59 protein-coding genes (2 of these 59 cut by a window edge) are annotated in these 57,671 nt (G+C 28.1%); 49 read left to right on the top strand and 10 right to left on the bottom strand.

The window, feature by feature from the left end:
* On the bottom strand, window positions 1-572 hold the 5' portion of the coding sequence (locus BP997_RS01065; protein WP_409197759.1) for a hypothetical protein. 82 nt of this gene lie to the left of the window's left edge; the window shows 572 of its 654 coding nt (coding positions 1-572); the start codon lies at window positions 570-572; its stop codon lies beyond the left edge, outside the window.
* An 868-nt stretch (window positions 573-1,440) separates the two neighbouring features.
* Between BP997_RS01065 and BP997_RS01070 the strand changes: the two genes are divergently transcribed.
* Entirely contained in the window at window positions 1,441-2,274 is an 834-nt protein-coding gene (locus tag BP997_RS01070) for a hypothetical protein (RefSeq protein ID WP_413828666.1), read from the top strand.
* A 148-nt stretch (window positions 2,275-2,422) separates the two neighbouring features.
* Here the strand turns inward: BP997_RS01070 and BP997_RS01075 are convergent, their stop codons facing one another.
* Complete coding sequence (locus BP997_RS01075; protein WP_409197757.1) at window positions 2,423-3,031, bottom strand: class I SAM-dependent methyltransferase; 609 nt, start codon at window positions 3,029-3,031, stop codon at window positions 2,423-2,425.
* Window positions 3,032-3,221: 190 nt separating this feature from the next.
* Between BP997_RS01075 and argB the strand changes: the two genes are divergently transcribed.
* A complete protein-coding gene (gene argB, locus BP997_RS01080; protein WP_413828668.1) occupies window positions 3,222-4,097 on the top strand; it encodes an acetylglutamate kinase in 876 nt (291 codons plus the stop codon).
* A gap of 14 nt (window positions 4,098-4,111) precedes the next feature.
* On the opposite strand, the gene BP997_RS01085 is transcribed toward argB, so the two are convergent.
* Together BP997_RS01085 and aksF are read right to left on the bottom strand one after the other, a co-directional pair.
* Window positions 4,112-5,614, bottom strand: a complete 1,503-nt coding sequence (locus tag BP997_RS01085; protein WP_413828670.1) for a class I adenylate-forming enzyme family protein — start codon at window positions 5,612-5,614, stop codon at window positions 4,112-4,114.
* Window positions 5,615-5,635: 21 nt separating this feature from the next.
* Window positions 5,636-6,634 carry a homoisocitrate dehydrogenase gene (gene aksF / locus BP997_RS01090; RefSeq protein WP_409197754.1) on the bottom strand — a complete coding sequence of 333 codons (999 nt, stop codon included), beginning with the start codon at window positions 6,632-6,634 and terminating at the stop codon, window positions 5,636-5,638.
* 182 nt (window positions 6,635-6,816) lie between these two features.
* On the opposite strand from aksF, the gene BP997_RS01095 reads away from it, so the two are divergent.
* The 5 genes from BP997_RS01095 to BP997_RS01115 all read left to right on the top strand — a co-directional run bounded on the left by BP997_RS01095 (window position 6,817) and on the right by BP997_RS01115 (window position 11,326).
* Complete coding sequence (locus BP997_RS01095) at window positions 6,817-7,296, top strand: HEAT repeat domain-containing protein (protein WP_413828672.1); 480 nt, start codon at window positions 6,817-6,819, stop codon at window positions 7,294-7,296.
* Window positions 7,297-7,610: 314 nt separating this feature from the next.
* On the top strand, window positions 7,611-8,198 hold the full coding sequence (gene pdxT, locus BP997_RS01100; protein WP_413827470.1) for a pyridoxal 5'-phosphate synthase glutaminase subunit PdxT: 588 nt from the start codon (window positions 7,611-7,613) through the stop codon (window positions 8,196-8,198).
* The gene (locus BP997_RS01105) at window positions 8,186-9,100 is read left to right on the top strand and encodes a class II glutamine amidotransferase (protein WP_409197751.1); all 915 of its coding nucleotides are present in this window, start codon (window positions 8,186-8,188) and stop codon (window positions 9,098-9,100) included. The genes pdxT and BP997_RS01105 overlap by 13 nt, the downstream gene beginning before the upstream one ends.
* 15 nt (window positions 9,101-9,115) lie before the next feature.
* The gene (locus BP997_RS01110; protein WP_413827473.1) at window positions 9,116-9,808 is read left to right on the top strand and encodes a tributyrin esterase; all 693 of its coding nucleotides are present in this window, start codon (window positions 9,116-9,118) and stop codon (window positions 9,806-9,808) included.
* A gap of 15 nt (window positions 9,809-9,823) precedes the next feature.
* Window positions 9,824-11,326, top strand: coding sequence for a glutamate synthase-related protein (locus BP997_RS01115; protein WP_413826090.1), 1,503 nt, complete (start codon window positions 9,824-9,826; stop codon window positions 11,324-11,326).
* Window positions 11,327-11,347: 21 nt separating this feature from the next.
* Here BP997_RS01115 and BP997_RS01120 read toward each other — a convergent pair whose 3' ends face one another.
* Entirely contained in the window at window positions 11,348-11,893 is a 546-nt protein-coding gene (locus BP997_RS01120; RefSeq protein WP_413826088.1) for a DUF2115 family protein, read from the bottom strand.
* Window positions 11,894-11,973: 80 nt separating this feature from the next.
* On the opposite strand from BP997_RS01120, the gene BP997_RS01125 reads away from it, so the two are divergent.
* The 12 genes from BP997_RS01125 to BP997_RS01180 all read left to right on the top strand — a co-directional run bounded on the left by BP997_RS01125 (window position 11,974) and on the right by BP997_RS01180 (window position 23,233).
* A complete protein-coding gene (locus BP997_RS01125) occupies window positions 11,974-12,444 on the top strand; it encodes a hypothetical protein (protein ID WP_413826086.1) in 471 nt (156 codons plus the stop codon).
* A gap of 180 nt (window positions 12,445-12,624) precedes the next feature.
* A complete protein-coding gene (nikR, locus tag BP997_RS01130; RefSeq protein WP_413826084.1) occupies window positions 12,625-13,044 on the top strand; it encodes a nickel-responsive transcriptional regulator NikR in 420 nt (139 codons plus the stop codon).
* A gap of 133 nt (window positions 13,045-13,177) precedes the next feature.
* Window positions 13,178-13,969: a 50S ribosomal protein L11 methyltransferase gene (locus BP997_RS01135; protein ID WP_413827478.1), complete on the top strand. Its 792-nt coding sequence runs from the start codon at window positions 13,178-13,180 to the stop codon at window positions 13,967-13,969.
* Between the two features lie 24 nt (window positions 13,970-13,993).
* Window positions 13,994-14,473 (top strand): hydrogenase maturation peptidase HycI, encoded by a 480-nt coding sequence (hycI, locus tag BP997_RS01140; protein ID WP_413826078.1) that lies wholly within the window; start codon window positions 13,994-13,996, stop codon window positions 14,471-14,473.
* A 73-nt stretch (window positions 14,474-14,546) separates the two neighbouring features.
* Entirely contained in the window at window positions 14,547-15,671 is a 1,125-nt protein-coding gene (locus BP997_RS01145; protein ID WP_413826075.1) for an ATP-grasp domain-containing protein, read from the top strand.
* Window positions 15,672-15,870: 199 nt separating this feature from the next.
* Window positions 15,871-16,959 (top strand): glycosyltransferase family 4 protein, encoded by a 1,089-nt coding sequence (locus BP997_RS01150; RefSeq protein ID WP_413827481.1) that lies wholly within the window; start codon window positions 15,871-15,873, stop codon window positions 16,957-16,959.
* Window positions 16,960-17,032: 73 nt separating this feature from the next.
* Window positions 17,033-18,547, top strand: a complete 1,515-nt coding sequence (locus BP997_RS01155; RefSeq protein ID WP_413827483.1) for a Mur ligase family protein — start codon at window positions 17,033-17,035, stop codon at window positions 18,545-18,547.
* Window positions 18,548-18,633: 86 nt separating this feature from the next.
* On the top strand, window positions 18,634-19,104 hold the full coding sequence (locus tag BP997_RS01160; RefSeq protein ID WP_413827486.1) for a methylated-DNA--[protein]-cysteine S-methyltransferase: 471 nt from the start codon (window positions 18,634-18,636) through the stop codon (window positions 19,102-19,104).
* Window positions 19,105-19,133: 29 nt separating this feature from the next.
* Window positions 19,134-20,297: a hypothetical protein gene (locus BP997_RS01165; RefSeq protein WP_413827489.1), complete on the top strand. Its 1,164-nt coding sequence runs from the start codon at window positions 19,134-19,136 to the stop codon at window positions 20,295-20,297.
* Between the two features lie 423 nt (window positions 20,298-20,720).
* Window positions 20,721-21,209 carry a hypothetical protein gene (locus BP997_RS01170; RefSeq protein ID WP_413826061.1) on the top strand — a complete coding sequence of 163 codons (489 nt, stop codon included), beginning with the start codon at window positions 20,721-20,723 and terminating at the stop codon, window positions 21,207-21,209.
* Between the two features lie 23 nt (window positions 21,210-21,232).
* Window positions 21,233-22,513: a hypothetical protein gene (locus tag BP997_RS01175; RefSeq protein ID WP_413828444.1), complete on the top strand. Its 1,281-nt coding sequence runs from the start codon at window positions 21,233-21,235 to the stop codon at window positions 22,511-22,513.
* Between the two features lie 297 nt (window positions 22,514-22,810).
* Window positions 22,811-23,233: a DUF356 domain-containing protein gene (locus BP997_RS01180; RefSeq protein WP_413826057.1), complete on the top strand. Its 423-nt coding sequence runs from the start codon at window positions 22,811-22,813 to the stop codon at window positions 23,231-23,233.
* 33 nt (window positions 23,234-23,266) lie between these two features.
* Here BP997_RS01180 and BP997_RS01185 read toward each other — a convergent pair whose 3' ends face one another.
* Window positions 23,267-23,743 (bottom strand): multiprotein bridging factor aMBF1, encoded by a 477-nt coding sequence (locus BP997_RS01185; protein ID WP_413826054.1) that lies wholly within the window; start codon window positions 23,741-23,743, stop codon window positions 23,267-23,269.
* 400 nt (window positions 23,744-24,143) lie between these two features.
* On the opposite strand from BP997_RS01185, the gene BP997_RS01190 reads away from it, so the two are divergent.
* Both BP997_RS01190 and BP997_RS01195 read left to right on the top strand, forming a co-directional pair.
* Complete coding sequence (locus BP997_RS01190) at window positions 24,144-25,394, top strand: proteasome-activating nucleotidase (protein ID WP_409197733.1); 1,251 nt, start codon at window positions 24,144-24,146, stop codon at window positions 25,392-25,394.
* Between the two features lie 246 nt (window positions 25,395-25,640).
* The gene (locus tag BP997_RS01195; RefSeq protein ID WP_413828262.1) at window positions 25,641-26,846 is read left to right on the top strand and encodes a PH domain-containing protein; all 1,206 of its coding nucleotides are present in this window, start codon (window positions 25,641-25,643) and stop codon (window positions 26,844-26,846) included.
* A 202-nt stretch (window positions 26,847-27,048) separates the two neighbouring features.
* On the opposite strand, the gene BP997_RS01200 is transcribed toward BP997_RS01195, so the two are convergent.
* The gene (locus BP997_RS01200; RefSeq protein ID WP_409197731.1) at window positions 27,049-27,870 is read right to left on the bottom strand and encodes a pyrroline-5-carboxylate reductase family protein; all 822 of its coding nucleotides are present in this window, start codon (window positions 27,868-27,870) and stop codon (window positions 27,049-27,051) included.
* A 24-nt stretch (window positions 27,871-27,894) separates the two neighbouring features.
* Window positions 27,895-28,722: an alpha/beta fold hydrolase gene (locus BP997_RS01205; RefSeq protein ID WP_409197730.1), complete on the bottom strand. Its 828-nt coding sequence runs from the start codon at window positions 28,720-28,722 to the stop codon at window positions 27,895-27,897.
* Window positions 28,723-28,860: 138 nt separating this feature from the next.
* On the opposite strand from BP997_RS01205, the gene BP997_RS01210 reads away from it, so the two are divergent.
* The 28 genes from BP997_RS01210 (at window position 28,861) to BP997_RS01345 (ending at window position 56,282) form a co-directional block, all read left to right on the top strand.
* A complete protein-coding gene (locus BP997_RS01210; protein WP_409197729.1) occupies window positions 28,861-30,084 on the top strand; it encodes an FprA family A-type flavoprotein in 1,224 nt (407 codons plus the stop codon).
* Window positions 30,085-30,209: 125 nt separating this feature from the next.
* Entirely contained in the window at window positions 30,210-30,884 is a 675-nt protein-coding gene (locus tag BP997_RS01215; RefSeq protein WP_409197728.1) for a DNA alkylation repair protein, read from the top strand.
* Between the two features lie 233 nt (window positions 30,885-31,117).
* Window positions 31,118-32,791 carry a thermosome subunit alpha gene (gene thsA, locus BP997_RS01220; protein WP_413828675.1) on the top strand — a complete coding sequence of 558 codons (1,674 nt, stop codon included), beginning with the start codon at window positions 31,118-31,120 and terminating at the stop codon, window positions 32,789-32,791.
* A gap of 1,442 nt (window positions 32,792-34,233) precedes the next feature.
* Entirely contained in the window at window positions 34,234-37,788 is a 3,555-nt protein-coding gene (locus BP997_RS01225) for a transglutaminase domain-containing protein (protein ID WP_413828677.1), read from the top strand.
* 195 nt (window positions 37,789-37,983) lie between these two features.
* Window positions 37,984-38,703, top strand: coding sequence for an iron dependent repressor, metal binding and dimerization domain protein (locus BP997_RS01230; RefSeq protein ID WP_409197723.1), 720 nt, complete (start codon window positions 37,984-37,986; stop codon window positions 38,701-38,703).
* A gap of 225 nt (window positions 38,704-38,928) precedes the next feature.
* Entirely contained in the window at window positions 38,929-39,444 is a 516-nt protein-coding gene (gene endA / locus BP997_RS01235) for a tRNA-intron lyase (RefSeq protein WP_409197722.1), read from the top strand.
* A gap of 20 nt (window positions 39,445-39,464) precedes the next feature.
* Window positions 39,465-40,556, top strand: a complete 1,092-nt coding sequence (locus tag BP997_RS01240; RefSeq protein WP_413826037.1) for a tryptophan--tRNA ligase — start codon at window positions 39,465-39,467, stop codon at window positions 40,554-40,556.
* A 23-nt stretch (window positions 40,557-40,579) separates the two neighbouring features.
* Complete coding sequence (locus BP997_RS01245) at window positions 40,580-41,290, top strand: stage II sporulation protein M (protein ID WP_413828679.1); 711 nt, start codon at window positions 40,580-40,582, stop codon at window positions 41,288-41,290.
* 220 nt (window positions 41,291-41,510) lie between these two features.
* A complete protein-coding gene (thrC, locus tag BP997_RS01250; protein ID WP_413828681.1) occupies window positions 41,511-42,710 on the top strand; it encodes a threonine synthase in 1,200 nt (399 codons plus the stop codon).
* 138 nt (window positions 42,711-42,848) lie between these two features.
* A complete protein-coding gene (locus BP997_RS01255) occupies window positions 42,849-43,079 on the top strand; it encodes a histone family protein (protein WP_409199093.1) in 231 nt (76 codons plus the stop codon).
* 364 nt (window positions 43,080-43,443) lie between these two features.
* Entirely contained in the window at window positions 43,444-43,911 is a 468-nt protein-coding gene (locus BP997_RS01260) for a hypothetical protein (protein WP_413828683.1), read from the top strand.
* Window positions 43,912-44,375: 464 nt separating this feature from the next.
* Window positions 44,376-44,744, top strand: coding sequence for a 50S ribosomal protein L7Ae (rpl7ae, locus tag BP997_RS01265; RefSeq protein ID WP_413826029.1), 369 nt, complete (start codon window positions 44,376-44,378; stop codon window positions 44,742-44,744).
* Between the two features lie 46 nt (window positions 44,745-44,790).
* Complete coding sequence (locus tag BP997_RS01270) at window positions 44,791-45,000, top strand: 30S ribosomal protein S28e (RefSeq protein ID WP_409197716.1); 210 nt, start codon at window positions 44,791-44,793, stop codon at window positions 44,998-45,000.
* Between the two features lie 79 nt (window positions 45,001-45,079).
* A complete protein-coding gene (locus BP997_RS01275; RefSeq protein WP_409197715.1) occupies window positions 45,080-45,241 on the top strand; it encodes a 50S ribosomal protein L24e in 162 nt (53 codons plus the stop codon).
* Complete coding sequence (ndk, locus tag BP997_RS01280) at window positions 45,238-45,696, top strand: nucleoside-diphosphate kinase (RefSeq protein WP_409197714.1); 459 nt, start codon at window positions 45,238-45,240, stop codon at window positions 45,694-45,696. The genes BP997_RS01275 and ndk overlap by 4 nt, the downstream gene beginning before the upstream one ends.
* A 174-nt stretch (window positions 45,697-45,870) precedes the next feature.
* Complete coding sequence (infB, locus tag BP997_RS01285) at window positions 45,871-47,658, top strand: translation initiation factor IF-2 (protein ID WP_413828685.1); 1,788 nt, start codon at window positions 45,871-45,873, stop codon at window positions 47,656-47,658.
* 96 nt (window positions 47,659-47,754) lie between these two features.
* The gene (locus BP997_RS01290) at window positions 47,755-48,138 is read left to right on the top strand and encodes a 30S ribosomal protein S6e (RefSeq protein WP_409197712.1); all 384 of its coding nucleotides are present in this window, start codon (window positions 47,755-47,757) and stop codon (window positions 48,136-48,138) included.
* Window positions 48,139-48,394: 256 nt separating this feature from the next.
* Entirely contained in the window at window positions 48,395-49,621 is a 1,227-nt protein-coding gene (locus tag BP997_RS01295; protein WP_413828687.1) for a translation initiation factor IF-2 subunit gamma, read from the top strand.
* A gap of 86 nt (window positions 49,622-49,707) precedes the next feature.
* Entirely contained in the window at window positions 49,708-50,061 is a 354-nt protein-coding gene (locus BP997_RS01300) for a PIN domain-containing protein (RefSeq protein ID WP_409197710.1), read from the top strand.
* A gap of 66 nt (window positions 50,062-50,127) precedes the next feature.
* Window positions 50,128-50,652, top strand: coding sequence for an inorganic diphosphatase (locus BP997_RS01305; RefSeq protein WP_409197709.1), 525 nt, complete (start codon window positions 50,128-50,130; stop codon window positions 50,650-50,652).
* A 53-nt stretch (window positions 50,653-50,705) separates the two neighbouring features.
* On the top strand, window positions 50,706-51,272 hold the full coding sequence (locus BP997_RS01310; RefSeq protein WP_413826021.1) for a DNA-directed RNA polymerase: 567 nt from the start codon (window positions 50,706-50,708) through the stop codon (window positions 51,270-51,272).
* Window positions 51,269-51,451 (top strand): transcription elongation factor subunit Spt4, encoded by a 183-nt coding sequence (spt4, locus tag BP997_RS01315; protein WP_413826018.1) that lies wholly within the window; start codon window positions 51,269-51,271, stop codon window positions 51,449-51,451. The genes BP997_RS01310 and spt4 overlap by 4 nt, the downstream gene beginning before the upstream one ends.
* A gap of 134 nt (window positions 51,452-51,585) precedes the next feature.
* Window positions 51,586-52,059 carry a GTP-dependent dephospho-CoA kinase family protein gene (locus tag BP997_RS01320; RefSeq protein WP_413826129.1) on the top strand — a complete coding sequence of 158 codons (474 nt, stop codon included), beginning with the start codon at window positions 51,586-51,588 and terminating at the stop codon, window positions 52,057-52,059.
* Window positions 52,060-52,147: 88 nt separating this feature from the next.
* Entirely contained in the window at window positions 52,148-52,462 is a 315-nt protein-coding gene (locus BP997_RS01325) for a 30S ribosomal protein S24e (protein ID WP_413826015.1), read from the top strand.
* 47 nt (window positions 52,463-52,509) lie between these two features.
* Window positions 52,510-52,665 (top strand): 30S ribosomal protein S27ae, encoded by a 156-nt coding sequence (locus BP997_RS01330; protein ID WP_409197706.1) that lies wholly within the window; start codon window positions 52,510-52,512, stop codon window positions 52,663-52,665.
* Window positions 52,666-52,845: 180 nt separating this feature from the next.
* A complete protein-coding gene (gene argH / locus BP997_RS01335; RefSeq protein ID WP_413826013.1) occupies window positions 52,846-54,273 on the top strand; it encodes an argininosuccinate lyase in 1,428 nt (475 codons plus the stop codon).
* A 135-nt stretch (window positions 54,274-54,408) separates the two neighbouring features.
* The gene (locus BP997_RS01340) at window positions 54,409-55,557 is read left to right on the top strand and encodes an ABC transporter permease (RefSeq protein ID WP_413828689.1); all 1,149 of its coding nucleotides are present in this window, start codon (window positions 54,409-54,411) and stop codon (window positions 55,555-55,557) included.
* 20 nt (window positions 55,558-55,577) lie between these two features.
* Window positions 55,578-56,282: an ABC transporter ATP-binding protein gene (locus tag BP997_RS01345; protein WP_413828386.1), complete on the top strand. Its 705-nt coding sequence runs from the start codon at window positions 55,578-55,580 to the stop codon at window positions 56,280-56,282.
* 58 nt (window positions 56,283-56,340) lie between these two features.
* Here BP997_RS01345 and BP997_RS01350 read toward each other — a convergent pair whose 3' ends face one another.
* Entirely contained in the window at window positions 56,341-56,646 is a 306-nt protein-coding gene (locus tag BP997_RS01350) for a hypothetical protein (RefSeq protein ID WP_413828387.1), read from the bottom strand.
* Window positions 56,647-56,729: 83 nt separating this feature from the next.
* Window positions 56,730-57,671: the 3' portion of an ATPase gene (locus tag BP997_RS01355; RefSeq protein ID WP_413828691.1), read on the bottom strand. It continues 99 nt past the right edge of the window; 942 of the gene's 1,041 nt are visible here — the last part of the coding sequence; its start codon lies beyond the right edge, outside the window; the stop codon is at window positions 56,730-56,732.

A 57,671-nucleotide genomic window follows, 5' to 3' on the forward strand; every position in this document is an offset into this window, starting at 1 on the left:
TCATATCCTTCATCATAAGAATCAGCTATCATATCCTCTTGTTCACGTTGATTCAAATATGCTTTATGCGTAGCATTTAAATAATTGTAAAATGTAGATCCACTATATAATGAAGGGGGTGTGCTACTTACTAAACTTTCACCTTCACTTGTTAAACCTGTACTATTTGGTATGTATACACGGACTAAAGATCCATTAGATTCGAAAATAATAACAGTATAATTTCCCATATAATTATTACCACATTCACAAATCAAACAAGGATGTCCACCAATACTAATTTGACTAGAATTTTCTGCTTGATTAATATCATAACCTGCCATATTCATAAAATATTTTGAATCATTATGTACAGTTATACGGAAAATATCACCATTAACAATTTTTTCATAAATAGCAGCATCAGAATAATTACTTAATTGACCATTTAAAAAATCATTTGGAATAGTCATACTAACATTACCTAAAACCATATTACCATCAGATTCACTAGCACTAATAGCTCCAGAAAAAATCAATACACTACAAAATAGTAAAACTAGAAGAATACTTATTTTTCCTAAATTTTTCATTTAATACATTACTCCCCTTTTTATAAAAAAATAATTTAAATTAAATATCACAAAGTATTAAGTAAAACTATTTACTAATATTTATTTAATAATAATTAAAAATATATTTAACATAAAATAATATTTAACATTTATTATTTAATTTCAACAAAATTTGTATAATAATAAAATTTAAAGAGTATTTGATACTATTCCTATAATTCATTAATAAATTCTTTTAAAAGATACTAATTATTAAAATTAATGAGTTAAGTTTATATGTATTAAAAGCTAAAATTATTATATTAAGTTTTTTATATAATATAGAAGCTTATTTTTTTAAATTAACTTTTTTATAAAAATAAAACTCTCAGTATAGACAATTCTATAAAAGTTTTATTTCTTATATTAATAATAAAAATTTTAAAAATTATATTTGCAAAAAATAAAATTAAAGGACGGATTATAATGGCAAAGGTTAAAGGAACAAATAGAAGAACCAGACAAAAAAAAGGATACAGAAAACCTGGAAGTAAAAGAGGAAGAGCTGCAAAACAATCTTGGAAAAAGAGATAAAAAAGATTGAAATAAATTTTTTTTATCATACATGCCATCTTTTTTTTAAAACCAATAATTAATACTTCACCACCCCCTTTTTAAAATACTATTTTTTAGCAATAATTTTATAAGATTTTTTTTTCAATATAAATTAAAAACGAAATAAGTATATTTAAAAAAATAGTAAACAATTATTATAAACACATTTTTTCAACACCAAAAAAAAGAAATTTTAATTCAATAATTAATTTAAAAACTTAAAAATTTTCTTTCAATTATAAAATAAATAAAAACTTTAAAAAAATAAAATTAATTAGAGGTATAAAAAAAATTGACTGATGCAAAAAACAGTTTACATAGAAAACAACCTAAATCAAAACCTCCTAAAAGAAAATTAATATATGCCGTAATAATATTAATAATCCTAATTGGAGGAATTGTAATTTTTTCAGGTAACTTTTTCTCAAACCCTAATTTAGAAAGCACAAGTAATGCTGTAGATACTTCATTAGGTGGAATATTTGAACCATTAGCAAATTTATTACATATTGATACAGATGCAAATCATCCAAATACTACATCAACTAAATTAGGAACTGCTGAGGAAGGTTTTGTAACACTTGAAGGACCATATGGAAACACATCTTCTAAAGTAAAAATAGCATACATTATAGGACAACACCCACGGGAATCTGATTCACATCAAGCACTTGAAAATGCTGTTAAAAATATTTCCGGTGATTGTGAATATCAATATTATATTTACAAAATAAATGTTACAGCAAATAGTAGTGATTTCTCAGAAAGTAGAATGAATGGGCAATTATTAGCTCAACAATTTGTTGTACCTGATGTAGTAAGTAAAGATTATAGTTTAGTGTGTGATATTCATACATCAAATGCATTTTACTTCCCAGATCCATATATCTTCACACCAGGAAGTGCAAATGGAACAAGTCATCAAATAGCTAACAAAATTGTTAAAAATAATAGTTGGTTATACTATTATGAACCTCCTGAATATTCAAGTCCAAAATATTGTACTCAACCAATATTAGAGAATGGAACACCAGCACTTGTATATGAAGCACACGGACAACCTGGTTTAAGTGTACAACAACAATTAACAGATTTAGTAATTACAATAGATAATCTAAAAACATAAAAAAGGTTTTTCTTATTTTTCTATTTAAAAAAATAAGAACTTTTTTTTACATTCTTTTTTTTATAATTTCAATTTTTAAATTAATATCAAAATTAGTAAATTTTTTAATTTTAAAAAAATAATTAAATTGTGGAATTTTTTTTAAAATCTATTTTTGAAAACTTATTAAATAATGAGATTTTCCTTCAGGAATATCTTCACCAACTTCATTATCCACATTTAAGACTTTAAATCCTTCATCACTAAACATTTTTTCAACATCTTCATCACTTACTCTCATTTGGTAAGGAGGTCCATGTCTAACTTCTTGTTTTTTATATTCCATTACATATATTTTTCCTTCAGGTTTTAGAATACGTTTCATTTCTTTAATACTTTCACTACTTTTACGTGCAGCATTAAAGTGATGGAAAACATTTAATAAAAATATTACATCTACACTTTCATCTTCGACTGGTGTTCCTTCAGTAAAATCTGCAAATATTGGTTTTAAATTTTTTATGTTTTGCTCATCTACATCTTTTTGTAAATCTATGATACTTGGTTCATAATTATCTATAGCGATTACTGTTGCATCATCATTTAATAATTTTAATGCTTCCATGCTTATATGTCCATCTCCACATCCAAGATCCATGAAAACTTCATTTCCTTTAAACTTAAAGGATTCTAATATTTCTTTTGCATTTATAAAGCTTTCACTTGAGAATCCTTGTATTCTATGACCATTCTTTGGCATCATATTTGGTTTCGGCATTTTTTATCAATCTTCCATTTTTAATTTAAAATTTAATTAATATTTACTATTTATTCGTTTGTTATTAATATTCATTTCGATAATTTTTTTAATAATATTATAAATAATACATCAAACAAAACCTATTAGTGTTAAAAAATTTGTAATAAAAATTTAATTTTAATATTCAAAAAATTTATAGTGATAAAACATGGAACAAGTAAATATATTAGTTGAAGCATTACCTTACATAAAAAAATTCCATAAACAAAAAATAATGATAAAATATGGAGGTCATGCAATGATAGATGAAATTGCAATGGCTTCTACAGCTAGAGATACAGTACTCCTTAAATATGTTGGAATGGAACCAATAGTAGTTCATGGCGGAGGGCCGGAAATCACTAGAAGCATGAATAAATTAGGAAAAGAACCAAAATTCATCAAAGGACTTAGAGTAACAGATGAAGAAACAATGGAAATTGTGAAAATGGTTTTAGTTGGAAACATAAACACTAATATTGTAAGTAAAATTTGTTTACATGATGGTAAAGGTGTGGGAATTAGTGGAAAAGATAACAAACTCATACAAGCATGTAAAAAACTCCATAAATATCATAATGAAGAAACTGGTGAAATAGAAGAAATAGATTTAGGACTTGTTGGAGAAATAAAAAAAGTCAACCCTGACATATTAAAACTTTTTACTGAAAACAATTACATACCTGTAATATCCCCTATTGGAATAGCAGAAGACGGAACCAGTCTAAATCTTAATGCAGATACTGTAGCTGGAGCACTAGCTAGTGAAGTAGATGCTGAAAAACTAATAATCTTAACTGATGTACCAGGAGTATTAAGAAATCCAAAAAATCCATCAAGTTTAATTCAAAAAATAAAAGTAGAAGAAGTACCAAAACTCATAGAAGAAGGTATAATTACTGGTGGAATGATTCCAAAAATTGAAACTTGTGTAAAAGCAATAAATGATGGTGTTAAATCTGCACATATTATAGATGGTAGATTAAAACACTCTTTACTACTTGAAATTTTCACAACTGATGGTATTGGAACCATGATATATTAATTTATACAAACATTTTATTTTTTTTCTATTTTTTCAGGAGCAAACATTTTAATTAACTCCTTACGTAATAATTTCCAACCATTAACACGAGGAAGTTCATTAGTACTGTAAATTTCACGAGGAACTTTATAACCTGCAATATTATCCTTAGCAAATTTAATTAAACCTTCTTTATCTTCATCATTTTTCCAAATTACTGCTGCAACTGGTAATTCTCCTCGATGACAATCAGGAATACTAAAAACTGCAATATCCTCAACTTCAGGATATTTAATTAATGTTTCTTCAACTTCAGTTGGATAAATTTTCCAACCACTCATATCAATCATATCTTTTTTACGATCAGTAATGAATAAACGATTATCTTTATCTAAATAACCAATATCTCCAGTTAAAAACCAACCTTCTGGGAAAAAACTTTCACGTGTTTCACGTTCCATATTCCAATAACCTTTAGCAACTGCAGGACCACGCAAAGCTATTTCACCATGTTCATATTTATCTAAAGTACTGTAAGGATCATCTTCATCTACAATTTTACATTCACTAAAACATACTGGATGTCCTACACTTTCAAAACGATCTGCTTCAATATAATCTTCTGGACGAATTACTGTACCTGTACCTATTACAATAGTTTCAGATAATCCATAAGCATTTATTATAGGTATACTGTATTGATCTGTGAATTTTTTCCAAATCTTTTTATGTATTGGTCCTCCACCACTAATTATTTCTCTTACACTATCAAGTTTAGATATATAATCACTGTCAAGATTAGTTAAAGTATGTATAACTGGAGGCATACCTGCTAATACAGTTACATATTCATTTTCTATTAATTCTAAATATTTATTTAACTCATATCTTTCCATCATAATATATAAAGCACCTGCACGTAAGGCACTTATTCCCCAACTTATACCTACATGAGCCATTGGATAAATTCCAAGAAATACATCATTTTGTCTTAATTCTAATACATCACATTCATTGTGTATACTTGTAAACCAGTTTCCATGTGTTAACATACTTCCTTTGGGTTTTCCAGTTGTACCTGAAGTATATTGTAGTTGACATAAATCGTCCCAATCAGTAGTTTCTGAGGGTAAAACTTCGGCTTCACGATAATTTTCTATATTTTCTGGTGTGTAAGTTTTTATTCCAATCTTTTCTCCTATTTCTTCACCTTTTAAGTCAGTTATCATTAATCTTGCTTCTGAGTTTTGGCTCATGTATTTTATTTCATTTTCTTTATAAACTCTATTTGTTGGTACGGCTATTGCACCTATTCTCCATAAAGCAAACATACTGAATAAGTATTCAGGTGAACTTTTTAAATAGATTAATACACGATCTCCTTTACCTATTCCTAATTTTTTTAATTCTCTTCCAAGTTCTGATACTATTCCAAGTATTTCTCTAGAATTATATTTAGTTCCTTTTTCGGGACAGTAAAATACATCTTTTTTTAGTCTTTTTGCATTAGCATCTAAAAATGTTGTTATATTAAGCATAATTATCTATTCTCTCTTTTTTTATAATATTTCTTGTAATTTTTTGTTTATTTCTTCTGCAAGTTCCATGGTTTTATTAGATCCACCAAGATCAGGAGTTTTCACTTTTCCTTCTTTTAATACTGTAACTGTGGCTTGTTTTATTTTATCTGCATAATAATCTTGATTTAAGTATTCCAGCATCATACTTATGGTTAATATCATACTTACGGGATTGCTTATATTTTGTCCTGCTATATCAGGTGCACTTCCATGAACTGGTTCAAATAGTCCATTTTCTGATCCAATATTTCCTGAAGGTGCTATTCCTAAGCCTCCTACTAATCCTGCTCCTTCATCTGATAATATGTCTCCAAATAAATTGGTTGTTACTATTACATCAAATCTTTGAGGATCTGTGATTAAATACATTGCTGTTGCATCAACATAAAAATCATTAGCTTTAATTTCTGGATAATTTTTAGCTACTTTGTAGAATGTTTCTTTGAATAGTCCGTCTGTTTTTTTAAGGATATTAGCTTTGTTAACACAGGTAACACTTTTTCTGTCTTCTTTTATTGCTTGTTGGAATGCTAAATCACAAATTCGTTGGCTTGCTTTTTTGGTTATTACTCTTTTTGCAATGGCTCCTTCTTTTGTGGTTTCTTCTATTTGGGAGTATAATCCTTCTGTATTTTCTCTTACTATTAAGAAGTCTACATCATCATAGATTCCTTTTACTCCAGGATATGATTTTACAGGTCTTAAGTTTGCATATACATTGAGTGCTTTTCTTAATTCTATTATTGCACTTTTTTCTCCAGGTATGGATGTAACTGCTCCAAATAATGTTGCATCTGTATTTTTTGCTGATTTTATTGTTTCAGGGGGAAGATTATCGTTTGTTTTTTCGTATAGTTCTTTTCCTGCTTCTTGTGGGCTGTAATCTATATTTAAATCTAATTTGTTTAAGATGTACAGTCCTGCTTCCATTACTTCTTTTCCTATTCCGTCTCCAGGTATTGTTGTTATCTTTTTCATTTTATTATCCAAATTGTTTTTATCTATTATTTTTATATTTTTGTACTTTAAAGTATTTTGTTGTATAGAAAAAATACATTGTTCGTCAAATATCGAAAGGTTTAAATAATCCTTTACATATATTTAAGAAATAGTTATAAATTATATTATAATAATAAAAAAAATAAATAAGGTGATTTTCAATGGAAAAAACAATAGAAGAATTAATACAAGATTTAAAATCAACCGATGAATTTGTAAAAGAAGAAACAATGGGATTATTAGAGTTCAATGCAAAAGAATCCGTTGACCCACTTATAAATGCATTAAAAAGTTCAGATAAAGAAATAAGAAAAGGTGCAGCTCAAGCATTAGGACTTATTAAAGATACTAAAGCAATAGAACCACTAATAAATACATTATCTGATGGAAATAAATTAGTTAGAAGAGAAGCATCAACTGCATTATCCCATATGGGTGAAGCAGCAGTAGATCCATTAATGGAAACTTTAAAAAGTCCAGATTGGAAAGTTCGAGGAGCAGCAGTTTGGGCATTAGGAGCTATAGGTGATTCTAGAGCAGTAGGATCTATAGAAAAATTATTAAATGATGAAAAAAATTTTGTAGTTGTAGGTGCTAGATACGCAATTGATGCAATTAAAAATCCTAAAAAAGAAGAATAAAAAAATTTTTTTACATAACTAACATTTAATTATTCCTATTTTTCACTTTTTTTTACACAATTTTTTAAAATAATTTCATATAAACAAAATTCAACCGGAAGGGATATTCCACCAACTTTATATATAAATAAATATAAAGAAACCATAAGGATGAAAAATATTCATCTCCAAAAAAATATAGACTCAAAAAACATAAAAATCACTTATAAAACAATAAAATAAATAAACAAAAAAAACATAATATATTATTAATCTATTTTTAAAAAAAATATGATAAAAAAATATAAACTTTATATAAAATTCAGTGATTTTTCATGTTAACAATAGGAATTCTCAACTTACAAGGCGCAGTATCAGAACATAAAGATATAACCGAAAAAGCAATAGAAAAAATGGGTATAATAGCCCAAACCAAAAATGTACGATATGCCGACGACCTAAAAGAATGTGATGGACTCATCATATCTGGAGGAGAGTCAACAGTAATAGGGAAAATCTTATTTGAACGAGACCTTGATAAAATAATAAAAGACAAAAAAATACCAATATTCGGAACATGTGCCGGAATGGTATTACTTGCAAAAAAAACAAATTACGAACAACCCATACTAGGAATAATGGACATAGAAGTTGTAAGAAACAGTTTTGGAAGACAAAAAGATTCTTTTGAAACAGAACTCAATATTTTAGGATATAAATACCCTGGAGTATTCATAAGAGCACCAACACTAAAAAACTATGATAAAACCAAAAAAGACATCAAAGTCTTATGTGAAGTAAATAACACAATCGTAGCAATACAACAAGGCCCTAATCTAGCAATGAGTTTTCATCCAGAATTAACTAATGATACAAGATTACATGAATACTTCATAAAGGAGGTTAAAAAATGTGTGGAATAGCAGGAATAGTATACAAAGATAAAAAAATGCACAACATTGGAAACGACATGACAAACATGCTAAATGCACTCCAACACAGAGGACCAGACTCTGCAGGATTTGCATTATACGGAGGATTAGGATTACCAGATGGAGAATACATTTTAAACATACAAATTGATGATGATAATCAAATATCTGATGTAAAAAACATAATACAAAACAACTCATCAATCGCACAAGAAGAAAAAATCCCATCAGTTGACGATACCATAATATACAGATGTCATGTCAATTTGGATAATTTCAAACAACTAAAACCCTTAATCACTAAAGTTGATCAAATAGATGATGTAATAGTTTTAAATGGTTCACATTCATTTGAAATGATAAAAGATGTAGGATCAGTTCTAGAAATTGCAAACAGATATGATACAAGAAGTGTAAAAGGAACACATGCAATAGGACACACAAGATTCTCAACAGAAAGTGCAATAGACAGATTCCATGCACACCCATTCCAAACTTATATCTCAGAAGACGTAACAGTAGTACATAATGGACAAATAACAAATTATTGGAATATAAGAGACCCTCTAGAACGAAAAGGCCACATATTTGAAACATTCAACGATACTGAATGCTTAGTACACTACATTGCAGATAAACTAATCTCAAACTACACCTTAGAAGAAGCATTAGAAGGAGCAGTTGAAGATATGGATGGTCCATTCAGTTTCATAATAGGAACACCTAATGGAATAGGAATAGCAAAAGATAAACTAGGATTAAGACCTGGAGTAATTGCTGAAAATGATGAAAAATTCGCAATAGCATCAGAAGAAGTAAGCCTCAGACAAGTAATCGACACACACAATGTAGAACAAATCTCTCCTGGAGAAGTAAGAGTATACGAAATTTAAAAGGCGGAAATAAATATGAGTGAAAAAACAATTACAATTGACGTATCCAAACTTACATCACGACAAACCAACACAAAAATCAGATATGCAATAGACCATGAAAATGTAGAAAAAATTGTTTTAGAAAACCCAAATGCAATGCATTACCTTGTAAATGGGGTAATTGGAGAATCTCAAGTAATTATAGATGGATCTGCAGGATACTTTGCTGGAAGTATGGTTGATAAATTACAAATACTAATCAAAGGAAACGCAGGATGGTTTGTAGGAGACAACATGACTGAAGGAGAAATCATAGTTGAAGGCTCTGCAGGAGACGGAGCAGGTCAAGGAATTTATGGTGGAACTGTAGTAGTTAAAAAAGGTGTTGGAGCCCGTACTGGAGAAATCATGAAAAATGGAACCATCATAATAGGTGGAAACTCAGGATTCATGACAGGAATTTTCATGATGGGAGGAAAAATAATAATCCTCGGAGATGTAGGTGAAGACTTAGCAGAATCCATTGTAAATGGAGAAATATATGTTCTAGGAAAAATAGAAAGTCTAGGAAAAAATGCATTTCAAATGAAAGCAAAAGACGAAGATATAAAAGAATTAAAAACAATTCTCAATAAATATGATTTTAACCTATCTAATGAAGATTATAAAAATTTTAAAAAAATCATACCACAAAGTAAAAGACCATTTTTCCATAAAAAAGACTAAGGAGGGAAAAATAAAATGCCATTTAATGTAATAAGAGACCCACTAATATGTAAAAGAGATTTTGAAAGACCAGGATGTTGCTGGTATTTATGTGACGATCGAGACGAAGATATCTGTGGTAAATGTTTCAGTTGTGTGAACAACTGTCCACATGGAGTATATGAAATAGTTCGAGGAGAACCACAACCATTACACCAAGCACAATGTGTAGGGTGCAGAATATGTAGTGAAATGTGTCCTCACGGAGCAATAAAAGTCTTAGCAATGCCAGAAGACCAAAGATTAGGATGGAAATATCCAGATATTTTAGAAATAGAAAGAAAAACAACTGCAGCTTCATATAAAATTAGAAGTACAGGTGCAACTAGAACACTTCCAACATTTGATGATTTGGTCATAACACCAGCACAAGTAAGTAGACCTCCATTAGATAATTATCGAGAACCTTGTGGAACAGATGTAATAATAGGTGATCGGTATGCTGAAAACCCATTACACATTGACACCCCAATCATGATCGGTGCAATGAGTTTCGGAGCATTGAGTAAAGAAGCTAAAATGGCATTAGCACTTGGATCAACACTTGCAGGAACAGTTGCTAACACTGGGGAAGGGGGAATGCTCCCTGAAGAAAGAGCATTATCTCACAATTTAGTAGCACAATATGCATCTGGAAGATTCGGTGTATCCGCTGAATATTTAAATAATGCAGATGCAATAGAAATCAAAATAGGTCAAGGAGCAAAAAGTGGTATGGGTGGACACTTACTAGGAGAAAAAGTTACAGCAGATGTAAGTAAAATCCGTAAAATCCCTGAAGGAGCAGATGCATTATCCCCAGCAAGACACATGGATATAGTAGGACCTGAAGATTTAAGCATGAAAATCAGTCAATTAAGAGAAATCACAGATTGGCAAGTGCCTATTATGGTTAAATTTGCTGCAGGACGTGTAGCAAGTGATGTTAAAATTGCAGCTAAAGGTGGAGCAGATGCAATTGTCGTTGATGGAATGCAAGGAGGAACAGGTGCAGGTCCTGATGTAATTATGGAACAAGCAGGAGTACCAACACTATCCGCTATTGTTGAAGCAGATGCTGCTTTAAAAGATATAAATTTACGTGAAGAAGTAAGTTTAATAGTATCAGGAGGAATAAGAACGGGTGTAGATGTTCTTAAAGCATTAGCCCTGGGGGCAGATGCAACATATGTAGCAACAGGAGCACTTGTTGCATTAGGTTGTAGAGTATGTCAAGAATGTTATGATGGAACATGTAGAAAAGGAATTGCAACACAAAATCTTGAATTAAGACACCGTTTAAATTATCGAGAAGGTGCAAAACATGTTGCTAATTATATTAAAGCAATGACTGATGAAGCAACAATGCTCGCCCAACAAGCAGGAAATTCTCATTTATCTAAATTAGAAAAAGAGAATCTTAAATCTTTAACTTTTGAAGCATCCGTATTAACAGGTGTTCCAATGGCAGGAGAAATGGGATTATCATCTAAAATATAAAAAAATATTAATTTATTCTTTTTATATTTCTTTTTGTTTTGAAATACATAAATTACAAACAGCATTAGGATTTTTGGATTGTTTATCTTTAACTGGACAATAATATTCTCCATCTTTTTTTTCTAGTTTTAAATTTCCAGGAAAAGGTGTACCTACAGGATGTATTGGTTCATTTTTAATGAATGTAGCATAAAAACTAATTAAAGTTAAAATTAAAGAATATTTACTATTATTACTACTGTCTTTATATTGAATAAACTGATTTTTAAGTAAATTTAAAGAATTTTGAAACTTAACTATATCAATATTCCCTTTATAATTTACATTATCATTTAAAATTTCTTTGATTCTTTTAAAAAAATATTTAATATAAACTTCTAAATATTCTTTTTGAATATTCTTTTGCATATATTTACAATCTTCACGTATAATACATGTAGCATTCATTTCATCAAAAACACTAACTGTTTTAGCATACTTTTTTAAAATATCCCTTAATTCAGTAATTTTAATTTCAGGTTCCCTGCTTATTTTGGTAAGTTCATTAAAGATATTAATAATAATCACTTCTAACTAAATAAAAAAAACTTTTTTTATAATAATAATATAATATATAATATAATTAAGTTTTAGGATAAAGAATTATAATGGTAGTATATATAACAAAAAAAGAAAATAAGGTATTAACTTGTGTACACACATTTGATCCGAAATATAAAGAAGGTATACCTTTAAAAGTTTTACAAACAGATTTAGATGTTCATGAACATAATCTTCATGATGTTCTTAAATCACTTGCAAAAAAAGAATTAATAACTTATGAACATAAAAAAATTAAATTAATAAATGAAAGTACTGAAATTAAAACTCTTGAAACAAAAGAAGATGTTCGGAATGTTAAATTAGATATTAAAGAAGCTAATGTTGTAAAAATTATTCGCGAAGTAGTTGATGAAGATAATTTAGTACCTAAATATATTTTGGAAGGCCATTTACTTTATGGTCCTGAAAAAATTACTAATTTTAGAATGTACCATATAATATTATCTTTAGAAATTAAAGGCGTTATTAAAAAGGTTAAAAAGAAAGATGGTAGATACTATAAACTTATTAATTAATTTAAAACAGTTAAATCAATGTATTCCATGTTTTTTTAATTGAAAAATATTCATTTAATAAAATTTATATAAGATTAATTACTACTTATTTATTAACGATTAATACTTAGTTAATCTAAAACACTAAAATAATTTGGGTTAAATATAAAAATTTGTAAAAAAACAGAAGGTTTTATAAAAATGATGAGAATAAGCATGTCCCTACCAAAAAAATTACTAGCTGATTTTGATGAAGTATTAAAAGATAGAGGTTACCAATCACGTTCTAAAGGGATACGAGATGCACTTAAAGATTACATTGTTCGTTACCAATGGATGAACGAAATGGAAGGGCAAAGAATTGGAGTTATCACCGTAATATATGACCATTTCTTCACAGGAGTAATGGAAAACTTAGCAGAAATACAACACGATTTCCGTGATGAAATAAATGCAAGTATGCACATTCACATGACAAACAAATATTGTATGGAAGTAATAGTTGTAAACGGAGATGTAAATAATATTCGTGAACTTACAGAAAGAATGATGAGACTTAAAGGAGTAGATCACGTAAAACTCACAAGTACAGCTAATGGAGAAAACTTAGACCCTTCATAAACTAAAATTAATCATTATTCTTAAATATTTTTTTTTATACATTTGATCTATTTTTTAAATAAAAACTTTCAAAATCAATTATAACTATTTCTAAAAAAAACTATAAAAAATATAATTTAAAAAAAGATTCATTATGAAATTACAGACAACTCATTATCATTTCAACCTATTAAAAGATACAGAAAGATTATCCGCATTTTATGAAGCTATTAAAAATAAAGGTGAAAATCCAAATATAAATAAAAAATTAGCATTAGATTTAGGATGTGGAAGTGGGATACTCTCAATATTTGCTAGTGAATACTATGAAAAAATACAAGCCATAGATTTAGATCCAAGAACAATTAAATTTGCAGAAGAAAACACAAAAAACTTCAATAATATTCAAATCATTAATGCAGACACAACACAACATGAATTTGAATCCACACCTGATTTAATAATATGTGAAATGTTAGATACAGCATTAATTGAGGAAGAAGAAGTTTTAACATTCAATCAAATCCATAATAAAATAAAAAGTTACACAGAAATAATCCCTTATGGAATCATAAACAAAATAGAACCAGTATGTATGGAAGATAATATAATAATGTATGAAGATTTAGAATCACAACCAAAATATAATATAATTGGTGAAAGTGTAATCTATGATATAATACGATTTAAAGATTATATAAACCCTGCATTTAATAAAACAATACCATTTTACATTACAAAAAATTCCACATTTAATGGAGTTAAAATAACTACATACACATTATTAAATCAAAAATTAATTTGTGGACCAACACCAATGTTAAATCCAGAATTAATCATCCCTTTACCAAAAGAATTAGATGCACATCAAGGAGAAACAATTAATATAAACTTATCATATACTATGGGTAAAGGATTAGAATCAATAAAAATAAATTTAATATAAAATTAAGAATATGAAGGTTTTTTCATGTTATTAGAGAAAGAATTAAAAAAATTTTTAGAAAATTATGAGAATTTAGTAATAATGGGAATAGGGAATGAATTAAAAACTGATGATGGACTTGGACCTTATATTATAAATTATTTAACACCTAAATTAAAAAATAAAAATAATGTTACATTAATTAATGCTGGAAGTGCACCTGAGAACTTCACGGGTAAAATTAAAACTTTAAACCCAACTCATATAATTCTCATTGATGCAGTAATAATGGATGAAAAACCTGGATTTTTAAGATTAGTAAAAAAAGAAGAAATTAAAAACATGGGAATATCCAGTCATAACATGCCATTATCTTATTTAATAAACTATTTAGAATTGGAAAAAACTTATAAAATACTATTTATTGGAGTTCAACCAGCAGATTTATCTTTACAATTAGGTTTAACATCAAATGTAAAAGAAAGTGCGGAAAATTTAGGAGAATTAATACTCAAACTTTTATAAAATAAGAAATACAAAGAAAAGAGTATAATAATATTCAATAAAAAAAATTTAATTTCTATTTAAGCTGATGTTTATGACAAAAATACTATTTATCGGATCAAGACTATTTGATGATGTTGCCTATTACTGTAAAGAAAACAATATAAAAACACTAGTAACTGAATCTAACAAAGATGCACCTAACTTAGAAGATGCAGATGAAATATTCATAGTTCCAAGAGGTATGGATGAACCTATGAATATTGCAATAAAAGAAAATGTAGATGCAATAATCCCTTTAATTGGAATAGATCCTCCTTTATTAAGTGTAGCAGAAATGAAGGAAAAAATAGAAAAAGAACATCAAATACCTGTATTAATATCTAATCCCAAAACAGTTGATTTATGTTCAAATAAAATAAAAACCAAAGAATTCTTTAAAAAACATAAGATACCAACACCCAAATCAAAAATCCTACACCAACCTAATGATATAAATGGATTTAACTATCCTGTAGTTTTAAAACAAGGAGAAGGACAAGGTGGAAAAGATATTAAAGTATGTAAAAACTTTAAAGATGTTGAAGAATACTTTAAAACCTTTGATGAAGCTTTATGTGAAGAATTCATAACTGGTTCTGAAATTAGTATAGAAGTATCAAGTTGGAATAATTTATATTATCCTATAGCACCTATATATAAAGGAGAAACATCTCTTGAAGGAATCCACCCAATTTTAAGATTAAGATCAGGACCAACAGAATTAAAAGGATTAAATAATCAACGAGTAATGGATTTAGCATATAAAATAGCAAAAAATTTAAATGCAGAAGGAACTATTGATATAGATCTTATTTACTCACCAATTGATGATGAAATTTATGCACTAGAAATCAACACTAGAGTGAGTGGAACACGTTATCTTAGTTGTGCAACAACTGGAATAAACCCTTTAATAAATCTTATACGAATGGTTACTGATGATTTTACAAAAAACAAAATAGATAATTTAAGAAAAACTTATCATAGTCTTGAAATCCCAGTACATGATTATAATGGTCCACAATCTAAGGAACCACTAAAAGATTTCATTAATAGTCCTTATGTTGTTCATGGTCCAAAAGGTTATCAAAGATTAACCATAAGAGGAAATACTTTAAATGATTGTTATGAACTAGCAAAACAATTAACTGGAGTTAATTATAAAAAACAATTTTAAATTTAATTTTTTCAATTTTTGCTCTTTTTTTAAATATCATTTAAAAATAATCAAACTAATTAAGTTTTAATTATTGTTTTAACTTAATTTAAAACCTTTTTTTAACTTTTTAAAGCACTTAAAATAAAGTTTAAATAATATTAAATTCTAAAATATATAATTAGTAAATAAAAATTTTTTAAAAAAAATCGTGGTAATAATGTATTTAGTAATGAACACAACAAATATGGTAATTTTATTTTTAATAACCTTTGTAGTCACTGTTCTGTCTACATTTTTTATACGTCATGTATTAATAGATGCAGATATTTCAGACTCCCCAATAGTAAGCGAACACAGACATAAAACAGGAACACCCACAATGGGTGGAATATCTTTCTTATTCGCAATATTATTTGTTGTTTCTTTATTCTATAAAAATTTACCAATTCTCATAACTAGTTTCATAATGGTTACTGGTGGAGTAATGGGATTACTTGATGATTTACTCGGATTAAAAGTAAAAGAATATCAAAAAGTAGTTAAAAACATTTCTCCAGATATTGTTCAAATAGGTATCTTAAATTTAGGTGTTTCAGAAGAAGCAAGAATAACTACTGATAAAGCTAAAAAACAATTAGAACCTTTACTTGCAGCTGGAAAATTAGAACAAGTTGCAGAAATACCTATCAAATATGAACCTCATGAATCTGTTAAAATAATAGCACAATTCTTACCCGGTATATTCTTAGTATTAACAAGTACAGTATGGACTCTTGGAGGATTTAACTTAGGATTATTAGCTATACCCATAGTTATAATAGCTGTATTAGGATGTATAAATGCAGTAAACCTTATTGATGGAATGGATGGTTTAGCAGCAGGAATAATTGCCATAGCTTCTTTTGCTTGTGGAATATTCTGTTTTATAAATGGAAACATGGAAGGAATTGCACCATTTGCAATATTATTTGCAATATGTTTAGGTTTTCTTGTATTTAATAAGTACCCAGCAAAAATTTTCATGGGTGATACTGGATCATTTATTTTAGGTTCAGGATTCGCAGCAGCCGTATTAATTACAAACGTCCCCTATTTTGGATTATTATCCTTGGCCGTACCAATTGGTTCAACAATTATAAGTTTGATGCATCGTGCACATATAATAACATTACCTGTAGAACCATTACATCATGCATTAAATTATCGGGGAATAAGTGAAATAAAAATCGTAAGTAGTTACTGGTTAATAACAGCAATAGTTTGTATAATTGGATTATTAGTAGATTATTTTGTATTTATACTATAAAGAAATCTATTTTTCTTTTTTTCATATAAAAATCCAAATTTAAATACTTTTTTTTAAAGGAAGTAAATTCGCAATGACAAAAAATATTAAAATCGAAGATTTAACACAAAAAATTAATGGAACACTCTATGGAAACAATGATTACAAATCACTAGAAGGATTCACTGGGTCATTTACAACATTAAACAGTGCAAAAAAAGGAGATATTGTAATAAGACACAAAATTAATGGAAAAGGGGTGGAAATTGCTAATAAAAAAAATGTAGCATGTATAATAACTCTACATCCATTAGATGATTGTTTAGAACTCGCAGATAAACTAAAATATCCCATAATTGTTGTAAATAAAATAGAAGAAGCTAATGCATATGCAATAAAATGGACAGTTGAAAATTTTGCACCAAATACAAAAAGAGTAGTTGTGACTGGGACAAATGGTAAATCAACCACTACTCATATGGTGTATCATATACTAAAAAATACTGGAGCTAAAGTATTCACTAATACAGATGCAAGAAGTGAATTTAATACTTTAATTGATCCAATGGTACCAAAACTTTTAGTACAATCCTATAATGAACAAAAAGGCTTAGATTATTTAGTTGTTGAAGTTTCTGAAGTACAAGGATGGGAAGATTATTTCATGAAAAACCATGCATACTTAATGAGTAAAGCTATAAACCAAGATGTATCTGTAGTAACTAATGTTGCAATGGATCATATAGGATTAGTTCATGATGTGGAAGAAGTTAAAGAGGAAACTGAAGGTTTAATAAAATCATTAACTCATGGAACAGCAGTACTTAACTATGATGATGAAAGAGTAAGAATTATGGATGAAACAGTTAAAGAAGATTGTAATATTTTTTATTTAACTATGAACCCGGATAAATTAGAAAACATTAAAACTACTAATAAAATAAATAAATTATCTTATAGTGATGAAAAAGAAGCAATAATCTATGAAGATAAAATATTTTTAAAATTAGATGAATTACCCTTCCAATCCCACCACTTCATACAAAACACTTTATCTGCTATTGCATCAACAATATCATTAAACATACCTCTTGAACAAATTAAAGAAGGAGTAAAATCATATAAACCATTAAAAAGAAGATTTGTAACATTAAATGAAAAACCATTAATAATTGATGATTTTGCACATAATCCTGAAGGAATTAAAGCAACAATACAATCAGCATTTAAAACTGCAAATAAAAAAAATTTAAAAACATTATGGGTTATTGATGCAATTAGAGGGTCTAGAGGATTAACACTAAATAAATTAATAGCAGAAGCATTATCAGATGTAATAAATAATCTTCAAGAAGAAGACAAAATACCAATTAATTTAATATTATCTTGTAGTGAAGATGAAGTAGATCACAATAACACAGTTACACCTCAAGAGAGAAAAATATTTGAAGATGAATTAAACAAGAAAAATACAGAATATGTAATTTATGATAAATTAATAGATGCATTAACTGATACAGTAGAATTTTCCACAACTGATGATTTAATTTTACTCATTGGAGCACAAGGAATGGATCCTGCAGAAGAATTACTTAAAAAAATATTATAAATTAATAATTAAATTTAATTTCATTTTTTTATTTAAATATCCTTATATAAACAAATAGTTTCATAAAGGAGGTTTAAAAAATTTTTATGGATGTAAAAGCATACATTAACAAAGATAGATTAACACAACTTATTTATTTTGAAAATGAATTCAATGAAATAAATATAAATTATATTAAAAAACACAATCTTATTGAATCTAAAAATTTAGAAAAGTTGATAAAAAAATTTATAAATGGAGAAAATGTTAATTTTCAAAATTGCTTTGATTTAACCACTCTTCCTATTACAAGTTTTCAAAGAAAAGTCTATATTGAAACATTAAAAATACCAAAAGGAAAAACTAGAACTTATAAAGAAATAGGTAATTCTATTAATTCTCAAGCATATCAAGCAATTGGTGGAGCATTATCAAAAAATCCATTACCCTTTATCATACCCTGCCATAGGGTAATAGGTTCAAATAATCAATTAACTGGATATCGTGGCGGTTTAAAATTAAAAAAACAATTACTATTAAATGAAGGAATAAAATTTAGAAATGACAAAATTATATAATTAAATAGAAAATTTAATAAGAGTTTTTCATGTCAATAAATAAAAGCCAATACTTAGATGAACTAACAAAAAACCAGAAAATCCGAAGTATTAAGATAAATAAAAACCTTGACGGTAGTACACCCCCATCAGTATTTATTGGGCATTGGAATTATCCTAAAGTATATGCAGGTCCAATGATAACACCAGATAAAGGAGATACTAGCTTATTAGATAGTCCTGAAACATGGATACAAAATGGGAAAACAGGAAAAGATATTTTTAATTTCAGAATGAATCTAATACGTGGAAAACAATTAATTGGTATAAAAGACCTTGAAAACCCTTATATTGAAAAATTACAAAGTATCAGTTTATCTAAATATTCTACAGATAGTGAAGCAACCTTTAAAAAACACCCTACAGGTGGAGGATATCAAGGTGAAAGTGAACCTCATGGTCCTAGTGCATTAATAAAGAAATTCGATATTGATGAAGTCAGATGGGATAAAAAATTAGAAAAATCTTATTATGACACTGATTTAAAAGCAACAGATGCTGTAATGGCAATGTATAATCATAATGTACCCTTCAGTAAACTACAAAAAGCTTTTAGTGTTGGAGCATTTGGAGAAAAACAGAACCGTAAATTAGTACCTACAAGATGGAGTATAACAGCTTGTGATACTGCAATTTCAAATGGATTATTAAAAGAAGTGAAATACAATCCAACAATAGACTCTTATGAAGTTTACAATTACTCAAGTTTAGGTAATAATTTCATTATTATTTTAATCCCTGAAGAATGGGAGTTTGAAATGATAGAAACTTATTTAAAAGTTTTAAATAATGAAAAAATCACATTCATAGATCATGAATATAATAAAGGTAAAACCTCCTACAGTCCTCTTCAAGGAGCATATTATGCTGGAAAATTAGCTGTATTAGAGCACTTACGAAAAGTTCATAGACAATCTGGAGTGATAATTATTCGTGAAATTTATGAAAATTTTGAACCACTTGGAGTATTTAATGTTCGAGAAAATATTAGAATAGCTATGAGTCAAAATCCAATGAGTTTTGAAACTTTAAAAGAATCTTTAAATTTTGCTAATAATAAATTGAAATCCTCAACTGATTATTATGTTGAAAATAGTCATTTGTTGAAGGAACTTTTTATTTCTAAACAAACAACTTTAGATGCATTTTTTTAAAGAAATAACACTATAAATAACATTGTTTGAATTAATTTTCTTTTAACTGATTATAAAAATTATTTCCAATAATAAGGATTATTAAATTTTAAATTAAAGAAAATTCTTAAATTTTTTATTATTCATGAAATATTTTTCAATTAAATTTAAATTTTTCTCTTTTTTCTACTATTTTTTACCTATTTTTAATTATTTATCATGCTTATTTTCTTTTTTATTAATAAAAACATTGTTTATATTATATTTAAAGATTTATTATTAATTTCATAGAATACATAATATTAAATAAGATATTAATCTTATAAAATAATGTTATTATATTTATAGTAATATTAGAGAAATATTTGCGATAAATTGATAATTATATTATTATAAAATTAATTCAAAAACATAATTAATTCATATTAAAGAGGATATATTCATATGTTTATTAAAGTAAGACGAGATACATTAATGATTTTGCTTTTAGCATTTTTATTAATCTTATGTGGAAGAATTATAACTTACGTTGCATATGCCTCATCTCCTGAAGTGGACCAAGGTGTTCCAATAGCAGGGATTATTGTAAAAGGAAATGATGTTGTTCCAATCGAAACAATTAGAGAAAATGTGCAAGCAGCAGGTTTCAGAGAAAATTCTTATATTGATGGAGATATGCTTGTAACAAGTAAACGTACGTTGCCATTGTCGGAGGCCATAACGAATGCTGAACAATTCGCATGTAAATCCACAGTTCCAGGTACAACATTACAACCTATTGCAGCGGCGGATGTTTCAGTAGATGAAAAAACAGGAATTGTAACTGTTACAGTTATTGAAGATTTCTCAACAATACCTGTTAGTAATACCACTAGTGCTGATAATGCATCATACAATGGAGTGAACACTGCGCAATTTAAAGAAACGGCGTAAATTTATAAAGAGGATGATAATAGATGAATAAGAAAACTAAATATTTATTTCTTGGATTAATATTATTCTTGACCGTTTTTACTGTAATCAGTGAAGTTTCAGCAACTTGTAACATTATAGTAATTACTGACCCGACAGGACAAGATCCTAATGGTGTTGCAGCAGGAAGTATGTCATTTGCTAAAAACATGTTTCAATCATCTTTCCTTATGAGTAAAGATAAACAATTTGCTGTACTATCTGGGGGTGAAGGTAACTCTTCAGATCGTGTACAAGCGATTGGTCAGTGTGTAGCAGCATTACAGAATGGTGCTTCACCTTCTACAGCAGCATCTGTAGCAAGTTCCTTTAATGGGATTCGTCTTGTAGTCGGTGGTCCTAATGTTGGAGCCGCTATTGGTGGATCATTTGATGCTTATGTTGTAGAAGAACAAGATAATGGTGAGATTACAGTCACACCTTACTCCTCAACAAGTGGAGGATTAGCAGTATTACAAGAAGGTCATAGAGGAGCTATTATTCACTTAAGAAACTCTGAAGGAAACCCTAAGATGGGTACTGCAGATTCAGTAAGATATCAAACTGCTGTGAATATGGGTAAAATGATAAGAGACGGTTACCCAGCTACACGTATTGTTGGAGAAGGGATGAGAGAAGTTGCAACAGATTCTGGAGAACAATACGGTGGAGGTGCTGTTAATCTTGTATCTCGTGTAACTACAGGAGATATGTTCACACCAACTGAAATGAATTCTACTGGGTATCCAATGAGTGAAAACTATACTAAATCATGTCCAACATGTGGATGGAGTGTAGGATTCCCTGAAGCTGATAATTATCAAGTATGTCCAGTTGATGGAAGTCAACTAAAAACAACCAATGCTTGTGATGCATTAATCAATGCAATAACAGTAACATCAAATACAACAAGTGTATCAGTTTATGGTAGTGATAGGGCAGGATTAGCAGATACAACGGAAGCTATTGTTCAAGCATCAGTAACTAAATATGGTTATAATCCTGATCAAATTGCAGGATCTATAAATAAAGGTATTCATAATGGTTTAATCATGGGAGTAAATTATGTTGAACCTAAAGACATAAGTGTTAAAGAAAACTCTCGTGCAGTTGGAGTATATTATGAACCATTAGCTGATGGAAGAACATCCCCACCTTGGAATTTACCAGTAAATTCATTTGTATTAACTATTATTGGAACAATACAAACAGCAATTGGTATAATACTTATACTGTTAGTAATATTCAGAAGTAGGCTTATAAAAAACTTCCAAGATCGAAAATAGAATAATTTAGGTTATTTAATGAGAAAAGAATTATATTTTAAAAAATAAATCTCATTATATAACCTTTTTTTATAAAAAAACAAAATCAATTTGAATAATATTATAATTTTTTAATTTAAATCTAAAAAACAAATAAAGAAAATTTTAAACACAAAATATTAAAAAAATAAAATTTTAACAGTTATTACTAGGATTTAAACACTAAAAAAGCTGTATAATTATAATTCAAAAAAAATTATATACAAATTTACTAAAATTTAAAAATTATTAAACAATAAAACTAAAGGGTAAAAAAACATGGCATTAATACTAATTCGTGGCGAAAACAATCAAAAATTATTAAATGCAATTGCAGATATTGAAAGACATGCTAAATTAAATTTAACAACAAAACCTAAAAAAGTGGATCCTCAGTTTGCAGATGAAATTGTGGGAAAAATTTTGAATCAAAAAATACGTAACAAATCACATGTTGCAACTGCTTTTTTTGTAAAAGAAGACATAACTTTATCAATTATTCAAGTGAAAAAGATTCATCCACCTGCTCATGTAGTAGTAGTAATTGATGATTATGAAGGATATGGAAATTTAGTTAAGACTTTAAATCAATCAGCACCTTTAAAAGGTTATTATTCTAATAAGAATAAAGGTACTGTAATGAAAGATTATAAATATAAATCTGCTAGAGAATACAAAAATTCAAAAATAGGTTATTTATAAAAAAAAGAATTTTAGAAATATAATAAAATTTTTTTATTTTTTTATTTTTACTATACTTCCAAGTGTTAAACCACCTGATGAAGATGTTTTAAATTGTTCTAAATCAAGATTATCTACTTTTTCTATAATTTTAATATTTAATGTTTTTTCAAATTTATATGCTAAATTAAGTTCTGGTGTCATTTTTCCAGATTCTATTTTTTTAATTACTGAGACTTTTTCTTGGATTTTTTCACCTAATTCTTCCCGAGACCAGCCTTTAGATTCCCTTGCTTGTTTACAAATGTTACCAAAATTTTCAACAATTTCTTCACTAGGTTCGTCTCTTTTTCTTTGGTATTTTTGAGTACTTTGTTTTTTTGCTGTTTTTCTTTTTATTCGTTTTTGAGGGGGTGCTTTTTGTATTCTTCCAAGTTTTGAACATTCTTTACATGTATCTAAAACTGCACCATCAACTTTTGTTCTTATAGGTTTACCAGATATTGGTTTTCCACAAATCTCGCATCTCATGTTAATCAACTATGTTTTTTAAATGTTTTAAGTTTTTCGAATCATTTATAATTTTTCAAAACCTTTATATACAAATTTATTGTATATAATATAATGATTTGAGTTTTAAATTATATTTACTCTTTATTAATTTTGTAGTTTTTAAATTAATTTATTTTTTTAAGCTATTTTTTTTAATTAAAGTTTAATTTAATAAAAAAATTATAAACTATAAATTATTAGTATTATTTGAAACAAGTTTCATTAGATTTAAATACTAGTAACTAAAAATAGATTAAATACATAATAGTAACTAAATGTAATTATAATGGAATCGAAAAAATAATTATTAATAAGCAAAAATAAATAATAATTATAATTTAACAGATAAAATTTTAAATAAAAAAAGGAGTGATTCACCATGCCAGAATCTTCTCAAGAAATAGATAATAGTGTAACTGAAGAAAATAAACAAGAAAATCTTGAAAAAGAATTTGCACTATTAAAAGAAGAACACACAAAAACTAAACGTAATTTAATGTGGAAAATAAGAAAACTAGAAAAAGATAAAATACTCACAGAAAATGAAAAAATACGTTTAGAACGAGAAACAAAATCATTACGTGGGGAAGTAGAAAGATTCAGAACTCCACCATTAATATTAGCTACAATAACTGAAGTTTTAGATGATACTAGAATGACAGTAAAAAGTAGTACAGGACCACACTTCCTTATAAATTACTCAAAATTTTTAGATCCTAAACTATTAGTTCCAGGATCAAGAGTAGCATTAAACCAACAAACATTTGGGGTAGTAGAAGTATTACCATCTGAAAAAGACCCAAGTGTATCCGGAATGGAAGTAGAAGAAAAACCTGATGTAACCTATGATCAAATTGGAGGATTAGACCCACAAATAGTTGAAGTGAAAGAAACAGTAGAATTACCACTTAAACATCCAGAACTATTTGAAAAAATTGGAATAGACCCACCTAAAGGAATTCTTTTATACGGTCCACCTGGAACAGGAAAAACATTACTAGCAAAAGCAGTAGCAAATGAAACAAATGCTACTTTCATTAAAATAGTAGCATCAGAATTTGTTAAAAAATATATAGGAGAAGGAGCAAGACTAGTAAGAGAAGTATTTGAACTAGCAAAAGAAAAAGCACCAGCAATCATATTTATAGATGAAATTGATGCTGTTGCAGCAAAACGTTTAAAATCTAGTACTAGTGGAGACCGTGAAGTACAAAGAACACTCATGCAATTATTAGCAGAGCTCGATGGATTTGAAAGTAGAGGAGACATAGGAATTATAGGTGCTACTAACAGACCAGATATCCTAGATCCAGCACTTTTAAGACCTGGAAGATTTGATAGATTCATAGAAGTACCATCTCCAAATGAAGAAGGAAGAAAAGAAATCCTCAAAATTCACACATCCAAAATGTCATTATCTGAAGAAGCAGACATCGATTTACTCGCAACACTCACAGATGGAGTGTCTGGTGCAGACTTAAAAGCAATATGTACCGAAGCGGGAATGTTTGCTATTCGTGAAGGAAGAGATAAAGTCATAGTATCAGATTTCATGGATGCTGTGGAAAAAATTGTTGGATCAGAAAAAGATGAAGAATTTATAAAAGAAGCAGGTGTGATGTTTGGATAAAAAAATCCAAATTCATCCTTTCTTTAATTAATAAAAAATATAATTGGCCAGTGATGAACCCTATGAGCTCTGATATGGTGATGAATGATGGGCGATCTGAGGCCAATTTTTTTATAATATTATCTTAATATAAAATTTTACAATACTATTTTTAAACTTTTACTAATTTTATTTAAAATCCTTTAAACAAAATAATTTCATATAGAAAGTGTTTTAAATAAAGATATCTAATAAATATAAATTACTATGTTAAAAAGAGATAAACGATGGTCTGGTGAAGAAACTTTACTAGTGACTAGACCAAATTTTTTTCTAAGTAATAAAGGCATTATGATTGCAGTAATATTACTTGGAGTAATTTTTTATGTCTACACAGCCACCATTCAATTTGTAGCCAATTTAACCGTTAACACCATCAACTTTGTACAATGGCCTCTAACAGAATACACAGCAATAGCATTCTTAGTTATAGGTATATTAATTGTTTTATACATATTATTTGAATTATTATCTTGGTCTTCATACAAATATACTATAACTTCTGGTAGGATAATAACTGAAAGTGGAGTTATAAGAAAAGATAAATCTAGTATGCCTTATAACACTATTCAAGATGTTGTCATAAGTCAAGGAATCGTAGGTAGAATGATAGGTATAGGATCAGTACTATTATATAGTGCATATGATGGTAAGGATTTACAATTAACTCAAATATCAAATCCTCATGAAGTTGAAGAGATAATTTTTGAACAGTTACAATATAGTAAATTTCAATCACAACCTGTTACACCTATTCATAATAATATGGGGCCTGAAAATTCATATGGGTCTCAAAATCAAGAACCGTATAATCAGTATAATCAACAGAATAATCCTTATCAGAATCAGTATCAGGAACCTGTTGAGAATAATCCTTATCAAAATCAGTATCAAGATCCAGAATCATTTTCTAAAGATTATGGTTTCAGTACTAACTTATATACTATGGATGATCAAGAAAGAGGTTATGCTTATCATGATAGAGAAAATCCGGATTTAAATAATATAAGAAATCAACAAGAATATTCACATAATCCTGTTGATGATCGTGACTTTGATAATAATATTAAAAGAGCTATGCGCAATATGGATGGGGATGTAAAGTTTAGAAATAATGAAAATCCAAATTTAAAATCCCATAATCTTTTTGAAGAATTAGGTAAAAATAAAAATGGTCCACATAATCTTTTTGATGATGAACGTGAGGAATATTATAATGAACCTGAACCACAAGTTCAACCTAATTATCAACAATCTCCTTCTCAGTTCAATGAATATGAGGATTATGATTATGCTCCTTATTTAAATAATGATGATGAACCTGTTGAAGAAATTCATAATGAGAATCATAGAAATCTTGAAGATAGTGATATTATGAAACGTCATGATTTAAAATTTAAAAAGAATAAATAATTTCAATAATTTAATTTTTTCATCTACTTCATGTATGTACTATCACTATTTTTCACATTACTAATTATATGCTCATAATTTAAAAAAATATTATGCTCTCTACGTTAACTTAACAATGTTAACGTAATTATTATTAATCAATAAATCATTTTAAAAGAATTAAAAAATAGACTAAAACAAAAATAAGATAAAAAATTTTAATTTAATATTTTTTAAGTAAAATTTTAAACAATTCTTTACTGTCCTCACTAATTTCAGAATCTAAATAATCTAAACCAAATTGGGTAATTCCTCCAGGAGTAGCAACTTTTTCTATAACTTCATTTGTTTCAAAACTATCATCTAAAATTAAACCTGTACCTAATAAAGACTTAGTTATTAAATAAACAACATCATCTTTACTAAAATTACTATTTTTATCAGCAATATCCGCTATTTTTTCAACAAGTAAAGATAATAAAGCTGGAGAACAACTAGTTAAAATAGTTGCTATTTTTAAATCTTCATAATCATGAACTACTTTAACAAAACTAAACTCATCAAATAATCCCTCAATAAAAACTCTTTCAGGATTAGAAACATTAGAATTATGAGTAAATAAAGTTATACCTTTTCTTCTATTATTTGATGTTATTTCAGAAGCTTGTCCAACATAAGAAGCTAATGTAGGGATTACAATACTTAAACTACCTTCATAATAATCTTCAACTTCTTTGAAGTTTATACCTGCACAACTAGTAATTATATGAACATTATTTTTTAAATAAGGTTTAATTTCACAAATCACATCTTTAAAATCAGGACTTTTTACACAAATAATTATAACATCACAATTTTCAGCAATCACTTTATTATCATCAGTAATAGTAACATCTGGATAAATTTCTTTTAAACTTTCAATTTTACTCATGTTATGATTACTTACAAAAAGAACCTCATCTTCTAATAATAAATCTAATTTCAAAATATTATTAACAATCATGGATCCCATGTTTCCATAACCTATTAATCCAATATTAAACACTTAAATCACAACCTTTTAATTTTTTTATTCTTCAACTATTTGTGGATAAATCTTAACATTACCTTCTTTAATAAAATCAACCATAATTTCATTAAAAAGCTTAGGTTCTAAAAGATTCCACATATGTAATGCTTTATCAATTTTCAAACATTTAGCACTTGGAAACTTAGAATGGAATAATACACTACTATAATTCACAACTCTTTCATCTTTAGTACCAAAAGCTATTAATAAATCTTTACCTTTATCCACATCTTTTACTTCAGGTATTTTATAATTTAATGCTTCAAAACTAATATCTTTTAAATCTTTTTGGCTTATATTTTCATAACTAAATTTCATTTTTTTAGAAAATCTTCCAGAAAAACCATAATTTGCAAGCCAAGCTTTAGTTAAAAAACCCTTAGGTTTATTATCTAAAATCTTTTTTGTATTATCAAAAATATTAACCATACTGGTTTCACGTTTTTCAAAACCAACATCCTCAGGACTTGAAATGCCTGTAACTATTATTTTATCTACAATTTCTGGATACTTACATAAAAGTTCAAATGCAATTAAACCACCAGTTCCAATACCAACAAGATTCACTTTATCCTTTTTAAAACTAGGTTTAATCTTCATTAAAATAAACTCTTTAATAAGTTCACATACTCCTTTAATAGTAAAAGTATCCATAGGAGGACTATTTCCATGATTAGGTAAATCTAAATAAATACAATCATAATTTTCTAATTGCCCTTTTTGTTCTTCCCAAATCCAATTTGATAATATTTTAGGGTGTAAAAAAATTACTGTCTCTTCATTACCTAGTCCTTCCTCTTCATAAAATAATTCATTAACATTTATCATAATTTTTCAAATCACCAATAGTTTTATTTATATAAAAAATTTTAATAATAATTAATTTAAATATATTATATTAATATTAATTAAACTTTTAATAAAAATATATTATTTCATGAATTTTATTTTCAGAGGTTAAAAAATATGAAAGCTGATTCAGTAAAAATAGGAGAAGGTGTTTACTGGGTAGGGGCATTAGATTGGGATGCTAGAAGTTTCCACGGATACTCCATACCAGGAACCACATATAACTGTTATCTTGTATTTGGTGAAGAAAAAACAGCATTAATTGATAATGTTTATGCTGGTATGTCTCCACAATTATATGCTAGAATACAAGATGCATTTAAACAAGAAGGAAAAGAAGACGTAAAAATTGATGTATTTATACAAAATCATTCAGAAGCAGATCATGCAACTTGTCTTGCTGAAACTTTAAAAAAATTCCCTGATGCAGAGGTATATGCATCACCAAATTGTAATAAATTTTTAAAATTACAATACTTTGAATTAAAAGATCAAGAAATCAACATAGTAAAAACTGGTGATGAATTAGATTTAGGTGGTAAAAAATTCACATTCATCCAAGCACCAATGCTTCACTGGCCAGATAATATGTTCACTTTTTTAAATGAAGATGGAATATTATTTTCTAATGATGCTTTTGGACAACATGTATGCTTATCTCAAAGATTTGCGGAAGAAAATGATTCAGATTTTATTAAAGATGCTGCAAGAAAATATTATGCCAATCTTGTAACTTTTGGTTCACCTTCTGCAAGACGTAAACTACAAGAAGTAGCAGATTTAGGTTTACTTGAAAAGATAAAAATGATAGCACCATGTCATGGTGAAATTTGGAAGAATCCTGAAACCATATTAAATTATTACACTGATTGGTCTCATGGAGTTTGTAAAGATAAAATCACAGTTATTTATGATACAATGCATCACTCCACTGAAAAAATGGCTTATAGTGTAGCTGAAGGAATCATGAGTGAAGGTGTAGAAGTGAAAATGTACTTCATGCAAGAGGATGGAGCAGATGATGTAGTGTCTGATGTTTTAGATAGTAAAGCTATTGCAGTAGGTGCACCTACAATGATGAACAATCCATTTCCACGTATAGGAAACACTATGTACTGGTTTAATTGTTTAAACTTTAAACAAACCACTAGTATTAAAAAAGCATTAGTTTTCAGTTCCAAAGGATGGGGTGGAGGAGCTGTTAAGAAACTTGAAGAATCTCTTGAAGGTGCAGGATTTGAAATATTTGATGATGTGGAAACAACATTCACACCTACAGAAGAAATTCTTGAAGAATGTTATGAAGCTGGTAAAAAACTAGCTAAAACTATAAAAGAATAAAATTTACTTTTTTTATATTCTTAATTTTCTAATTTTTTTTTTTAATATATTATATATAATAATTACATTTGAAAAAAAAAATGGAAATTTTACTATTTTTTTAAATATTATTTTTGGTGAAAATTATGGAATTTGAAGATATTATACATGAGTTAGAATCTAATCAAAATTTAGATAATATTAAAGGTATGGAACGATTTGGGATAAAAACTTTAAAAGCTTATGGTGTTAGAATTCCTTTTTTACGTAAAATAGCTAAAACAGTTGGTAAAAATCATGAATTAACTTTACAATTATGGGATTATGGATATCATGAAACAAGATTACTTGCTACCATGGTTGAAGATCCCGGTAAAGTAACTGAAAATCAGTTAAACGAGTGGGTTTATAGTTTTTATAGTTGGGATATAGTGGATCAAGCTTGTTTAAATCTTTTTGATAAAGTTCCATTAGCAATTAATAATATTCCTATCTGGGCTCAAGCTGAAGAAGAGTTTGTTAAACGTACTGCTTTTAGTCTTATAGCAGTTTTAGCAGTTCATGATAAAATCTCATCTGATGATTATTTTTTTAAATTTTTTCCAATTATTAAAAATGCCTCTTTAGATAATCGTAATTTTGTACGAAAAAGTGTAAGTTGGGCTTTACGAAGTATTGGTAAACGTAATATTGTTTGTAATCAAAATTCTTTGGATTTGGCTTATGATATTCTTGAAATGGGTAGTAAAAGTTCTAAATGGGTTGCTCGTAGTGTTATTAAGGAGTTAAGTAGTGATAAAGTTCAAAGTAAATTTTCTTAAATTTTAATCAAAATATTAAATTAACTTTTTGTAACTTTTAACCGTAAAGCTTTTATATAACCTCTAACCCATGTTATAAATGATGAATAAACAATAATATTTATTCTTAATTTTAATAAAAAAATTAAATTTTAAAATGAAAAACCATAAAACAAAGTTTAAAGCTCTTAAAAGCTAAAAAACGAATTTTATGTAAATTTTTTAGAAAAAATAAAATATGAAGGTGGATAATAATGGCAAATGGAAATCAACAAAATCAACCAATATTCATTCTACGAGATGGAACAGAAAGATTCCAAGGAAGTAGAGCAACAAAAATGAACATACTAGCAGGAAAAACTTTAGCAGAAACAATTCGTACAACCCTTGGACCTAAAGGGATGGATAAAATGCTAGTAGATGGTATGGGAGATATTGTTGTAAGTAATGATGGAGCAACCATACTTGGAGAAATGGATATTACACACCCAGCAGCAAAAATGTTAGTAGAAGTAGCTAAAAAACAAGATGATGTAGTAGGAGATGGAACCACTACAGTAGTAGTGCTTGCTGGAGAATTACTTAAAAAAGCAGAAGAACTTTTCGAAAATGGAGTTCATGCAAGTACTGTCCTAAGAGGATTCACCTTAGCATTAGATAAAGTTATAGAAATATTATTTGGAATATCAATAGATGCCAATGATAAAGAAACTTTAGAAAAAATTGCAAAAACCGCAATGACTGGAAAAGGAACAGATGTCGCAGCTGATGAACTTTCAGATGTAATAGTAGAAGCAGTTTTACGTGTAGAAAATAATGGAAACGTTGATAAAAAAGACATAAATATACAAAGAGTTAATGGTGGAGAAATTTCCGAATCAGAAATAATAGATGGAATACTCATAGATAAAGGTCGAGCTTTACCTTCAATGCCTGAAGAAATAAATGATGCAAAAATCGCATTATTAAAATATCCAATAGAACACAAAGACACTAACACTGATTCCAAAGCAAACTTTTCTAGTCCAGAACAATTACAAATGTTCCTTGATAGTGAAGAACAAGAATTAAAAAATATGGTAAATAATATTGTAGAATCAGGAGCAAATGTTTTATTCTGTCAAAAAGGAATTGATGATGTTGCAATGCATTACTTAGCTAAAAATGGAATATATGCAATAAAACGTGTTAAAAAATCAGACATATCCCGTATTGCAAAAGCAACTGGAGCTGAATTAGTAACCGATATTAAAGATTTAACCTCAGATAAACTTGGTACAGCAGGACATATCTTTGAAAAGAAAATATTCGATCAAAAATTTACTTTTGTAGAAGAATGTGATAATCCTAAATCCTGTAGTATAATAGTAAGAGGAAGTACAAGACACATATCCTCAGAAATTGAAAGAGCTTTAGAAGATGCATTAGGAGTAGTTTCAGCAACAATTGAAGATGAAAAAGTTGTTATTGGTGGAGGATCACCAGAAATTGAAATGGCTAAACAATTAAAAGCATATGCTGATACTATTGGAGGAAGAGAACAATTAGCTATTAAAGCATTTGCTGAAGCATTAGAAATTATTCCAAGAACTTTAGCAGAAAATGCAGGGTTAGATGCAATTGATGTTCTTGTAGATCTTAGAAGTGCACATGAAACAAATCCTTACATGGGAATCGATGTATTCACCGGTGAAGTAGTTAACATGAAAGACCGTGGAGTAATCGAACCACAAAGAGTTAAAAAACAAGCAATCTTATCTGCAGCAGAAGCATGTGAAATGATATTACGTATTGATGATTTAGTTGCAGCAGAAGGATCATTAAACAAACCAAACAAAGCAGAAGGAATGGATGACCCAGGTAACCTTCCACCAATGCCTCCTCAAGGAGGAATGGGTGGTATGGGCGGCATGCCTCCAATGATGTAAGAAATTTATATTAAATTTTTTAACATCTTTCTTTTTTTTTATTTCTTTCATTAAAACTTTTTTAAAAAATTTTATTTATTTTATATAATTAATTATTTCAAATTACTTTCCTAAAATTTTTAGTTTAATAATTAACTAACTTTTAGTTTTAAGTTTTCGAAAGTAAAAAAATTCTTAAATTTCATTACTACTTTAAATTCTTAAATTTCAACCGATATATTCTATAAAAATTTACTTTAATTAAAACTTAAGATTTTAAAAGAACTTAATCAAAAATTAAAACTTAACTATTAAACTTTTTTTAAGGTAATAACTTAAATATTACTTAATTTATCCAGTAATAAGTTAAAATCTTTAAATTTTTATTAAATTATTGATTTATTTTCCTTTTATCTTAATTTAAAGCTTTAATATTACATATCTATTTTCATGTCATAATATTTTGTGTAATTATTATCAATAAATTTTAAAACAATAAAATTTTTTTTAGATACATTACCATTTTTTAAACTTAATTTAATGATTTTTCCCCTTTATTTAATGTAATTAAACTATAAAACTCCTTTTTAGGTTTATTTATTAGTTAGAAACTTTTATATTATAATAACACTATAAATCTTAACCAATCTATTTTGGATGAACTATTAAAAAAAAATTCTAAGATGGATTGTTTTTATTTTAAAAAAATGTTATTACCGATTTTTTTACTTAGAAAATATAAAAATATTTTTCCCGTAAAAAAATATAAAGTGGTAATATTGTGAGGTGAAACAATTTCAATTGGGAGTAAAACTTTACTAGTCGTACTCTTAGTTTCATGCTTCGTTTCTATAAGTGGAGTATGTGCTACTGAATTAAACAATCAAACTAGTATTGAAAGTTCAGACAATGGAATTTCAAATAGCAATCAAATTACTATAGATAATAATAGTAGTCTAAGTACTGGTTCAAGCAATTCAAATATTTTAACCAGTAATGCTAATGGAAATGATGACAGCAATTATACAACAAATAATGATAATAATTTAAAATCATCTAATGCAGTCATTTCATTATCTAATTCAGATTCTAGTAATATAAACACTATATTAACTGGATATAATTTTACTGAAATTTATGGACAAGGATTAAATTACACAGTTTTATTAACACAAGCAGATGGAACTCCAGTTATTGGACAACACATTGCGTTAAATTTAACTAATCCTTCTAATGGTTTAAGTAAAATTTATTGGGCAACAACTGATTTACAAGGTAAAGCTTATCTTCAAATCAATTTATTTCCTAATGATTACACAGCAAAAGCAAGTTTTGGTGGATTCACTACAAGAAATAATGTAACTTATAATCCTAGTACTGCTTCAACAAACAGTATTACAGTATATTCCGCTACAACCAATTTAACATCAACAATTATTAATGTAAATCCTTATACGGCTGTTTTGGGTCAAAATGGATATTTTAATTTCACATTAGTTGATGTTAGTGGTAATCCTATCTCAGGACAAACTGTTTACTTAACTTTATCTAAAGGATCTGCAAGTAAAGTATATACAATTGTAACTGATTCTACTGGTAAAGGATCAATGTTAATAGGTTTAGGTGCTGGAACTTACACTGCTGAATTAAATTATAAAGGTAATAGTAAGTATTTAGCTTCTGCAGCTTCTACAAGTATAACTATAACTAATAATAATGTTAATATTAAAGATACGGTTATTAGTGGAACTACTGGTTCAATACAATATGGAAGTAATTATGAAGTTGTGTTATTAGATTCTAATGGAAATCCTGTATCTGGTCAAACAATATATTTCACTATTTCAAAAGGAACAACAAATGTAACTTATTCCAATGTAACCAATAGTAAAGGAATAGCTTACTTAAAACTTAATCTAGCTTCAGGAGCATATAATATGACTTACTCTTTTGAGGGTAGTAATACTTATGCACCTATATCTGGAACAAGTTCATTTTCTATATATGAAACTGTAACTTCCGTTTCAGGTAATGCTTTATGGCTATTTGGTAAGAATATGTACTCTGTTGATTTAGATAATTTAAAAAACAATGGAGTTAACGCTATATTTCTTAGTTATGGTGCATTTTCATTATATACTAAAAGTGCTATTGAATCTTGGATTTCAACAGCAAGTTCTAAAGGGATAGATGTTTATATTTGGATGCAAATATTACATGAAAATGGATCATTTTATAATCCAGTTATATCTTCAACTGGTGCTATAAATACTACATTACTTGATTCTAAAGTTAATGATGCAATCACTTACGCATCCACATCTGGAATTAAAGGAGTATTATTAGATTATATTCGTTATGAGGGTAATGCTTACCAATATAATGGTTCTACTGCAGCTATTAATACATTTGTATCAGAATTAACAAAAGCTATTAAAACTGTAAACAGTAACCTAATTGTTGCAGGAACTATCATGCCAGAAACTACTTCTGGAGCATATTATTATGGTCAAGATGTATCTCAACTAGGACAATACTTAGATGTATTAATGCCAATGTTATACAAAGGAAACTATGGTAAAACTAGTACTTGGATAACAAGTACTACTAAATGGTATGTTCAAAATGGTGCAGGGGCATTAGTTTGGGCAGCATTACAAGGATATAAATCTGATAATGATGTTACATTACTCAGTGCAACTGAACTTGCAAATGATGTTCAAGCAGCATATGATGGTGGAGCATGTGGAGTTTCTGTATTCCGTTATGGTTTAACAAATATAATAAATTTTACAAACTATGAATCCATTGTGAATAATAATGAAACTACTATAAGTATAGATTTAATTGGAAGTGCTGCAACATCACTTAAAGATTTAATTGAAAAAGATTATGAAGGGCAGATTCCTGAATATGTTGGAATTAATGGTGTTAAATATACTACACCACAATTCCTATACTTCTTATCTACAGCAATTGCAGAAATTAATAATGGTTCTACAGCTAATATTCCCATAATATCTATTAGTGGTCCATCTGGATCAAAAGGAACAAGTGTATTATCTAATATGAATAAAACTGATTATCTAAGTTTAGCAAATTCAATTAGTAATTATATGTCATCAACTAATTCTGCTAATCCTGGTATAAGCTCAAACATTGGAGTTATTCAATATAATACAATTGTTTATACATTTACAAAAGTTATGGCTTATTATTATAATCATAAAACACTCCCCGCTAGTGTAGTTGTTACTGATATTTCTGATAATTATTACATTAACGTAATAGCTAGACCAAGTGCAAGTAATTATACTGGATTTAAATATGCTTATTATAATACAACTTTCATTAACTATTGTCCAGATTGTGATTTATATGGAACATTATTAATTAATCCTAAAAATGTATCTGAAGTTGAATTAACATGTGCAATTTGTGATTCTGATTATTGTGCAGTAACTGGTAAAGAAAAAATCGTAGGATCTACAAAAGTTTTAACTAAAGTTGGAGTTAATGTTCTTGTAAATGCTACTTCTGATAATAGTACAGATAATGGTTCAGATATTGTTGGTTCTTTAAGTATTAATGATATTAAATCTATTGCAAATACAGTTAGTCAATCTGTTTTAAGTACTGGTTATTTACCAAGTTCTGTAACTTATAATGGTGTTGAATATACTATTGCTCAAGTATCATATTTAATGGGACAAGCTATTTTAAATATTAATAGTGGTAATAATAATGCTGTTGATTTTGTGGATGTTAATTCTCCAAATAATTCAACAGGTAGTGCTACAGGAACATTAACTTTAGCTGACACTATTTTATTGGTTAATCGGATTATTGCTTATGTGAATACTAATAACGCTTTACCAAATTTTGATAAAAGTTCTAGTATTGGTCAAATTAGTTTTGAATCATATACTTATGCTTTCTCAAAAATGTTAGTATTTGTTAATACTAATGCACGTTTACCTAACTCTGTATCTTTTGATTCTTCAACTGTTAAAGGTGTTTTAAGTTCTAATTCAACTAATTCAACTAATAAAGTTTATGTTTCAATAGCGGATGTTATTAGTGCTGCTGAAAGAGTTCAAGCATTTATTGTAAAAAATGGTAAATTGCCATTATATACAACATTAAATGGTGTTCAATATGAGGAATCTAGATTTGCATATTTAATGGCGACTGCATTGCTAAAAATTAGTGCAGGGCAAACTGATAATATTGCAGTTGCTGATGTATCTAGTGCACCAAACTCTGCAGGTGATAATTTAACTGGTCAATTATCAAGTACTCAATATTTAGCTTTAGCTTCAAGAATAATTGAATTTGTAAATGCAAATGGTTACACACCTAACTTTGATTCATCAAATGGTTTAGGTAAAATATCCTATGATAATTATGTTTACATATTTGCTAATATCTTAACAAGCTATGCAAGTACTAATACTTTACCTACAAGTATTAGTGTAAATACTAGTATTATTACTACAAGCTCATCTTCTAGTTCTAGCGATTCTGGATCTGGTTTAAATGAGAAAGGTGATGGTACTGATACTTCAAAATATCTTGTTGCAACTAATAATTGTGAAGTAAATAATGCACAAATTAAAGCTTTAGCTGCTAGTTTAACTAGTGGTTTAACATCTTCTCTTGCTAAGGCTACTGCAATATTTAATTATGTACGTGATGAAATCACTTACAGTTTTTATGCTAATACTAAATATGGTGCTGTTGGTACTCTTAATGCAGGTAAAGGTAATTGTGTAGATCATGCACACCTTGTAATTGCTTTATGTCGTGCTGCTGGAATTCCTGCTAGATACGTTCATGGTAAAAATTGTGTATTTAGTAGTGGACTTGTAACAGGTCATGTATGGGCACAAATATATGTTGATGGTGTTTGGAAAGTAGCAGATGCTACCAGTAAACGTAATAGTTTAGGGAATATTGTGAATTGGAATACTGGTAGTTTTACTTTAGCTGGTATTTATAGTTCATTAAGTTTTTAAACACAAAATTTATTTTAAGCAATTTTTAAGGAATGAATAATTATTCTTCCTTAAAACCTTTTTTTATATTATTTTTTTTATTGTTTTGATTTTCATACATTAATTAAAAGTTTAGGTTAACCAAAACTTTTATATACTTTATTTTATAATATATCTACTATTTAAAAAAATTTCAAGAGGGTATTAATCAATAAAATGTCAACAAAAGATATTAGTGAAAATATAGAAGAATACTTAGAAGTTTTATACAAAGAGGGGAAAAACAAAAACCATGTATCCACTACCACAATTTCCAAAAACCTAAATATAGCACCAGGTAGTGTAACTCAAATGCTAAAAAAGTTAGAACAATTAGGATACATTAAATATATACCATACAAAGGTGCAATATTAACCGATAAAGGATTAACAGTATCTCAAAAAATTACACGCAAACATAGAATACTTGAAAGATTCTTAAAAGATATTCTTAAAATAAAAGATGAAAATGTTCACTTAGAAGCATGTGCAATGGAACATGCATTATCAGATGAAGCAGAAAGAGCATTATGTCACATGTTAAAATATCCCGATGTATGTCCAGATAATCATTTAATCCCTCCGTGCCACTTCGACTTTGAAAACTGTGAAGAATGTATGCAAAACACAAAAGATATTGCAGAAGTAGGAATAAGAAATGAAAATCTTATAAGTATAATTGATCTCTTACCAAAACAAAAAGGCACAGTTTTATTCATAAGAGGAGATGAAGAAACATTAACAAAAATATTAAGTCAAGGCATAGCAATAGGAACAGAAATTTCATTCAATAAAAAAGATGAAACAAGCAATGTCATAAATATCCTGGTTAATTCTAAACAAAAAATATTAAAACCAGAAATCTCAAACAATATCTTTATAAAAATAGAAAACTAAATAATAATAGTTAAATAAAATTTTCACCATTTAATTTAACAACCATTTAAAAGTTTTTAAAGAAAAAATAATTATAAAACCACCCACTTATCTTTAAAAATTTTTATAAGTATAAAAGAATAAACAAATAAATTAATTAAAAAATTTTTTCTTAACTAATTCTTATAATAAAAAAATGATAATGAAATAATTTTTAACAATAATAAAAAAAGGTTGTACTTTAATATGCGTGCCGACTTATTTGATAAAACAGTAACAATAAAAATAGATAATGAAAGTAAAAGAGCCATAAGCTTCAATCAAAAAAGTGGATTTGGGAAATTAAGTGAAGATAAATTAGAATTATCTCTAATAGAAGCATTATACTTAATGGAAAATGGAAGAATAGACATTTATAAAAACAATCAAAAATGTACTCAAGACCAAATCTTAACTTTAATTAAAAACCAAGATTTATTTGGAAAATATATAGTATATAAAGATTTAAAAGATAGAGGATATATTATAAAAACCGGATTTAAATATGGATCTGAATTCAGATTATACGATCGGGGAAGACAACCAGGTGCAGGACATTCTGACTATTTAGTTAAAGTATTATATGAATCTTATGACATACACGCATTAGACTTTGCAAGCTATATAAGAGTAGCACATGGTGTTAATAAGAAATTATTACTTGCAGTAGTAGACGAAGACCACGATATAACATATTATAATGTAGAATGGACAAGACCATAAAAAAAGGAGGTAAAATTTTCATGTTAATAGACCCATGGGCATCATCACAAGTAGATTATGATAAACTTGTAAACCAATTCGGAATAAAAAAATTCCAAGATATTATAGGAAAAATAAATGAACCCTCAAGATTAATGAGAAGAGGAGTAATATTCGGACACAGAGACTATGATAAAATAATACCATTAGCAAACCAAAAAAAAGAATTTGCAGTAGTGACTGGAATGATGCCAAGTGGACAAATGCATATAGGACACAAAATGGTAGTGGACCAATTAAAATGGTATGCGGATAAAGGTGCAACATTATCATTACCTATTGCAGATATGGAATCATATGCAGCAAGAGGAATAAGTTTAGAAAAAGCAAAAGACATAGCAATAAACGAATACTTAACAAATTATATAGCATTAGGATTGGACTTAACTAATGAAAAAATAAATGTTTATTTACAATCACAAAATAACTTATTAAAAGATTTAACATTCAAAATCAGTAAAAGATCCAATTTCAATGAAATGAAAGCAATTTATGGATTCACACAATCCACAAATTTAGCACATTTATATGCACCACTAACACAAGTAGCAGACATATTACTCCCACAAATACCTGAAAATGGAGGGCCAAAACAAGTCGTTGTACCTGTAGGTGTTGATCAAGACCCTCATATTAGATTAACACGTGATATTGCGGATAAAATGAATGAAGAATACAAATTCAAACCACCAGCAAGCACATACCACAGATTCCTCACAGGATTAACTGGTGGAAAAATGTCAAGTAGTAAACCAAAAACTGCAATATATTTAAATGATACACCAAAACAGGCTGAAAAGAAAGTAAAAACAGCAAAAACAGGTGGAAGAGAAAGTTTACAAGAACAAAAAGAATTAGGTGGAAAACCAGATGAATGTGTAATTTATGAAATGTTAGTATACCACCTCATTGATTCTGATAAGGAATTAAATAAAATCCATGAAGATTGTAAAAATGGAACATTACTTTGTGGAGCTTGTAAAGCAAGAACCAGTCAATTAATGAAAGAATTCTTTGAAGACTTACATGAAAAACAACCAGAAGCAAAAGAAATAGCTAAAACACTATTCTAAAAATAATAAAGGTTTTTAATATAATGACAAATATAAAAAATTATCTAAAAATAATTGGAAGAGAAGTAAAAGCGGCATTCACTGAAAATAAATATATAATTTTAATAATAGCTGCAATATTTATAATCACAGCACTTATAGGGTTTTTCTTTGCAGCAAACTTACAAACATTGATGAATCCAGTAGTTCAAACTTTCCAACAAAGAATTAGTTCAGGACAAGTAACATTAACTACTCATAGTTTATACTACAATAATGTAATAGCTACATTAACAATATATGTGGGATCATTACTAATGGGTGTATTTGGAATATTAGCTATAATTGTAAATGCATTACTAATAGGATTTTATGCTGCAATATACAATGCACATAACCAAATAATATTATATTTATTACTTATACTCCCTCATGGAATATTTGAAATTCCTGCATTAGTTATAGCAAGTTCTGGTGGATTTGTAATGTTAGCATTTATTATAAAATTCTTAATTAATTTAATATCTCCAGATTATACTTATACTGAAATATTTGATCCAGTATACAACCAAGATAAAATTACATTAAAAGAAACACTTAAAATGTCTTGGAGAAAAAATGGTAAAATGCTTAAACAATCTATAATTTTACTTATTGTTGCAGTAGTGCTTTTAATGATTGCAGCATTTGTTGAAGCTAATATCACTAAACCTTTAGCTTTCACAATTTTTAAATATTTCTTTGGATCTGTATAAAAAATAAATCTCTAATAATTTATTTTTTTATTTTTCTTTTAATTTCAAATACTTATTTTCAACTTTTATTAAATCTTTAAGCTTAAAAATATCATAATAAAAAATTTTTTTTAAATTTTGAATAGTTTTTTATATTATGAAAAAATGAAATAACAAATGAAGTATTATTAATTTTATTTAATAAAATCTTACAAAAAAAATATTTTGAAAGTGATAAAAAATGATAAGATGTGTATCCTGTGGAGAAGAATATGATGATGATGAAATCATCTACAATTGTAAAAAATGTGGTTCAATCTTAGAAGTTGTAACAGAAGATTATGATATTCCAAAAGAAACATTTGAAGGTAGAAGAGATAATTTATGGAAATATAAAGAATTTTTACCTGTTGATGCTGATAAAAAAGTTTCTCTTGATGAAGGGGGAACACCTTTTGTCTCATGCCCTACTTTAGGTGAAGAATTAGGTATAGATTTATATGTTAAAGTTGAAGGTTCTAATCCTACTGGAAGTTTTAAAGATCGTGGAATGACTCTCGGTATGACTAAAGCAATGGAACTTGGTGTTGATACTGTTGGATGTGCAAGTACTGGTAATACCTCAGCATCTCTTTCAGCTTATGCTGCTCGTGCTGGAAAACGTTGTATTGTATTCTTACCTTCAGGTAAAGTTGCTCTTGGTAAATTAGCTCAAGCAATGTTCCATGGTGCAGAAGTAGTAAGTATAGATGGAAACTTTGATGAAGCATTAAAAGCTATGACACAATTAGCTGAAGAAAAATATTTATACTTATTAAATAGTATTAACCCATACAGATTAGAAGGACAAAAAACTATAGGTTATGAAGTTGTAGATCATCTTGGTTGGGAATCTCCTGATCGTATTGTTTTACCTGTTGGTAATGCAGGTAATATTTCAGCTATATGGAAAGGTGTATCAGAATTCCATGAAGCTGGTTTTATTGATGATTTACCTATGATGACAGGAATCCAAGCAGAAGGAGCATGTCCAATAGTTAATGCTTTCAATCAACATACTATGAAAATGACTCCAGTTGAAAATCCTGAAACTGTTGCTACTGCTATACGTATTGGTGCACCTGTAAGTAGTATTAAAGCTTTACATGCAATATATGATAGTAATGGATTTGCTCAAACTGTTTCTGATGATGAAATTTTAGCAGCTCAATTAGAACTGGCACGTAAAGAAGGGGTTGGTGTTGAACCTGCTAGTGCTGCAAGTATTGCTGGGGTTAAACGTTTAGTTAATGAAGGTGAAATTGATAAAGGTGAAAAAGTAGTATGTATTGTCACTGGACATTTACTTAAAGATCCTAATACTGCTATTAATGCTTGTACTAAACCTAAGGAAGTTAGTGCAGATTTAAATAAAATTAAAGAACTTTTACTTAATAAGTAATTTTCTATTTTCCTTTATTTTTTCTATTTTTTTTAATTAATTGTATCTTTATAATAATTTTAAATATTTTTTAGCTAGAATATTTACTCTTAAGCCCTATTTTTTCGATATATTTATATATAAGAAATTATTATATTTATTACTAAAAATGAGGTGAAAAATATGAGTGAATTACCAATTGCCCCAATAGGCAGAATTTTAAAAAAAGCTGGTGCTGAAAGAGTATCTGATGATGCAAAAATTGCATTAGCTGAAGTAATCGAAGAATGTGGAGAAGGTATCTCTCAAAAAGCTGTTGGATATGCTCGCCACGCTGGTAGAAAAACTGTAAAAGCTGAAGATATTAAATTAGCAACTAAAACTTGCTAAGTTTATTTAATATTTAGGATTAATGAAGATTTAATTATATTTTCATTTTTCCTTCCAACTTTTACTTTAAAATCTTTAATATTCTTTTTTTAATAAAAATTTTTAATCAAATTTATACTCTCTCTTTTTCATCATATAACCATAAAGTATATAATATCTGAAAACATAATTAATTATGTATATCATTTAGATTTATTTTAATTTCTAATAAATAATAGATCATTACCCTAATTTTTTATAATAAAAATTTAATATTTTATTTAAAATAATTTCTTTTAATTTTAATTTAATCATTATTAATTTTTATCATATTTAGGTAATAATGCTGTAAGATAATACAGATAATAATTGGAAAATATATGTTATGAGTATAAAAAATAGAATATGGAACCCTATGGCATTTTTCATAAGTTTATTTATGTCACTTTTAATGCCTCTTATAGTAGCAGTCCCTTTTGGTAATATGAGTTTATATACACTTTTCAGCCAATGGGTAATCAGATGGATAATAGCTTATTTTACAGTTAACTTAGTAGTTATTCCTGTAAGTTTAAGACTTGCGCAACACTTTTTCACATTCCCTCCACATGGTAAGTTATGGAATCCTGTGGCTTTCTTCATAAGTTTATGTGAATCATTTATAATGCCTTTTATATTAGCTTATGTATTTGGTGGAATGTCATTAAGTATACTAATTTTTGGATGGCCGTTTAGATGGGTTGTTGCATACTTATTAGTAACTGCATTAGTAATGCCTTTAAGCATTAAATTAGCAGAATACTTCTTTAATTTTGAATTTCCTGGAAGAGTTCAATCCCCAGAAAGTTCATAATTTCAAAATTTAATGAAAAAATTTAAATAATCCTATATAATACTTAATATAAGGATTATTAAAAAATTTATTCACTCTTTTTTTAAATATTTTATAATCCTTAAAGAGTTAAGTATATAAGGTATAACAACTAAATTTAATATTGTCTAGTTCTCTAGAATTTATTTCATAAATCCTAAATTTTAGAAAATATATTATTAGCTAATTTTTACTAATAATATTCATTGAAAATATATAAACAAAAAAATAAATTAATGGTTTATATTATTTAGTGATATGAATATAATTTCATGAGTTATAGATTAAAACTAAATATTTGTGACAATTTAATAAAATATTAAAAAAGTCACTGTTTTGATTATTATAACCACAGAAAAAATACTTATTTTAAAACTGTGCAGTTATAATAATTTGCCGATGGATGGCAAAAAATTCACGCCAGATGAAAAAGGAGGTAAATTAATATGGCAAACATTTATGTAAAATTTGACACCCCAGAAGAAATAGCTCAAAAAACCGAAGAAGCTTTAGAATCAGCAAAAAATACCGGAAAGGTAGCAAAAGGAACTAACGAAGTAACTAAATTTATTGAAAGAGGTGACGCAAAACTTGTCGTTATCGCTGAAGATGTAGATCCTGCTGAAATTGTAGCACATTTACCAGTACTCGCAGAAGAAAACGAAATTCCTTACGCATACTTACCAACTAAAGAAAAAGTCGGTGGAGCTGCAGGATTAAGCGTTGGAACCGCATCAGCTTGTATCGTAGATGCAGGTGAAGCAGAAGATTTAGTAAACGAAATTGTTGAAAAAGTCGCTGAACTCAAAGAATAATCACATTCTCTGTTTTCCAGTATAATATAAACAGGAGGATAAAAAAATGAATGACGAAGGAGTTCCAGCAGAAGTCATAGAAGTTTTACACAGAACTGGTATGACTGGAGAAATCATGCAAGTAAAATGCAGAATTCTCGATGGAAGAGACAAAGGAAGAATTTTAACAAGAAACATCATGGGCCCTGTACGTAAGGGAGATGTTTTGATGTTACTCGACACAATTAGAGAAGCTAAAGAAATTAGAACCCCATAAATTTAAATAAAATTTATTTAATTTTAAGGTTCAAAATATTAACTGCTTAATCTATAATATATTTAGAAGGTGTAAGAACATGAGAACTTGTTCATTCTGTAACAAAGAAATAGAAGAAGGTACTGGAAAAATGTACGTTAAAAAAGATGGAAGCATCTATTTCTTTTGTAGTAGTAAATGTGAAAAAAATATGATACAACTTGGAAGAGTTCCAAGAAAAGTTAAATGGGTTAAAGAATGATGGAAAAAAGCTTTGTAATGATGAAGCCTGATGCAGTCGCAAGACGCTTAATGGGTAAAATATTAACAAGATTTGAAGAAAAAGGTCTCCAATTAAAAGCAATAAAACTAATGACTATAAGTGAAGACTTAGCTAAAGAACATTATGGAGAACACAGTGAAAAACCATTCTTTAATGATTTAGTAGATTACATCATTAGTGGCCCTGTACTTGCAATGGTCATTGAAGGAGACGATGCAATAAGCTTAATCAGAAAAATGGTTGGCGCAACTAATCCTCAAGAAGCAGAACTCGGAACCATCAGAGGAGATTATGGAATCCAAACTGGAAGAAACATAATCCACGCTTCAGATGCACCGGAATCTGCTGAAAGAGAAATTGGTTTATTCTTTAATGAAGATGAAATAGTAGATTATGATATGGTAGATAACACTTGGATTTATGAAGAGTTATAATCTAATATTTTAATTATACAAACCCATACATCATTAAAAACTCAAAAAAATTTAATAAATCATATTAATTAATTTTTTAGAGAATAAAAAAAAATTTTACGGAAAAAAAGAAAAGACTTTTTTTTTGATGAGGAAACTATTAAAAAAATAACATTAAAGAGGAGTGGAGTAAAAATGAAGATAAGATCACCAATCATATCTGTATTAGGTCATGTAGATCATGGTAAAACCACACTACTAGACTATATCAGAGGAAGTACTGTGGCTGATAGAGAAGCTGGTGGAATTACACAGCATATAGGAGCAACAGAAATTCCTATAAGTACTATTAAAGATATTTGTGGAAACTTCATATCAAAACTCTCTATTAAAGATACAATTCCAGGTTTATTTTTCATAGACACTCCAGGACATGCAGCATTCACATCACTAAGAAAACGTGGAGGAGCTTTAGCAGATTTAGCAATACTTATAGTGGATATAAATGAAGGTTTTAAACCTCAAACTATTGAAGCAATAAATATCCTTAAAATGTATAAAACCCCTTTTGTCGTTGCAGCTAATAAAATTGATAAAATATTTGGTTGGGAATCCCATCCGGGAAATTCATTCACACAATCATTTCAAGAACAAGCACCTAGTGTGCAACAAGATCTTAATCAAAAACTGTATGAACTTGTTGGAGAACTACATAAATTAGGTTTTCAATCAGAAAGATTTGATAGAATAAGCTCCTATGCAAGTCAAATATCAATAATTCCAGTTAGTGCAAGCACTGGTGAAGGAATAATAGAATTAAATGCAATGCTTTTAGGTTTAGCTCAAGAATATTTAACACAACAGTTAGAAATACATGAAAATGCACCTGCTAAAGGTACAGTTCTTGAAGTTAAAGAAGAAACAGGATTAGGAATGACAATTGACACTATCATTTATGATGGGGTTTTAAGAACTAATGATGAAATAGTTTTAATGCTTAAAAATGAGATATTAACAACTAATGTTAGATCTATACTTAAACCAAATCCTTTAGAAGAAATGCGAGATTCTAAGAAAAGATTCCAAAAAGTTGATGAAATTGTCGCTGCAGCAGGAGTTAAAATAGCAGCACCTAACTTAGAAGATGTAGTGTCTGGTTCACCTTTACGTGTTATTAATGATGAAGAAGATGTTAAAAAAGAAATCCTAAAAGAAATTGAAGATATCACTATAGACACTGAAGAAAATGGTGTTTTAGTTAAAGCAGATACTTTAGGTTCACTTGAAGCAGTTGTTAATATACTTAATCAAGAAAAAATTCCAATTAGATCTGCAGATATTGGAGATGTTAATAAAAAGGATGTTATTAAAGCATCTATCTCACAAAAAGAAGATCCTGATCATGGGGTAATTATTGCTTTTAATGTTGATGTTCATCCAAAAGCAAGAAGAGAACTTGAAGAAACATCTCTTAAATTATTCCAAGGTAATGTAATTTATAAATTAACTGAAGATCATCATGATTGGTTAGAAGAAAGAAAGAGTGCTGTTAAAAAACATTTACTTGATTCTTTAATAAAACCAGCTAAAATTATGATTCTTCCTAAACTTATTTTCAGACAATCAAAACCTGCTATTTGCGGTATTGAAGTTTTAAATGGTACTGTAAAACCCGGTTATATTTTAATGGATGAAAATGGTAATAAAGTAGGTTCAATAACTAGTATGGAAGATAAAGGTGAAACTTTACCAAGTATGAGTCGTGGTCAACAAGTTGCAATGGCAATTAATGATGCTATTGCAGGTAAAGACTTTGAAGAGGGAGATAGCTTATACGTGGATATTCCTGAAAAACATTTTAAAGTTATTGAAAGAAAATTCAAGGATAAATTAAATGATGATGAATTAGCTTGTTTAGAAGAATTTGTACGTATTAAACGTAAAGATGATCCTGAATGGGGTAAATTCGGTTTATTTGAATAAATTTAACAATAATTTTTCTAATTTTATATTAGAAAAATCATTTTACTAAAATTATTAAACATTTTAAAAATTAAAAAAAATAATGGAGGAATTTATTTGGCATTCAAAATAGTTGTTTCAGATAAAGCAGAAACTTATCAAGTTGAAGCTGAAGATGCTAAACAAATTGTAGGCTTATCCCTTGGTGAAGAATTCGATGGTAATGTCATAGGATTAGAAGGATACACTCTTAAACTCACTGGTGGTAGTGATAAAAACGGTTTCCCTATGAGACGTGATATTTCTGGACCAAGAAGAGTTAGAAGTCTCTTATCTAATGGAGTAGGTTACAATCCAAAAAATAATGGTGTTAAAAGACGAAAAACTTTAAGAGGAAACGTCATATCTGATGATATAGTTCAAATTAACACTATTGTTACTAAAAATGGTAGCAAATCATTAGCTGAAATCTTAAATCCTGAAGAAGAAGCTGAAGAATAGTTATAATATTTTTTTAACTATTTTTCAATTAAATTTTTAATTTTATTTAATGAAAACTCTTAAAAAGAATTTAAATTAAATATAATAATTATAATTTATACAATAATATAAATTTAAAAAATAATAAATATATAAATAGAATTTTAACGATTATAAAAAAAGAGGGTAATAGTTTTTTTTAAAACAATTCCTTTTTTTATCACTTATATACGAAATAAAAAAATTAAATAAAAAAAATAATTAGCAGGTGTAATCTGTGACAGTACAATCTGATGTAAACATAGGCTTAGTGGGTCATGTCGACCATGGTAAAACAACTCTTACCAAAGCATTATCTGGAGTATGGACAGACACTCATAGTGAAGAAACTAAAAGAGGAATATCTATCCGATTAGGATATGCAGATATAGAATTTAGAAAATGTCCAAAATGTGACGAGCCTTTATGTTATACTACTAAAAAAACTTGTGAGCATTGTGGAAGTGAAACTGAACTTTTAAGACAAGTATCTTTTGTTGATGCTCCAGGACACGAAACTCTTATGGCTACCATGTTATCTGGTGCAGCTATAATGGATGGTGCAGTATTAGTAATCGCTGCAAATGAAAAATGTCCTCAACCACAAACAAAAGAACACTTAATGGCTCTAGATGTAATTGGAGTAAAAGATGTAGTTGTTGTTCAAAACAAGATAGACATTGTCCCAAAAAAGAGAGCAATTGAAAGTTATAAAGAAATACAAGAATTTGTAAAAGGTACCTGTGCAGAAAACGCACCAATCATCCCAGTTTCAGCTCAACAAGGAGCAAATATGGATATATTAATTGAAGCTATGGGTGAAGTTATAAAAACTCCAGAACATGATATTGAAAAACCTGCACGTATGTATGTAGCAAGATCATTTGATATAAACAAACCAGGTTCACCTCCTAAAAAACTTCGTGGAGGAGTTATAGGTGGAAGTCTCATTCAAGGAAAACTTAAAGTTGGAGACACTATTGAAATCCGCCCAGGAATCAATATCGGTGAAGGTAAACATTCTAAATGGATTAATCTTAAAAGTGAAATTGTTGGTTTAGAAGTAGGTGGACAACATGTTGAAGAAGTAGGTCCTGGAGGATTAATAGGAGTAGCTACAAAACTTGATCCATCATTAACAAAAGCTGATACTTTATCCGGTTCTGTTGCAGGTAAAGAAGGTTCCTTACCAGATGTATTACATAACTTCAATTTGAAAGCAAACTTATTAGATCGTGTAGTTGGTACTAAAGAAGAAAGAGAAGTTTCCCCAATTAAATTACATGAACCATTAATGATAAATTGTGGAACAACTACTACAATTGGAGTAGTAGATGAAGTTTCCGGTGATGATTTCCACGTAAACTTAAAACTCCCTGTATGTGCAGATAGTGGTGACAGATTAGCACTAAGTCGTAGAGTTGGAGCACGTTGGAGATTAATAGGTTTCGGTATTATCCAATAAAAAAATTTTTAATACAATATATAAATATAAGAGGTATTAAATATCATGGAAAATCAAAAAGAAATAATATTAGATACGAATTTTTCATGATTCCCTTTCAGTTCAATATAGATATAATTGATGAACTTGAAAAAGCCTTTCCCTCTTATAAATTAACAACCCCTCAATTCGTTATCAATGAATTAAAAGGTTTAAAAAGAAATCAAAAAGGCAAAACTAGGGTAGAAGCAGGATTAGCTTTAAAATATGCACAATCATCTAAAATAAAAATAAAAAACATATCATTACAAGAAAAAGAAACTGTAGACGATGCTTTGATTAGAGTAAGTAAAGTTTTAGCCACAAACGATAAAGAATTAAAACAAAGGGCTAAAAATCAAGGAAGAACGATCGTTTACTTAAGACAAAAAAGATATGTAGCAGTAGATGGTTATATTTAAATAAAATATTTCATACTAATATTAAATAAAATATTTATTGACAAAAAAGATAATGGTGGCAAAAAAATGAATTTATGGAAAGATTTAAAACCAGGAGAAAACATACCAGACGAATTCAATGCAATAATTGAAGTTCCTAAAGGCTCTCGTAACAAATATGAATATAATAAAGAAGCTGAAGCATTTGAATTAGATAGAGTATTATATTCTCCCGTACATTACCCAGCAGATTATGGTTTCATACCACAAACAACTTATGATGATGGCGATCCAATGGATGTATTAGTAATGATGCAACAACCAACATTCCCAGGATGCTTATTAAAAGTAAGACCTGTAGGTATAATGGGTATGATTGATACTGGAGAAAAAGATTATAAAATACTTGCAGTACCTGTAGATGATCCAAGATTTGCAGAAATACAAAATATTGATGATGTGCCTGAAGCATTTAAAAAAGAAGTACAACATTTCTTCAGTGTATATAAAAATTTACAAGGTAAAAAAGTAGATGTTTTAGATTGGGAAGATATTGATGCTGCAAAAACAGAATTAGTACGTTCTATCGATATGTATAAAGAAAAATACTAAAACAGAGAAATTATAAATAATAAAAGAGAAAAGAAGGGATAAATTTGTATTATATGAGTAAAATTCAAGACACAGTAAGAATCCCACCTTATAAATTTGAAGACCCTCTTGATGATGTTGCTATTCAAACATTAAACGATGAATATAATGGTGTTTTAGATAAAAAATTAGGTTTAATGGTAGCAGTAACAAGTATCGATGAAATCGATGATGGTGTACTCATAATGGGTGATGGAGCAGCTTACCATCATGTAACATTCAATGCTATCTTTTACAAACCAGAACAACAAGAAATTGTTGAAGGTGAAGTAATAGAAATAGCAGAATTTGGAGCATTTGTAAGAATTGGACCAATGGATGGTCTTGTTCATGTTTCTCAAGTAACTGATGATTATATTAATTATGATTTCAAAAGAGGAGCACTTCTTGGTAAAGAATCTAATAAATCTTTAGAAGAAACTAATCGTGTAAGAGCTAGAATAGTTGCTCTTAGTTTAAAAGGAAAATCTGTTAATGATACCCGTATAGGATTAACCATGAGACAAACTGGTTTAGGTAGATTTGAATGGATTGAAGAAGAAAAAAACAAGAATAAAAAAGGTAAGAAGGCTAAAAAATGAGTGAAAAAGCATGTACCTCTTGTAAAATGTTAACTTCCAAAGAAAGATGTCCTGTTTGTAAAAATCCTACAAGCTCAAATTGGAGTGGATTAGTAATCATAACTGATCCTGATAATTCTGATGTTGCTAAAGAATTAAATATAACTCTTAAAGGCGAATATGCACTAAGAGTCAGATAATTAATTAAAACTTTTCATAAATAATTTTGTCAAATTAATAAAAGAATATATTTTTCTAAATTATTCTTTTTAAATATAAATATTAAATTAAAACATAATTAGAGGTTAAAATCTTGTTTGTATTAAATAATAATATGATATCAGAATTCAAAAAACCACTTGGAAAATTATATCCTAATTTTGAGGATGCAATTCCTGATATAAAAAAAGCAGATTTTTTAATCTCAGTAGGAGATCAAACTACTAAAAATTTAAAAGATAACGATTTAACACCCCATCTTGGAATAATTGATAATCGTATACAAAGAAAAGATCATTCTCATGATTTAATACAAAATAACATACTTGAAGCAAATAATCCCGCAGGAACAATTACCGATGATCTATGGGAAACCATAGAATCTGCTATTAAAGCTATAAATGCTGATGGAATCAAACGTCAAATTGTAGTTAAAGGGGAAGAAGATCTTGCAGTTCTTCCTTGCATCTTAATTGCACCTGAAGATACTATAATATTATATGGACAACCAAATGAAGGTTTAGTTTATGTAAAAGCTTCAGATGTTAAATCTAAAGCAAAAGAATTAATGTCCTATAGTACACATTAATATGCTTTTTATTAAATAAATAAAACCCCAAAAAAATAATAATTGGATAATCTAAATATAAAAAATAAATATATAATGAGGTTTAATAATGGAATACACTATCATAGAAAAAAAAGAAAACAAAGTTTTAGAAAGAACTGAAGTTAAATTTGAAATTGATTATGAAGGAGAAGCTACTCCTAACACAATGACTGTAAAAAGTAAACTTATTGCACTTTTAGATACTAAAAAAGATTTAATTGTAATAGATAGTATTAAACCCTCCTATGGTGAACCTATTGCAGTAGGATATGCAAAAGTATACGATAATGAAGCAGCTTTAAAGAAAGTTGAAACCACTAGTGTTATTGAAAAAAATACTGAACCAGAAGCTCCAGAAGAATCTGAAGAAGCAGAAGAATAAAATTAGTATAATATTTTAATAAAATAAATTTAAGGGAGAAAATTAACATGAAAGTAAGTAGTCTTTACAAAGTCGATGGCGATAAAATAGAACGTAAAAATCCAATCTGCCCACGTTGTGGAAATGGAGTATTTATGGCAGACCACGGTGACAGATACGCATGTGGTAAATGTGGATACACTGAAATGAAAAATAAAGATTAAGTTTATAAAAAATTATAATATTTTTTATTACTTAACCATCTATTTTTTTTTAAATACAAAATAAATATACTCATTTTTTTTAAATTCAAATATTTACATACTTAATACTATTTTTTCTACATTTTAATATTAGAAAATTATATAAACTAATTAATATAAAATTTTTTTTAAGGTGAAGTCATGAAACTTAGAAGTGGAAGATTAGAAAAAGAGATGACAGATGAAGCAGCTGAATACACTTCATCTCTTGAATTTGATAAAATCATTTTCAATGCCGATGTAAAATGTAACATGGCACATACATTAATGTTAAAACAAGAGAACATAATAGATTCTGAAATAGCTGATCATATTATTGATGCATTAATTTCACTTAAAGATGAAGGATATGATGTATTAGAATTTGATCCATCTGTAGAAGATGTGCATATGGCTGTTGAAAATTATGTAACCAATAAAATAGGTCCAGAAGCAGGTTTCATGCACACTGCTAAATCTAGAAATGATCAAGTAGCAACTGATATTCGTCTTGTTTTACGTGAAAAAATAAGAGAAATGCAATATGATATTTTAGATTTCATTACTGGTATAGTTGATCTTGCTGGAGAATATAAAGAATCTGTTTTCATAGGTTTCACTCACTTACAACATGCTCAACCTATTACTGTAGCACATCATTTAATGGCTTATGCTCAAAGTTTAAAAAGAGATTATCAACGTTTAGATGATACTTATAAAAGAGTTAATATAAATCCATTAGGCTCAGCTGCTATGACTACTACAAGTTTTCCAATTAATCGAGAATTAACAACTCAACTTTTAGGTTTTGATTCATATATGGAAAATAGTATGGATGGAGTTGCTGCACGAGATTTTATTGCTGAGACTGTATTTGATTTAACTCAATTATGCACTACATTATCTAAAATTTGTGAAGAGTTAGTTCTTTGGAGTACTTATGAATTTGGAGTTATTACAATGGCAGATGAATATTGTAGTACAAGTAGTATTATGCCTCAGAAGAAAAATCCTGATGTTGCAGAAGTTGCAAGAAGTAAAGCTACAATTGCTAATGGGGAATTAGTAACAATTTTAACTATGCTTAAAGCTTTACCTTATACTTACAATAGAGATTTACAAGAACTCACTCCTCATCTTTGGAATGCTATTCAAAACAGTTATGATACTTTGGAAATAGTTAAACATATGTTATTGTCTGTTAAATTTAATACAGATAGATGTTTAGATTTAGCTAGTAAGAATTTTGCTACTGCTACTGATCTTGCAGATATTATGGTCCGTGAACGTAAAATTCCTTTCCGTACTGCACATAAAATTGTTGGTCGGATAGTTAATGAAGCTATTAGTAATGGTTTAAATGCTGAAGATATTACTTCTGATTATGTTGATAATGTTGCTGTTGAATTAGGTTTTAATAAACTTAATTTAGGTGATGATTTGGTTCATACTGCTCTTAATCCACTAGAAAATGTTAAGATGAGAAATGTTCCTGGTGGTCCTTCTCCTGAAATGGTTGAGCTAGCTAGAAATAATATGATTTCTTTTGTTAATACTGAAATTTCTTTAAAAAAATCTTTAAAAGATTAAAATTTTTTACTATTTTTACATTTTATATTTTTTTCGCCCTAATTTTTATATATTATAACAAAAATATACTAACATATGATAGTTCAATTTTGAACTATTTTCTTTTAATTAAATAAACTAAAGGATTAAAAAATAATGTCATTTTTAAAATTAATACTTAAAAACCCATTTAGAAGTAAATCCCGAGCAATCCTTGCAATAATAGGAATTGGGATAGGAATAGCAACAATTGTAGCACTGGGGGCAATGACTGAAGGAATGGTATCAGGTGTTGACGATACATTACATGCTGGAGGATCAGACTTTACAGTTGCAGGAAATGAAAACAATACAGACTCAGGAATGTCACAACAAAATATGGCCTCATTTGGAGCCACACCATTAAACCAATCATGGGTTGGGAAAATATTAAATGTAACAGGAGTAAATTCTTCAGTAGGTATATATAGTACAATGGTACAACCTCAAGGATTAAATGGTTACCTAGTTGTTATAGGATTAGATCCAAGTCAATCAAAATTTGCAGAATTAACTATAACCAATGGAACATCATACCATAAAAATACTTCAGAAATGATAATGGGAAAACTATCAGCTGAACAATTAAACAAAACAGTAGGTGACAATTTAACTCTTAAAGATAAAACATACCATATTGTTGGAACATATGAAACTGGAGATAGTAACCAAGATCAAGGAGTATACACCAGCCTAGAAAATGCACAAAACATAGATGATGCAAAAGGAAATGTTTCCATGATATATGTTAAAGTAGATAAAGGAGCAGATGTCGATCAAGTTACACAAAGAATAGATAACTTATATAGTGATAATGTAACTACTATAAGTTCAGTATCAGATATTTCATCAATGCAAAGTGTAATAGATATGTTAAACAGTGCATCATGGGCAATAAGTTTACTTGCAATAATTATTGGAGGATTAGGAATAATCAATACCATGCTAATGAGTGTAATGGAAAGAACCAGAGAAATAGGTGTACTAAAAGCTGTTGGATGGAGTAGTAAAAAAATATTACTAATGATAATGGGAGAATCTGTAGTTATAACCGTAATATCTGCTATAGTAGGAACTATTATGGGAGTAATAGGTGTAGAACTAATAACTGCCATGGGAATAATGAATGGATTAACACCAATATTTACTATAACTACTATATCAGAAGCATTTGCAGTTGCAATAATAGTAGGGCTCTTAGGAGGATTATATCCTGCAATTAAAGCAACTAAATTACAACCAACAGAAGCTTTAAGATATGAATAAAAAAAGGAGGGAAAATTATTATGAGTGAAAATATTGTAGAAGTAAAAAACTTAGTGAAAACTTATGAAAATGGACAAGTAAAAGCATTAAATGATATAAGTTTCAACATAAAAGAAGGAGAATTTGTTTCAATCATAGGACCCTCTGGTAGTGGAAAATCAACACTTTTACATATGTTAGGAGCATTAGATATCCAGGATAGTGGTTCAATACGTGTGGGGAATATAAATCTAGAAAAAAGTAAAAAATTAAATGAATTCCGTGCAGAACAAATAGGATTCATTTTCCAATTACATAATCTTATACCTAATCTATCAGTTGTGGAAAATGTTGAAATACCTATGTATACACAAAAAATTTCTAGTAAAGATCAAAGAACTAAAGCATTAAGTTTATTGGAAGATGTAGGAATAAAAAATAAAGCTAAAATGAAACCTAATCAATTATCTGGTGGGGAACGTCAAAGAGTGGCTATTGCAAGATCTCTTGCAAATGATCCTTCAATCGTATTGGCAGATGAACCTACAGGATCCTTAGATTCTAAAACTAGTAATAAGATTCTTGAAAAATTAACTTTATTAAATAAACAAAAAAATGTTACTATAATCCTTGTTACTCATGATATGAATGTAGCAAAACTAGCAGACCGTGTTATTGAAGTTTTAGATGGAAAAATCCTTGAAAATTCAGAGGATTCATTACTTGATAATAAAATTTCTGTCTAATTCTAAAAAATAGGGAATTATTAAAAAAAGGCATTTTTATTAAAAAAATGATCCTTTTTTATTTATTTTCCTCAAATAATTGATCTAACTTTTTTTCCATTTCTTCATCAGTTAAATCATCATCTAATTTTTTATCAAATTCACTTTCATCATCAAATGTTTCCTCGAAACGTTCTTTTTCTTCACTTAAGATTTTTTCCTTATTTAAAGCCCAATTTTCTTGTATTTCTTTTTGTAATTTATCATCTGCTTCTATAACAGGTCCAGTATAATCACAATTATAACATAACCATCTAGACCAAACTTGAGGAATTATCCATTTAACATTATCAGATCCACATCTTGGACATATTTTCTTTTTCAATTTTACTCAACTTCTATATAAAAAATTTTTTTAAATTAGTAATTATTTATTAATTTATTTTATACATTATTAAAACTATTTTTTCATATTTTATAAAAACTCCAAATTAACTTTAAAGCTTCACCGGGTTCTAAAACTCCAGATCGTGTTTCACGTAAAATTCTTTGAATACTATATTTTTTCATAAAAGGATATTTTTTATGAACTTCATGTAAGAGTGGACAACCAAATCCTTCCATATTTTTAAGACTATAATTTTTATTCAATTTCTTATGCTCCATTTTAGTTGAAGATATGCAAGCTGGCAAATTCAATCTCAAAATTTCATTATTATCACTATACTGTTTTGTAATGCATTGACTACCAGTAGATAACATATCACCAAAAATAATTAAAGGAATATTTTTCTTAATAGAATATTTTAAAACTTCATTTTCAATAACATCAGAACATTTACCACAGGGATGAAAACGACCATTAAAACTTTCTTGAATAATTTCACTATAATCTACAGGAATATAAACTTGAGGGACACTTAAATCGTTTGTAATCTTTTCAATATTTTCTTTAAACTGTTTAGGTAATACAATTGTACCAGGATCAACACTAACAGCAATAGGATTAAAACCCAACATCTTAGCTAAAACAAGAGAAAAACAACTATCAGCACCACCAGATAAAGCAACAACAGCTAAATGTTCATCACTTTCTACAAAATCATGTTCATTAAAATATTTTTCTAAATCAAAACTATAAAGATTATTTAATTTATCCATAATTAATTTACTTAAATTAACTAATGAACTATTTAATTTAGGATAATCTTCACGAAACATTTTCAATGTTTTTAAAGATAAATTTAACCTATACTTTTTAGTTAAAAAATCACTATAACTTTCTACATGAATACTATTAATACTCAAATCTTCACGTAATTTACCTACTACCCATCCACCTTTACCAATCACAGCAGATTTATCAGGTCTATCAGTAGTAATAATCCATAATTCATCTTCTTCTTTATT

Origin of the sequence: Methanobrevibacter sp. UBA412 (genome assembly GCA_002495685.1) — an archaeon.
In the GTDB taxonomy this organism is placed as follows: Archaea; Methanobacteriota; Methanobacteria; order Methanobacteriales; family Methanobacteriaceae; genus Methanobrevibacter_A; species Methanobrevibacter_A acididurans.

Bases quoted from the DNA above. Each gene is read 5' to 3' on its own strand.
- BP997_RS01175 (WP_413828444.1), top strand. From the start codon at position 21,233: ATGAATAAGAAAACTAAATATTTATTTCTTGGATTAATATTATTCTTG.
- BP997_RS01330 (WP_409197706.1), top strand. From the start codon at position 52,510: ATGAAAGTAAGTAGTCTTTACAAAGTCGATGGCGATAAAATAGAACGT.
- BP997_RS01210 (WP_409197729.1), top strand. From the start codon at position 28,861: ATGAAAGCTGATTCAGTAAAAATAGGAGAAGGTGTTTACTGGGTAGGG.
- thsA (WP_413828675.1), top strand. From the start codon at position 31,118: ATGGCAAATGGAAATCAACAAAATCAACCAATATTCATTCTACGAGAT.
- BP997_RS01260 (WP_413828683.1), top strand. From the start codon at position 43,444: ATGAGTATAAAAAATAGAATATGGAACCCTATGGCATTTTTCATAAGT.
- spt4 (WP_413826018.1), top strand. From the start codon at position 51,269: ATGAGTGAAAAAGCATGTACCTCTTGTAAAATGTTAACTTCCAAAGAA.
- BP997_RS01125 (WP_413826086.1), top strand. From the start codon at position 11,974: ATGGTAGTATATATAACAAAAAAAGAAAATAAGGTATTAACTTGTGTA.
- thrC (WP_413828681.1), top strand. From the start codon at position 41,511: ATGATAAGATGTGTATCCTGTGGAGAAGAATATGATGATGATGAAATC.
- BP997_RS01115 (WP_413826090.1), top strand. From the start codon at position 9,824: ATGCCATTTAATGTAATAAGAGACCCACTAATATGTAAAAGAGATTTT.
- BP997_RS01245 (WP_413828679.1), top strand. From the start codon at position 40,580: ATGACAAATATAAAAAATTATCTAAAAATAATTGGAAGAGAAGTAAAA.
- BP997_RS01135 (WP_413827478.1), top strand. From the start codon at position 13,178: ATGAAATTACAGACAACTCATTATCATTTCAACCTATTAAAAGATACA.
- endA (WP_409197722.1), top strand. From the start codon at position 38,929: ATGCGTGCCGACTTATTTGATAAAACAGTAACAATAAAAATAGATAAT.
- BP997_RS01230 (WP_409197723.1), top strand. From the start codon at position 37,984: ATGTCAACAAAAGATATTAGTGAAAATATAGAAGAATACTTAGAAGTT.
- BP997_RS01240 (WP_413826037.1), top strand. From the start codon at position 39,465: ATGTTAATAGACCCATGGGCATCATCACAAGTAGATTATGATAAACTT.
- BP997_RS01270 (WP_409197716.1), top strand. From the start codon at position 44,791: ATGAATGACGAAGGAGTTCCAGCAGAAGTCATAGAAGTTTTACACAGA.
- BP997_RS01320 (WP_413826129.1), top strand. From the start codon at position 51,586: ATGATATCAGAATTCAAAAAACCACTTGGAAAATTATATCCTAATTTT.
- BP997_RS01160 (WP_413827486.1), top strand. From the start codon at position 18,634: ATGGATGTAAAAGCATACATTAACAAAGATAGATTAACACAACTTATT.
- BP997_RS01185 (WP_413826054.1), bottom strand. From the start codon at position 23,743: ATGAGATGCGAGATTTGTGGAAAACCAATATCTGGTAAACCTATAAGA.
- BP997_RS01325 (WP_413826015.1), top strand. From the start codon at position 52,148: ATGGAATACACTATCATAGAAAAAAAAGAAAACAAAGTTTTAGAAAGA.
- hycI (WP_413826078.1), top strand. From the start codon at position 13,994: ATGTTATTAGAGAAAGAATTAAAAAAATTTTTAGAAAATTATGAGAAT.
- aksF (WP_409197754.1), bottom strand. From the start codon at position 6,634: ATGAAAAAGATAACAACAATACCTGGAGACGGAATAGGAAAAGAAGTA.
- BP997_RS01075 (WP_409197757.1), bottom strand. From the start codon at position 3,031: ATGCCGAAACCAAATATGATGCCAAAGAATGGTCATAGAATACAAGGA.
- BP997_RS01300 (WP_409197710.1), top strand. From the start codon at position 49,708: ATGATTCCCTTTCAGTTCAATATAGATATAATTGATGAACTTGAAAAA.
- BP997_RS01205 (WP_409197730.1), bottom strand. From the start codon at position 28,722: ATGATAAATGTTAATGAATTATTTTATGAAGAGGAAGGACTAGGTAAT.
- BP997_RS01085 (WP_413828670.1), bottom strand. From the start codon at position 5,614: ATGCTTAATATAACAACATTTTTAGATGCTAATGCAAAAAGACTAAAA.
- BP997_RS01110 (WP_413827473.1), top strand. From the start codon at position 9,116: ATGAGTGAAAAAACAATTACAATTGACGTATCCAAACTTACATCACGA.
- argH (WP_413826013.1), top strand. From the start codon at position 52,846: ATGAAACTTAGAAGTGGAAGATTAGAAAAAGAGATGACAGATGAAGCA.
- pdxT (WP_413827470.1), top strand. From the start codon at position 7,611: ATGTTAACAATAGGAATTCTCAACTTACAAGGCGCAGTATCAGAACAT.
- BP997_RS01170 (WP_413826061.1), top strand. From the start codon at position 20,721: ATGTTTATTAAAGTAAGACGAGATACATTAATGATTTTGCTTTTAGCA.
- BP997_RS01305 (WP_409197709.1), top strand. From the start codon at position 50,128: ATGAATTTATGGAAAGATTTAAAACCAGGAGAAAACATACCAGACGAA.
- BP997_RS01155 (WP_413827483.1), top strand. From the start codon at position 17,033: ATGACAAAAAATATTAAAATCGAAGATTTAACACAAAAAATTAATGGA.
- BP997_RS01310 (WP_413826021.1), top strand. From the start codon at position 50,706: ATGAGTAAAATTCAAGACACAGTAAGAATCCCACCTTATAAATTTGAA.
- ndk (WP_409197714.1), top strand. From the start codon at position 45,238: ATGATGGAAAAAAGCTTTGTAATGATGAAGCCTGATGCAGTCGCAAGA.
- BP997_RS01145 (WP_413826075.1), top strand. From the start codon at position 14,547: ATGACAAAAATACTATTTATCGGATCAAGACTATTTGATGATGTTGCC.
- infB (WP_413828685.1), top strand. From the start codon at position 45,871: ATGAAGATAAGATCACCAATCATATCTGTATTAGGTCATGTAGATCAT.
- BP997_RS01190 (WP_409197733.1), top strand. From the start codon at position 24,144: ATGCCAGAATCTTCTCAAGAAATAGATAATAGTGTAACTGAAGAAAAT.
- BP997_RS01105 (WP_409197751.1), top strand. From the start codon at position 8,186: ATGTGTGGAATAGCAGGAATAGTATACAAAGATAAAAAAATGCACAAC.
- BP997_RS01345 (WP_413828386.1), top strand. From the start codon at position 55,578: ATGAGTGAAAATATTGTAGAAGTAAAAAACTTAGTGAAAACTTATGAA.
- BP997_RS01165 (WP_413827489.1), top strand. From the start codon at position 19,134: ATGTCAATAAATAAAAGCCAATACTTAGATGAACTAACAAAAAACCAG.
- BP997_RS01215 (WP_409197728.1), top strand. From the start codon at position 30,210: ATGGAATTTGAAGATATTATACATGAGTTAGAATCTAATCAAAATTTA.
- BP997_RS01180 (WP_413826057.1), top strand. From the start codon at position 22,811: ATGGCATTAATACTAATTCGTGGCGAAAACAATCAAAAATTATTAAAT.
- BP997_RS01275 (WP_409197715.1), top strand. From the start codon at position 45,080: ATGAGAACTTGTTCATTCTGTAACAAAGAAATAGAAGAAGGTACTGGA.
- rpl7ae (WP_413826029.1), top strand. From the start codon at position 44,376: ATGGCAAACATTTATGTAAAATTTGACACCCCAGAAGAAATAGCTCAA.
- nikR (WP_413826084.1), top strand. From the start codon at position 12,625: ATGATGAGAATAAGCATGTCCCTACCAAAAAAATTACTAGCTGATTTT.
- BP997_RS01150 (WP_413827481.1), top strand. From the start codon at position 15,871: ATGTATTTAGTAATGAACACAACAAATATGGTAATTTTATTTTTAATA.
- argB (WP_413828668.1), top strand. From the start codon at position 3,222: ATGGAACAAGTAAATATATTAGTTGAAGCATTACCTTACATAAAAAAA.
- BP997_RS01195 (WP_413828262.1), top strand. From the start codon at position 25,641: ATGTTAAAAAGAGATAAACGATGGTCTGGTGAAGAAACTTTACTAGTG.
- BP997_RS01095 (WP_413828672.1), top strand. From the start codon at position 6,817: ATGGAAAAAACAATAGAAGAATTAATACAAGATTTAAAATCAACCGAT.
- BP997_RS01340 (WP_413828689.1), top strand. From the start codon at position 54,409: ATGTCATTTTTAAAATTAATACTTAAAAACCCATTTAGAAGTAAATCC.